We start from the raw sequence: 57,671 nt of genomic DNA, 5'->3' as shown, positions 1-57,671 counted from the left end.
CAGCTCTAAAAAATGAACTAAATCCTGTTGAATTCCCTTCATCCAAATTAAGGCTACTCATTTTAGCTTCACCATAAGCACTATAAGTATTTCTCTTATTTGATACATCAAAAACTAACCCTGTAACATTAGCATCTCTAAAATGACCATCTCTGGTAACATTGGTATTTATTAAACTTATCGAAGAGTTTTTATTAAATTGTTGATCTAAAACCAGAATATTATAATTAGCTAATGGCTCTACAACTTGTTCTCTTGTTTCGCCAGAAATGGTGTCTTTTATGGTGGCATTAGTTTGTTCTGTAACAGCATTGAAAAGGCCAATTCCTAAACCGTTTTTTGTTCTGCCAGATAATTTAATAGCATTTAAAACTTTTACAGAATTTGGATAATTTTTAGTTTCCTCATTATCATTTAATACAACGTCTCCTGTTGGGCCACTTCCTACACGTCTGGAAAAAAATAAATCTCCTTTGCTAAATAAATCGACACCTTCTGTAAAAAATTGACGCTGTTCTGAGTAAGTTTGTTCAAATGGACCTAAGTTTAATTCTAAATCATCAAATCCTGCTTGGCTAAAATCGGGCACTAAAGTAGCATCTAACGTAAAATTTTCAGTAATTCCATATTTAACGTCAAGTCCAAAATTTAAATCTGTTTCTATATCACCTTCATAGGAATTCACTAACGATGAAGTGAATGGATAAAAACTAAGACGTGTAGGAGATTCAATATTTTCTAAGGTTTTAAGTTCACCATGGTATAAACCAGCATTTCCTTTTGTTCTATCTATTGGATTCCATGTGTATTGAGAACGGTTTCTCCTAAATTGTCTATGAAATTGTAAACCCCATGTTTGTACATTTTCATTTGAAAACCTAAGAGCTCTGTATGGTATTTTTACTTCAACTATCCAGCCATCATCAACCATGTTCACTTTACTTTCCCAAACTGCATTCCAACCAAAATCTTCTCCTATACTTGGATTGGAAATGGCATCGGCTTGTGTGCCAGAGCTGAATATAAAAAACTCGGTATCGTTTTGTGCATCATTATTAGGATTTAAGATAATTCCAAAAAAATCTGACTGTCCAAAATTATCTCTAGTAGTCATTTGGCGTATTATTTTTGAAGGATTATCATGCAGGTAAGCACCAAAATAAATTGCATCATCATCATAGGTGATTTTTACTTTTGTTTTAATACTATCTGTTTCTTTTATACCCATTTCTGGCCTGAATTGAGTGAAATCTTGAGCATCTTCAGATATTTTCCAAGTGTCATCATCTAAAACTCCATCTATTTTAGGAGCATTTTGAGTTCGCTTGATATGATAAGTTTTTTTGTTTTGGGAATAAACGGAAAGGTTAATAGCAATTAGAAAGGTGAAAAAAAGAAAGAATTTCATTAATTGATTTTTGATTGATGATTTTTTATGTCTTTTTTAAAGACAATAAAAAAAATAGTTTGTTACAGTAAATACTACAAATTTACGCAGGCTATAAACATTTAATCCTTAACTAAAAGTTAAAATGTAGCACCTTGTAAGGATTTAGCAATTAAAACAACTAATATTTACTTAACTTTAAAACTATGAATGATACTTTACAAATAGCCACATTTGCTGGCGGTTGTTTTTGGTGTACTGAAGCTGTTTTTAAAAATTTAGAAGGTGTAGAGCGAGTAGTTTCTGGCTATACAGGTGGATCAATAAAAAACCCTGCTTACAGAGAAATTTGTACAGGAAGAACAGGGCATGCAGAAGCTATTCAGATTTATTTCGATGAAACACAAATAACCTATAAAGAATTATTGGAAATTTTCTTTGCAACTCATGATCCAACCACTTTAAACAGACAAGGGAATGATGTAGGTTCCCAATATCGTTCTGCAATTTTTTATAGCAATGATTTTCAAAAGCAAGAAGCAATAGATTTCATTTTGTATTTAGAAAAAGAGGAAATATTTAACAATTCAATTACAACTGAAATTGTTGAAGTTGGTGTATTTTATAATGCTGAAGATTATCATCAAGATTATTATAATTTGAATAAAGAACAGCCTTATTGCCAATATATAATCAACCCTAAATTGAAAAAGTTAAAAGCAAACTATATCCATAAATTAAAGAAACAAACTAATTAAAATGGCTAACAAAAAATTTGAAGAATATAACATTCAGGTCACAGATGATGTTAAAAACAGATACAAAAATATCATTATAGATCTAGGTGAAGATATTTCACGTGATGGTTTGGAAAAAACGCCAGAAAGAGCGGCCAAAGCAATGCAATTTTTAACGCAAGGCTATCATCAGGATCCAGTTGAAATTCTTAAAAGTGCCATGTTTAAAGAGTCATACAATGAAATGGTAATTGTAAAAGATATTGAGTTGTATTCACTTTGCGAACATCACATTCTGCCATTTTTTGGAAAAGCTCATATAGCTTATATTCCTAATGGATATATTGTAGGTTTGAGCAAGCTTCCAAGAATTGTTGATGTGTTTGCAAGACGTTTGCAAGTGCAAGAACGCTTAACAGAGCAAATTTTAGATTGTATTAACGATACATTAAAACCACAAGGTGTAGCAGTTGTTATTGAAGCTGCACATATGTGTATGATGATGAGAGGCGTTCAAAAACAAAATTCTGTAACAACCACATCTGGATTTAGAGGTCAGTTTGAAAAAATTGAAACCAGAAACGAATTTTTAAAATTAATAGGAAAATAGCTTTGGTATATTTCTTGTTATTTTTTGATGGTTAAATTTTAACTGATTGTCCGTAATAAATCATATTACTGTCACCTCGAGCGCAGTCGAGAGGTTATCGTGCTTAATAAATTAACAATGAGGTCTCGACTGCGCTCGACCTGACATGGAAAGCCTTATTGTGACAGATTAAGGACATTCAAAAATTTTTAAAATGAATAAATACAAAAAGTTACTATTAAGTATTTTATTTGATGCCATTGGATATGTGTCCTATTTAATACCTGGAATAGGTGAGTTGTCTGATATTATTTGGGCACCACTATCTGCTTGGATAATGACTAAATTATATAAAGGGACTTCCGGAAAGGTTGCTGCTGTAATAAATTTTGCAGAAGAAGCATTACCAGGATTTGATTTTATTCCAACGTTTACACTAATGTGGATTTACAGCAATATTTTTAAAGGAAAAAGCAAGTAAAAAAATCACCCATAAATTTAAAACTTATGGGTGATTTTTACTTTACAGATTATACGTTAAGCCTATACTAATATTTCTTCCCATATTAAAAATATTATCGGTTTTTAATCTTGATAAATGATTGATATAGGTTTTATCTGTTAAGTTATTTCCAGAAATACTTATGGTTAAGTCGTTTTTCAAAAACTCTACTGTGCCGCCAAAACCTGCACTTAACAAGTTGTAACTTGGGGTATTAGTTTCGAAAGTGCTAACATTATTTTGACTGAAAGTAGATTTGAATTTTATAAAGGCATATCCTTTTGTAATTAATTTGCCATCAAATTCTGCTCTTAACGTGTTGCTTAAAGAATTAGCAGGAATTAAAGGTAAATAATCATTGTTTGAAAGTTTTCCAGTTACTGTTTCAAAACTAGATTCAAAGTGTAACCAATCTAACGGATGCGGATGAAAATGCAATCCAAATTCACCACCATATAATTTGGCGTCATTTTGCAGGTAAACAAAAACAGGGCTACTATCAATAATATCTCCGTTTGGAGAAAGAAATATGTAGTTGTTTACTTTATTGTAAAAGGCATTTACAAAAAAATCAATATGTTCGTTTTTGTATTCTAAAGCTAAATCGGTTTGAATATTTTGTTCATTTTGTAAATTGATATTTCCTTTTTCATAACGATTTGTTCCTTCATGAATACCATCAGAAGTGAGTTCGGCTAAGTTTGGAGCTCTAAAACCAGTTGCCAAATTTAAACGTGCCGTAATATTGTTTAATACATCAAGTTTGATTCCTGCAGCACCATTAAAACTGTTGAAGTTTTTATTGATTCCAGAATCAATATTAATCATTCTGTTATCATAGCGTGCTCCAATTTGAATACCAATATCATTGAAGTGAATGTGGGTAACAGCCAAAACGCCAATATCATTAGTTGTTGCATCAGGTATTAATTCTTCAGGGCCATAATTGGTATTTACTTGATTCATTCCTTGTACACCAATAATGGTTTCAAAATCACCAAATTTTGGCATATTGTATTTTACATCATAGTTAAACGTTTTTAATTTTAATTGTAATTCAGGTTTCAAATCTTCGCCATTAAGAGTTTCTTCTGCAAATTCCTTTCTGTTATTATACAGATATCCTAAATTGATGTCTAGACTTGAGTTGTTAAAAAACAAATTGGATTTTGAACTAAATACGTGATTGGTTATTTCCTGAAAAGGAATTAAAGGCGTTTTATTTTTCGATTGCTCACCTAAACCTTCTGGAATTCCTAGTTTTGAATTATTGACGTTATATCTGAATTCTGTTTTAAAATTAGTAGATTGGTATCCAATACCGGTTTTAAAATCCTGTTCTCTAAAACGAGTGTTTGTTACACGATAATCTTTTGTTTTATAATCAGAATGTTCAGCAAGGCTTCCTCTAAATAAAAATTTAAATTTATCACCAGAAGTTTTAACACCTGCACCAGTATTATACCCTAAAGTATTACTGAAATAGTTTCCACTAACATCTCCTTTAGTTGTATTTGATGGTGCAAATTTTTCAGGATTTAGGTATAAAACTCCTCCTAAGGCATCACTTCCATAAAGCAAGGAAGCCGGACCTTTGATAACTTCAACGCTTTCAATGCCACTATCACTAATACCAAGACCATGTTCATCACCAAATTGTTGATTTTCTAATCGTACACCTTGTGTATAAACCAAAACCCTGTTGGAGCTCAAACCTCTGATCACAGGCTTTCCGATACTCAATCCTGTAGAAACACTTTCTACACCGGCAATGTTTGTAATGCCGTCAGCCAATGTGACTGAACCATTCGCTTTTAAATCAGAAACTTTTTTTTGTTCAACTTTCATAACGTTTTCGCTTTGCAATTTGTGAAAAGGAGTTGATATGATCACATCTTCCATTTCAATAGCAGATGGTATTAAATTGATGTTTAAAGGTTCTTTATTTGGGATGTTAATATTTAATGATTGTGTTTCATAACCAATCATTGAAAACAGAATTTTATAAGTTCCAGAAGGTAATCCGGTAATTTTGAAGATTCCTTTTTCCTTAGTAACACTTCCTTTTTCAAGACTTGGAAAATAAACATTTACAAAGTTTAATCCTTCTTTTGTATCGTTATCAATTACAGTGCCTTCTAATGTGTTTTGTGAATATATAAATGTAGTTGCCAGTAGCAACATAATAGTTATTATTTGTTTCATGTACGTGTTTTTTGTTGCAACAATGTCACTCTTATGAAGTGTTATTAATAATTGTTGTAACATGTTTATTAATTTATTTCTTTTTGAAATCTGAATTAATTTCAGTTAATATGAAAGATTTTAAACTAATGATGGTGGTCCACGAAGTGAAAAATGAAGTTGTTGGTAACTACTTAAAAAGAAGTATTGAGATACTATTTTTAAATGTTGTTGTTTGGGTTGAAAAACGTTGAAAAGAAAATGACTTACTAAAATTTTTTGGGTTAATTTAAAATCATAAAATTTACAATTAAGGTCTACTTTATGCAAATGCGTGCTTTTTTCTCCAAAACAAACTTCATGTTTATAATGATTGAAAGCATGTGTAAATTTTACAGTAGTAGGAATAAGTATGGCGCAAGCTAACGTAAGAGCAAGAATTTTATAAAGTATATGTTCTCTAAAAAAGCGCATTAATCTTTAAAACGTTTAAAGCCAAGTTTAATAAGCATCCTTTTTTCGAAATTCCAGAAAAATTTAAACTGCCCAAAAACCCAACCAATAGTTACAAGTAATATTTGATAAAAAATAAAGCCAATAATAATATATAAAACCCAATAAACAACAGGGTTTAAGTTTTCTTTAGTAATTCCAATAATTTTAATAATAGGTCTGGAAATATAAATTGAAGATGTTCCGGTAATTGCAAAAACTAAAAAGATGGATATCATTTCCCATTTAAATTTTACTTTCCATTTGTTTTCTAGTTTTTTAATGAGGAATAAGGCAAACTTTAAAAGCACGAAATAGAAAATAATACTTAAAATTAAATGAAAGGAAATATGAGCATCTTTAAGAAATACTTTTGATAATTTAAACGAAGAATATAATAAAACAGCAATACCTAAAAAAGGAAAAATTAGTTGCCAATTATTAGAAATATTCCAACGTTCTTTAAAAATTTTCACATCATTAATTTAGTTGCAAAATTATTAAAATTAAATTCTTGGAACAAATGGACCTAATTGTTGCTTGTGTTTTAATTGAAAATATATAAAATAATTATATAGCTTATAATTAACATCATAACCATAATCTATTCCTTGGTTGTAGTCAATTTGCATTTCATAAAGATTAGGATTAAATCGTTGAGGTTGTAATACTCTGCTATTCCATTCGGTTACATAGATATAATTTTTGTTTTCTAAATATGTTTGAGAATAGAAGCCTTCAGGTTTTGCAGTGCTAGCTAACCAAGAATCAAATCCTGGTTCGATAATGATTATTTCATATTCTAACGATTCGTTAGCAATTCTAATGGTATCATTTGCTGTTGCTTGATGCAGTTCTTTACTAGTAGAATTCGAAATTTTAGAAGTATTGCAACTTGCAAAACAGACGAGAATTATAAGGATATATAGAAAGACTTTCATAATGTCTTATTTTAGCATGAATTTACAAAAAAAGAATTATTTAAAGAGTTGTTTATAACTTTTTAACAAAAAAAATGTGTCAGCCAATTAAGACTAACACATATATAAATTAGTTGAACTGAAATTATTTTCCCCCAAACAGACCGCCTAGCAAACCGCCAAGGCCACCTTTCTTTTTAGAACCACCTAAAACCATACCGGCAACATCATCAATAACACTGCCATCACCATCAGCATCAAGAATTGATTCTAAAAAACTTTGCTCATTTTTAGCCGAGCTTCCACCAAGTAAACCACCTAGCATTCCTTCAAGGCCACTAGCGCTATTTACATTTTGTTTTTTTGCTTGATTACCCAAAACTCCCATTAAAATTGGTGCTGCTACTTTTAATATTTGAGCAACAGAACCAGCATCAATACCTGATTTTTGACTTAAAGCCATTTCAACATGTTGTTGTTTGCCTCCTAATACGTGACCTAATATTTTTCCGCCATCTTCTAAAACACTTGAATCAACGCCGCCTTCAAATAAACTACCAAGATTATCTAAAACGCTCCCGTTGTGTTTGCTTCCTATGGCACCTAATAAGCCTTCAGCACCTTGAGGTGTAGCAGCATTTTTTTTCATGGCTGCCATTAACACTGGTAATGCCATTGTTAATACATCCTGTGTTTTATTTTGTGATTGATTGGTTTGATTAGAAACACCACTTACTATTGTTTTTCCTAAATCGCTGTTTAACAAGTCTAAAATTCCTGACATATTTTTTGTTTTAATTTATTTGTTGATTTTTTCGACTTTCAATGTACAAAAAAAGTCCTAACAATTATATGTTAGGACTCAATGTTATCTATTTGGTCACAATCTAGTTAACCAAGAATACTTATAATTTGTTCGGCTAATTCAGTTCCAATTCTGTCTTGAGCTTCATTGGTTGCTGCTCCAGTATGAGGAGTTAATGATAATCCAGAATTCATCAATAATTGAATTTCTGGTTTAGGTTCTTTTTCAAAAACATCTAAAGCAGCGCCAGCTACTTTTCCACTCATAATTGCTTCAACTAAAGCGGCTTCATCAACTACACCGCCACGAGCAGCATTTGCGATAAAAACGCCATCTTTCATGATGTCAAACTCAGATTTACCAATAACGTATTCTTTTTGGGCAGGTACATGTAAAGTGATAAAATCAGCTTGTTTTAAAACTTCTTCCTTAGAAATGGTTTTGATATCAAAATTTACTTTTTGACCATCAAAAAAATCAAGTTCTAAATTAACTTTTTCTATAAATGGATCAAACGCAATTACTTTCATTCCGGCACCTAAAGCAACTTTAGCTGTAGCTTGACCAATACGACCAAAGCCTAGAACACCTAATGTTTTTCCTTTTAGTTCAACACCTTTAGCATATGCTTTTTTTAATTTGCCAAAACTAGTGTCTCCTTCTAGAGGCATATCGCGGTTAGAATTATGTAAAAAACGAGCTAATCCGTAAAAATGTGCAAAAACCAATTCGGCAACCGAATGGGAAGAAGAAGCTGGTGTATTGATAACATGGATGCCTTTGCTTTTCGCATAATCTACATCAATATTATCCATACCAACACCACCACGACCAATTATTTTTATTCCTGGGCAGGCATCGATTAAATCTTTGCGAACTGTTGTAGCACTACGAACTAATATAACACTAATGCCTTTTTCGTTTATGTAATTTATTAATTGTTCTTGAGCTACAGTGGTTGTAATAACTTCATATCCGCCTTTTTCAAGAGCTTCTTTTCCGGTTTTTGAAATACCGTCGTTTGCTAATACTTTCATTTTCCTATCCCTAACCCTTTCCAAAGGAAAGGGGATTTATTGGGTTGTTTTTAGTTAATAATTAATTTTTTATATTCGGTCTTCCTTCCCTTTGGGAAGGATTGAGGATGGGATTATGCTTTACTTTCTAGTTCGCTCATTACTTCTACAAGAGTTTTGACACTATCAATAGGAAGTGCATTGTACATAGATGCCCTGTAGCCTCCAACACTTCTGTGACCATTTAATCCACTAATTCCAGCTTCTTTTAACATGGTTTCAAAAGTTTCTTTTAAATTTTCATTTTGAAGGGTGAACGTCGCATTCATATTTGATCTGTCTTCTTTTGTAGCGAAACCATTAAATAATGGATTTAAGTCTATTTCAGAATACATAACCCTTGCTTTTTTCTCATTCATTTCTTCAACCTTAGCAATACCACCCAAATTTTTAATCCATTCCAAAGTCAACATTGAAGTATAAACAGCAAAAACTGGAGGTGTGTTGTACATACTACCATTGCTTATGTGCAATTTATAATCCATGATTGAAGGAATTTTGCGAGATACTTTTCCTAAAATATCTTCTTTAACAACGACAAGGGTTGTTCCTGCTGGACCCATATTTTTTTGAGCACCTGCATATATTAAATCAAATTTTGAAAAATCTAAAACACGAGAAAAGATATCACTACTCATATCGCAAACCATAGGTATTGGTGAGTTTGGAAATGATTTCATCTGTGTTCCAAAAATGGTATTGTTAGAAGTGCAATGAAAATAATCGTAATCTTCTGGAATATCATATCCTTTTGGAATATAATTGAAGTTTGCACTTTTTGATGATGCTACTTCGTATATATCGTCTAAAATTTGAGCTTCTTTAATAGCTTTTTGGCTCCAAGTACCAGTATTTAAATAACCAGCTCTTTTTTCTAAAAGGTTCATGGCAACCATTAAAAACTGAGTGCTTGCGCCTCCTTGTAAAAACAATGCTTTATAACCTTTACCTTCTAATCCTAAAAGTTCTAAAACCAAGGATCTGGCTTTTTCCATAACATCAACAAAAGGCTTGCTTCTGTGAGATATTTCTAATAAAGATAAGCCTTCGTTATTGAAATCAATTACAGCATGAGATGCTTTTAATAAAACTTCTTGAGGTAAAATACTTGGTCCTGCACTAAAGTTATGTTTTTTCATTTTTTTAAAAAATTTAGAGATACAAAGTTGCTAATTAATTGATTATTTTGTGTTATAAAATCCATAATTTTTTCGTCAAATTGCTAACAAAAATTCAATAGAATCCACATCATCCGCATAATCCCAAAGTTGTGGTTTTTGAGTGTTACCAAAAGCAATTTCGTTTTGAACAAAACCTTTTGAAACAATGCATTGAATTGACTCTTTTTGTTGTTCTAATTTTTGTTTTAATTCTGTTGGATTTTCATAAAATTCATAGAAAACGGTAGCGATTGGAGAAACAGCACTTGTGTCTTCTTTTATCATTAAAAAGCCATTTTCAAGCATATCAAATTCACTCATTATATACACCGCTTTATTGTAGTCGTAATTATTGGCATATTTTGCTTTTTCAATAATAGGGTGCCAATGGTACATGGCTTGAAAAAACAAATCGAAATTATAATCTTTAGGCACATAAAGTTTTGATACATTTCTGCAACCTAAACCATAATACCTAAAAATATCTTCTGAAAGAGCTTGCATGTCTTCTAACGTTTCTTGCCCGTTTAAAACTGCTATGGAATTTCGGTTATTTCTTATAATGGAAGGTTTGTGTTTAAAATAATATTCAAAGTAACGCGCTGTATTATTGCTGCCAGTGGCAATAACTGCATCAAATTGTTCTAGTTTATCTTCTGTAAAAGTAATTGCTCCTTTAAATCCTGGTTCTACAAATTCAAGATATTTAGCTAAATAGGGAAGTAGGTATTTATCGTTTGACGATTGTTTTACCAATGCATGATGACCACTTATTAAAACCGATAAAAAATCATGAAAACCAACCAATGGAATGTTTCCAGCCATGATTATAGCTACCAATTTTGGTTCTTTGTTGGTGATATTATATGGTGATAACCATTTGTGTAATTTTTTAAAAGTTAAAGAATCAGCCCAACCATTAATGGCAAATGCCATGTTTTCTTTAGAAAACCATCCATTGTTTTCTTCAGCTAATTTTAATTGGTGTTTAAATCCTTCAAAAAACAAATCATTATATTCAATTGTCTCTTTTTTTTGAATTCTTTCGTTAGAAAATTGACTTAAAAAGTCTCCTAATTTTACAAAAGCGTTAATTCTTTGTTGTAAATGCATTCTCTATTTGGTTATGAATGGTTTTGGTTTTATTTTAGCCATTGCAAATTTAGAAAGAAAAAATACTATGGCAATTATAATAACAGACGAATGTATAAATTGTGGAGCTTGCGAACCAGAATGTCCAAACACTGCAATATATGAAGCCGCAGATGATTGGCGTTATAATGACGGAACCAGTTTAAAAGGAAAAGTGGTTTTAACTAATGGAAAGGAAGTAGATGCCGATGAGGCTCAAGAACCTGTTAGTGATGAGGTTTATTACATTGTTCCAGATAAATGTACTGAATGTAAAGGGTTTCATGATGAACCACAATGTGCTGCGGTTTGCCCAGTAGATTGTTGTGTGCCTGATGAGAATCATGTAGAAACAGAGGAACAGTTGTTGGCAAAACAGCGTTTTATGCATCCTGAAGAGTAATTTAACTTTAAAAATTATATTGAAATCCCAAGATTTAATCTTGGGATTTTTTGTTTATAATTGTTAATATCCCAACTTTTAATCTTGGGAGATATAGATTAACTTCGCATGTCAAGTTATAAAAAAATAGAATTGTTTTAAACCAACCTATGTAAAATAATCTCAAATTTATATTTATGATCATTAAAAAAACACCTAAGCTAATAGTTATTCTGTCCATCTTATTAATGATAGGTTGTTCGGGCCAAAAAGATCTTTTAGTCCGTTTTTCAAACCCTGAAATTGAGTATTGGGGAAGAGTAGATTCTACTGGAGTTGAAGGAGTCAATTTATATTGGTCTGGAACTTCAATAAAGATGAATTTTCAGGGAAAGTCCATTAAGGCCTTGTTGCAAGATGAAACCGGAGATAATTATTACAATGTTATTATTGATAATGATAGTGTGGTTCTTTTGAGGCCTGATACTACTAAAACATATTATCAATTGGCGTCACAATTACCCAAAGGGAAACATTCCGTTGAGATTTTTAAAAGGACCGAGTGGGATAGAGGCAAAACTACTTTTTATGGGTTTGAAATTGAAACCGATGCAAAATTATTACCAAAGCCGGCACCCAAAAAAAGAAGCATAGAATTTTACGGAAACTCCATAACGGCAGGTTATGCTGTTGAAGATTATTCAGGAAGAGACTCACCAGACAGTACCTATACCAATAACTATTTAAGTTATTCGGCAATTACTGCAAGGCACTATGATGCTAAATACCAATGTATCTGTAAAAGCGGCATTGGTATAACTATTAGCTGGTTTCCATTAATAATGCCAGACTTGTACGATAGATTGAATCCTGCAGATTCTACAAGTGCATGGGATTTTTCATTGTATAAACCCGATATTGTTGTCATTAATCTGTTTCAAAACGATTCATGGTTGGTCAATATGCCCGAAAGAGCCGAATTTAAAAAGAACTTTGGAACCAAAGCGCCCGATGATGGTTATTTGACACAAGCCTATCAACAATTTGTAGCCAATATAAGGAACCAATATCCCGAAGCAAATATTATATGTATGCTTGGAAATATGGATGCTACCAAAGAAGGTTCAAAATGGATTGACTACGTTAAAACGGCTGTGACTAATTTAAATGATAAGAAGATGTACACATGCATTGTGCCTTTTAAAGGAACTCCAGGACACCCTTCAATAAAAGAACAAGAAGCTTTGGCAAACAGCCTTATTCAATGTATTGATACTCATATAGATTGGTGATTTGTCAGTTCGAGTGATTTTCGATAGAAAATTGTATCGAGAACTATTTAAAAAACAACAACATTGGTTCTCGATACTAATTTTACTCATTTGCAATCGTAAAATTCACTCGAACTGACATGTGTAGTTTTATTGATTAAATACGCAATTTGAATGGCTTTTGTTTTGTTGATAAGTTTTAATAGGTCTTGTTTGTAGTGTATTGATTTTCTTATAAAGAAAAACTAACTTAGCTTACTTGTGCTGAACTTGTTTCAGTATCGTCCGACATAAAACATTTAAAACGACTTTATATCATATTGTTGGCAGTAAGCTAAAAAAAACAAGAATTAAAAACTAACCAAAATTTGAAATTATACAATAGTTTACCTAACATCATTGAAAGCGACATTAAAATGGAAAAGGCTAACTCAATGATTGATATTCATGAAGGTGAATATATTCTTTTACATAATAATATCAATATTAATGTCGTCGGTCGGATTTACTTTTATTGGTTTCCTAGTCCAAATGTTTATTTCTCAGGAATTTTAACGTCAAAAAATCTTGAAATAACGGAAATTATAGATTCATCAGAATCTTTTACTATAATAGTCAATGAACTTGAGTTTGGAGAAGGGCTAATAACAAATACTACTATAAGTAACAATGATGACTTAAAAATTAAAGGTATTTCACCTCACCAATCTGTATTGGGTGACAAAACAATTTCAGTAGAAAAAATCACTTTTTGTATACCTAACTTAAGAAACTTTTTTGGTGATTCAGTAAAAAAGATTTCTCAAAAAAGTAAATATAGCGGAAGAAATAGAATAAAACTCGAAAATGAAAAATACAATATTTTAATTGATAAATCAATAACCTATGGAACGCTAAGAGACGAATTAAAAGAAAACGGAGGTTATCACATTCTATACAATGGAGAAATAACAAGTAAGAAAAAAACAATAACATTCGAAGAATTAAATGATGTTTTTCATTGCTTAGATACATTTATGACTTTTCTAAATGGTAGCAGAGTTTGTGCTTTATTTGCAACTGGATATTTTGAGAATAAAGCGATTTGGACTAATTATAGTTATCATCATGTTGACATATTCAAATATTATCCTTCATGGCCACAAGATTTTTCAATTATTGGAATAGAAGATATCTGGGTAAAATTCAGTAATCTTTGGAAGGATAAAGAAAATAAAGATTTCTTAACATCTGTAGTTCATTGGTATGTTGAGGCTAATAAAAACTCAGGCTTTGTAGAAGGTGCCATTATTATTTAGCAAACAGCTTTAGAATTATTGTACAATTGGTGGGTAATCGAAAATAAAAAAATAATTTTAGGAAAAGACTCTGAAAATATAAATGCATCAAATAAAATCAGACTACTTTTATCTCAATTAAATATTGATTATTCTGTGCCTAAGGAATTCAAAAAATTACAAGAATTTGTTGATAGTGACAATCAAATACTTGATGCCTGTGAAGCTGTCGTTCAAATACGAAATGCAATAGTACATTCCCAAGAAGAAAAAAGAAAAAAACTTAGATCCATATCGTTATTTGCTAAGTATGAAGCGTTACAACTATGTACATGGTATATTGAAATAGCCTTATTGAGAATTTTAGGTTATTCTGATAAATATTATAATCGGATAAGTAAATCAGAAGAATTTATTCCTTGGTTTAAAAATATGGAGTAAAGCCTACTGCTAACACTGTATCCTATAATTGCTAGTGCAAGTTTACTTACGAAAATCCGCGAGGATTTTCTATTCGATTTGTATTTGCTAAAGTAGATGCTTAAACCACGCAACTAATCATACACAAACACGATAAGCGTCATTCTAAAATATATTCTAGAAACCACTTAATCCTCACCTTTAAACTCTTTCATTTCTTGTAAGGGTTCAAGAGTTTGGTCTTGTCCCCAAACTTTAGAGTCATATTTATTTAGCTTGAGATATGGTACTGTTTTTTCTTCTGTTTGCTGGTTGAAAATGCCTGAGGTTATCTTAATGCTTGAATTAAGTAATAATTCTTGTTTGGTAATTATATTGCCTTCAATGGTAAAGTCAAAACTGGTTTTGTTCTTTTCTGGGCTGTTCTCAATAAATTTTAAAGGTCTGCTTACATAAAAATAGCGCCCTTCTTCATATTTTATATATTGTGGCTGATATTTGTTTAACGTGTCTTTTTGGTAAATTACGGTTCCCTTTCTCATATTTTCAACATACTTAACGCCTAAAAGCAATTTTAAATTAAATTTTTCACCACGCTTACCATCGGCGAATTCAAAATCTACTTTGGTTATGGCATAGGTATCGTCTGTAATAAAAAGTTTGCCTGTGTATTTAGATTTAGAACGTTTAGGCTTGTAATTTATAATGTAAATAAGTTCATTGTTAAAATAGGAAACATCCACAAAACTATATTCATACAAATCGGCATCTAATATTTTTGAAAGCATAGAGTTTTCATAAAATTGAGAACGCATTAATAAGTTATTTGTTTGTCCGTTTAAATCTTTAACTTGATATTCATTTTTTTTAGGTTCATTTTTGTCGTCATCTTTTAACGATAAAGAATCTTCAATTTTAAATAAGCCAGTTTTAAGCTTATAGGTTAAAGTGGTATCTAAATATTTAAGAATAACATGCTGTGCTCTTTTTTGAACTTCTTCTATTGAAAGATTGTTTTTTTGGTCAATAAGTTCGGTGGCTTTATATACTTTTAATTTTGTTTTAGTGGAATCATTAACATACAAATCAGCTTTAAAATCTTTAAAATGTTTTGTTTTACTATTTATTACAGCTTTTGAAAGCGAGTCCATGCTTTTATTTGCAGACTCTAGGTTTTTCTTTTTAACATGAGATGCTTTTTCAATTTCAAAATCTAATCTATCAAAATCCATATAAGCTGTTTTTCTTGAAAAAATCTCGTGTTTATATAATTTTATCTCATAATTTTTAGAAAGATTTTGTCTAACTCTTGAAATAATAGAATCTGCATTTGGTTTTTTATTGCTAACATAAACAGTGTTAAGCTCATTGATTGATTCTTCTAGTCTAACAATAAAGTTTAGGTTTTTTATGTCTTTAATACTAAGGGTTTTGTTTTTATAACCTAAACAAGAAATGGTTATTACACTATTTTCGTTTTCCTCAATGATTGTAAAATAACCTTCTTCATTTGAAATGACTCCATTAAATTCTGCTGTTTTTATAGCTGCAAAAGGAATTGGGTTTTGTGTGTTTTTGTCTAATAACCTTGCTGTGATATTTTGGGAAATTCCAAAAAAACTGCTTAATAAAAATGAATAAACTACAATGAGATGTTTCATAATTGATGGTTTTCAATGAATTGACGAACAAAAGGCTATAATGTTACAAATATAAATTAATAGATAACATGTGCTTTTGCTTTAAATAAAAGAGGAATTAATTACATTTGCACTCGCAAAAAATCCCATCCTCAATCCTTCCCAAAGCGAAGGAAGCTAGATGGAAAGAAATATAAGTATAATTTAAAATTACCAAAAAATCCCCTTTCCTTAGGAAAGGGCTAGGGATAGGAATATGAAAGCAGGTATTGTAGGATTGCCAAATGTAGGAAAGTCAACTTTGTTTAACTGTTTGTCGAATGCAAAAGCGCAAAGTGCTAACTTTCCATTTTGTACCATCGAACCTAATATTGGTGTAGTAAATGTACCAGATAAACGCTTGGAAAAACTTGAAGAATTGGTAAAACCAGTTAGAGTTCAACCTGCTACTGTTGAAATAGTTGATATAGCCGGATTGGTAAAAGGAGCCAGTAAAGGAGAAGGATTAGGAAATCAGTTTTTAGCGAATATTAGGGAAACCGATGCTATTTTGCATGTGTTGCGTTGTTTTGATAATGATAATATTGTGCATGTTGATGGTAAAGTAAATCCTATTCGCGATAAAGAAACCATTGATATGGAATTGCAGTTAAAAGATTTAGAGACTGTTGACAAAAAACTTGAAAAAGTAAAGCGTGCTGCCAAAACCGGGAATAAAGATGCCCAAAAGGAAGAAGCTGTATTGCTGAAAATTAAATCAAATCTTGAGGCAGGTATTTCTGTAAGAGCCCTTGAATTTAGTGAAGATGATTACAATGATTATGTAAAACCATCACAATTCATTACAGATAAACCAGTGATGTATGTTTGTAATGTTGACGAAGCATCTGCTGTTTCTGGTAATGCGTATGTCGAGTTGGTAAAAGAAGCTGTAAAAGATGAAAATGCTGAGGTTTTGTTTTTAGCCGTTGGAACTGAAGCCGATATCAATGAATTAGATGATTATGAAGAACGCCAAATGTTTCTTCAGGATATAGGATTAAGCGAAGCAGGTTCAGCAAAATTAATTCGTTCAGCTTATAAATTATTAAAGCAACAAACCTACTTTACTGCTGGAGTTAAAGAAGTAAGAGCTTGGACTATTGATGTTGGGGCCACTGCACCACAAGCAGCAGGTGTTATTCATAGCGATTTTGAAAAAGGATTTATTAGAGCAGAAGTTATCGCCTATGATGATTTTGAATCTTATGGTAGCGAAGCTAAAGTAAAAGAAGCTGGAAAAATGCGTGTTGAAGGAAAAAATTACATAGTTAAAGATGGCGATGTGATGCATTTCTTGTTTAATGTGTAGTTATTAAAAAATCTTCTTTTTTTAGAATAAGAAGTTCGAAAAGTTAATATTCAGCCAATATGATTAATGACGAAATTCATCTGATGATAAAAAACATATAAATTTGACAGATGAAACCTACTAAGTCATTTATTTACGGAATCATTTTAGGGTTGATTGGCATTGTTCTGTTTTCTTCAAAAGCTGTCATGGTGAAAATGGCTTACCAATACAATATCGATGCGGTAAGTGTTTTGCTTTTTAGGATGCTGTTCTCTTTTCCATTTTATGTTGTTATTGCCATAGTCTATAGAAAGAAAAGTAATGAAGTTGTTATAGTAAAAAATGATTATTTATGGGTTGCTTTTTTTGGTATTGTAGGCTATTATCTGTCAAGTTATTTTGATTTCGTTGGGCTTATTTATATAAAAGCTAGTTTAGAACGTATTATCTTGTTTTTATATCCAACCATTGTTATTTTATTTAATAAGTTGTTTTTAAAGCAACAGATTTCAAAGGAGCAGATTTATGCTATTGTTTTAACGTATGTAGGCATTATCATTGCTTTTTGGAACGAAGTTGCTATATCTGGAAGTGATACGTATTTGGGTGGATTTTTCATCTTACTTTGTGCTATTACTTATGCGGCATATTTGTCTGGAAGCGGTTGGTTAATACCAAAATTTGGCGTCATGAAATTTACAGCTTATGTTATGATTGTCTCCTGTATTTGTGTATTTATTCATTATGGAATAACCAATAAAATCGATTTATTAAATTATCCTTGGCAAGTGTATTTTTTAGGGTTTTTAATTGCCATTTTTGCAACCGTAATTCCATCTTTTTTAGTTTCAACTTCCATTAAACTAATTAGTTCATCAAATTTTGCGGTAATTGCAGCGGTCGGACCAATTTCTACTATTATTTTGGCAGCGATTTTTTTAAATGAGCAACTAACTTTATTACAATTATTAGGCGCTTTTGCTGTTATAATAGGAATTTCATTAGTATCTTTAAACAAGAAAAAATAAGCACTTTTTTAAGTGGTTTTATTTAAAAAGGTATGTTCTCAACAACATTCACTTTTTATTGTTAATTACTTTGTGCGAAGGCAGTTTTATTTTATATTTTGATATATTATATTAGCGTCCTATCATTAAATTTCACTCAAATCTATGGCTGAACAATCCAATTATACCGAAGACAATATACGCTCACTAGACTGGAAAGAACATATTCGTATGCGTCCAGGAATGTATATTGGTAAATTGGGCGATGGTTCTTCTCCTGATGATGGTATTTATATACTTTTAAAAGAAGTCTTAGACAACTCAATAGACGAGTATGTCATGGGTTCAGGTAAAACCATTGATGTTTCTATTCAAGGCGCAAAAGTTACTGTTCGAGATTATGGTAGGGGAATTCCTTTAGGAAAAGTGGTAGATGTTGTTTCTAAGATGAATACTGGCGGAAAGTATGATTCAAAAGCGTTCAAGAAATCTGTGGGATTAAATGGAGTAGGTACTAAAGCCGTGAATGCCTTATCTTCCTTTTTTAGAGTAGAATCTACACGTGATAATAAATCGGCTTCTGCTGAATTTGAACAAGGAAATCTTATCAATCAAGATTTATTGGATGATACTACTAGAAGAAAAGGAACCAAAGTGTCTTTTATTCCAGATGAAGTCATTTTCAAAAATTATAAATATAGAAATGAGTATGTTATTAGAATGCTTAAAAACTATGTGTATTTAAACACGGGTTTAACTATCATTTTTAATGGCGAAAAATATTTCAGTGAAAATGGCTTAAAAGATTTGCTGTCTGAAAACATTTCAGAGTCTGATATGTTATATCCTATTATTCATTTAAAAGGGAGTGATATTGAAGTCGCTTTAACACATAGCAAAACACAATATAGTGAAGAGTACCATTCTTTTGTAAATGGTCAAAATACAACTCAAGGAGGAACGCATTTAGCCGCTTACAGAGAAGCCTTAGTAAAAACCATCAGAGAGTTTTATGGTAAAAATTATGAAGCTGCCGATGTTAGAAAATCTATAGTTTCTGCGGTTTCTATAAAAGTTATGGAACCAGTTTTTGAAAGCCAAACAAAAACAAAGTTAGGTTCAACAGACATGGGTGGTGATTTACCAACAGTTAGGACCTATATAAATGATTTCGTAAAAACTCATTTAGATAACTATTTACATAAAAATCCTGAAGCTGCAGAGAAAATTCAACGTAAAATCATGCAAGCAGAGCATGAACGTAAAGAGCTTTCAGGCATTAGAAAATTAGCAAAGGACCGCGCAAAAAAAGCCAGTTTGCATAATAAAAAGCTAAGAGATTGCAGAGTGCATTTTGGAGATATAAAAAACGAGCGTAATTTAGAATCTACTTTATTTATTACCGAGGGAGATTCTGCTTCTGGAAGTATTACTAAATCCCGCGATGTAAATACACAAGCCGTTTTTAGTTTAAAAGGGAAACCATTAAATTCTTATGGATTAAGCAAGAAAATTGTGTATGAAAACGAAGAGTTTAATCTACTTCAAGCCGCATTAAATATTGAAGAGTCCATTGAAGACTTACGTTATAATAATATTGTAATTGCAACAGATGCCGATGTTGATGGCATGCACATTCGATTATTGCTCATTACATTCTTTTTACAGTTTTTCCCTGAAATTATAAAAGAAGGACATTTGTATATTTTGCAAACGCCTTTGTTTAGAGTACGAAATAAAAAAGAAACTATTTATTGTTATTCTGACCAAGAACGAAGAGATGCTATTGAAAAATTAAAGCCAAAACCAGAAATTACCAGGTTTAAAGGTTTAGGGGAAATTTCTCCGGATGAATTTAGAAATTTTATCGGGGAAAGTATTCGATTAGATCCTATCATGTTAGATAAAGATTTGTCAATTGAAGAATTATTAGAATTTTATATGGGCAAAAACACACCTGATAGACAAGAGTTTATAATTAATAATTTAAAGGTTGAACTTGATATTATAGAAGAACGTTAATGAGAACAAACAACGGGAAAGTTAGAAATATTATTGTTTCAGTGTATTTTTTGCTTATTGTACTAGCTATTGTTTTAGCAACTGTATTTAGTGCTTTTAAAGATGTAAGCACCCATTTGTGGTTTACTTTTTTAATATTTTTGTTTGGGTTTATTGGTATTTTCTTTTTAGTTCACTGGATAGCCAAATTTTTTGAGTACGATAGCGATGGTGTTAAGGTTGTTGTTTTAAATAAGGGGTTGTTGCTTACAGATTATGTAAATTATCGCGAATATAAAGTAGAGTTTGAAAAAAACAGATTAGCAGGTTTTAAGTTCCGTAATTATATCGTTTATAAAAGTTTGGTCCTTAGCATTAAAAATAAATCTGGAAATATAAAACATGCCTATTTCAATGTAACGTTACTCGATAGAAGAAAACGAAAATATATTAAGCAGTCTTTAAGGAAAATGCTAAAAGAAAATATAAAAAATGAAAGAAATTTAAAGATTAACAAAAACTAAACTAAAATGCTGTATAATAAAAACAAAAAAAATGCGGTAAAAAGATCTTACGAATATTTGCACACTAACGATGCTACATCAAGGGTTAAAAAACGCCGTAAATCAGGAACAACAACACTTAGTAGCAGACCAAAAAAATAAAAGCCTTTAATGACAGAAGAAGAAAACGACGATTTGATAAATCCGCAAGGCGATACTAAAGAAACCATTACCAGAATTTCTGGAATGTATCAAGATTGGTTTTTAGACTATGCCTCGTATGTTATATTAGAACGTGCTGTACCCGCTATTGAAGATGGTTTTAAACCGGTTCAAAGGCGTATCATGCACTCTATGAAAGATTTAGACGATGGGCGTTATAATAAAGTAGCCAATATAGTTGGGCATACTATGCAATATCATCCACATGGAGATGCCAGTATTGCAGATGCAATGGTTCAAATTGGCCAGAAAGATTTATTAATTGATACACAAGGTAACTGGGGAAATATTTTAACAGGTGATAGTGCAGCCGCATCGCGTTATATTGAAGCACGTTTGTCAAAATTTGCACTTGATGTTGTTTACAATCCTAAAATTACAGAATGGCAGGCATCTTATGATGGACGTAGAAAAGAACCAGTTAATTTACCGGTTATGTTTCCGTTGCTATTGGCACAAGGCGGAGAAGGGATTGCAGTAGGGCTTTCAACTAAAATATTGCCACATAATTTTATTGAGTTAATTGATGCTTCTGTAAAACATTTAAAAGGAAAAGGCTTTACCATATTTCCTGATTTTCCAACAGCTGGAATTATTGATGTGAGTGATTATAAAGATGGTTTGCGCGGAGGAAGAATTCGTGTTAGAGCCAAAATATCGCAGTTGGATAAAAGTACATTGGTTATTACAGAAATACCTTTTGGAACCAATACAACATCACTCATCGATTCTATTTTGAAAGCCAATGAGAAAGGCAAAATAAAAATTAAAAAGATAGAAGACAATACAGCTGCCGATGTTGAAATTTTAGTGCATTTGCCTTCAGGAATTTCACCTGATAAAACCATTGATGCTTTGTATGCATTTACAAGTTGTGAAAGTTCCATTTCTCCTTTAGGATGTGTTATTGAAGACAATAAGCCTTTGTTTGTTGGTGTTACTGAGATGCTGAAGCGTTCAACAGATAACACGGTTCAACTTCTAAAAAGTGACCTTGAAATTAAATTGGATGAGTTTGAAGAACAATGGCATTTTGCATCATTAGAACGCATCTTTATTGAAAACAGAATTTATCATGATATTGAAGAAGAGGAAACCTGGGAAGGCGTTATTAATGCTATTGATAAAGGATTAAAACCACACATGCAACATTTAAAACGAGCCATAACCCAAGAAGATATTGAGCGTTTAACAGAAATAAGAATCAAGCGCATTTCAAAATTTGATATTGATAAAGCACAACAAAAAATTGAAGCTTTAGAAGACCAAATAGCGCAGGTTAAACATCATCTTGAAAATCTTATTGATTACGCTATTGCCTATTTTACTAGATTAAAAAAAGATTATGGTGCAGGTCGTGAACGTAAAACAGAAATACGAACTTTCGATGATGTAGATGCTACAAAAGTGGTGATTCGTAACACCAAGCTTTATGTAAATAAAGAAGAAGGTTTTGTTGGTACATCACTTAAAAAAGACGAATATGTTTGTGATTGCAGTGATATAGACGATATTATTGTGTTCACTAAAGATGGTAAGATGATTATCACCAAAGTTGATGCAAAAACCTTTGTTGGAAAAGATATTATTCATGTTGAGGTTTTTGATAAGAAAGATAATCGTACCATTTATAATTTAATTTACAGAGATGGAGCCAAAGGACCATCGTACATAAAACGTTTTGCAGTTACCAGTATTACCAGAGATAAGGAATACGATTTAACGAATGGAAGCAAAGGCTCAACTATATTATATTTTTCAGCAAATCCGAATGGTGAAGCTGAGGTTATTACCATTATTTTAAGACAAGTTGGAAGTATTAAAAAACTGAAATGGGATTTAGATTTTGCCGATATTTTAATAAAAGGAAGAAACTCCAAAGGGAATCTGGTTACCAAATATTCAATTAAAAAAATTGAACTCAAAGAGAAAGGTATTTCTACCTTAAAACCTAGAAAAATATGGTTTGATGATTCTGTTCAACGCTTAAATGTAGATGGAAGAGGTGAGTTAATAGGGGAGTTTAGAGGAGAAGACAGATTACTAATCATTACGCAGTCGGGTGCTATAAAAACCATTTTACCTGAACTTACTACACATTTTGAAGATGATATGATAGTGCTCGAAAAATGGCTTCCAAAAAAACCTATTTCAGCTGTTTATTATGATGGGGAAAAAGAGCGGTATTTTGTAAAGCGTTTCTTGATTGAAAATGAAAATAAAGAAGAGGTTTTTATTTCTGAACATCAAAAGTCACAATTAGAAATTGTGTCGACCGACTGGATTCCAAGAGTAGAAGTGGTTTTTGCTAAAGAACGCGGTAAAGATCAAAAAGATAGTGTAGAAGTAAACCTAGAAGATTTTATTGCCATAAAAGGCATTAAAGCACTTGGAAATCAGTTAACTGCTGATAAAGTTAAGCAAATAAATCTGCTAGAACCTTTACCATATGAAGCTCCAGAAGAGGTTCATGCCGATGAATTAGAGGTTGTTGATGAAGAAACGGTAGATTCAGAAAACAATGATGAAACACCTGTTACAAAAGATTTGAGTTTAGATGATTCAACAAATAATTCGAATGATTCAGATATTGATGATAAGGGGCAAATAACCTTGTTTTAGTTTTTAATCACTTAATCTTTTTTAGAATTTTTATCAATTCTAAAACTCAGAAATTCAACAAATAATGAGAAGGCTATGGCAAAATATAAATAGCCTTTTGGAATAGCACCAACCATATTTCCAAATAATTTAGTGTGCGATAAATGAGCGGCTTCAGTTATTAGCATAAAACCAATTAATATTAAAAAGGCTAACCCTAAAAGTTGCATACTTGGGTGCGCATCAATAAACTTTCTAATAGGATTTGCAAACCCTATCATGATTCCTATTGAAATAACCACAGCAATAATCATTAAAACTAAATTGTAATTATGATTTTCATGTAATCCATTAGTCATGCCTACAGCCGTTAAAATAGAATCTATGGAGAATATAAAATCAATAATTAAAATTTGAACAATAGCTTGTGATAAGGATTTTATTTTTTTTCCTTTCAATTCATTTTCATCTTGTTTTGGAGATTCTACTTTCTCATGAATTTCAGAAGTGCTTTTATAAATTAAAAACAAGCCTCCTCCAAACAAAATAATAGATTGCCAACTTATGGCAACATGAAACCAACTGGTTTCTATAGTATAAAATGGATCTTTTAAGCTAATCAAAAACGATACAAAAAACAGAAGAATAATCCGTTGAACCATAGCGAGTAATAATCCAATATTTGTGGCTTTACTACGTTGGTTCTCGGGTAATTTATTGGCAGCTATGGAGATAAATACAATATTGTCGATTCCTAAGATAATCTCTAAAAACGTTAAGGTAAGCAGAGCCATTATGGCGTCACTTGTAAATAAAAAGTCTAACATGAAAATCTTTAAGAAATTTTATCAAAAATAGTAAAAAATAGTAGTGCAGAATTTATTGTTGCTTAATTTTAGCGTTTAATTCTGAAATAATTTTTTCAATTGGGATTTCATAATCAAACCACAAAATTGGTTGGTCTTTTCTAAACCAGGTTAATTGTCTTTTTGCAAAACGGCGAGTATTTTTTTTTATTTCAGAAATTGCAAAATCTAGGGTCCAGTTACCATCAAAATAATTGAATAATTCTTTATAGCCAACGGTATTTAAAGCGTTTAACGCTTTATAAGGATATAAAGTTTTAGCTTCGTTTACCAAACCTTGTTGAATCATTAGGTCAACACGCATATTGATACGGTTATATATAATTTCTCTATCGGCTGTTAATCCAAGTGTGATTGTTTTAAAGTCTCTTTTGGCTTTATTTTTATTTAAAAAGGATGAATATGGTTTTCCAGTTCCAATACAAATTTCTAGAGCTCTTATAACTCTGTGAGGATTGTCAATGGCAATTGAATTATAACTTTGAATATCTAACGTTTCAAGTTGTTCTTGTAAGTAAGTGATGCCTTTTGTTTCAAAATCTTTATTTAATTGAACTCTAATGCTATCGTCAACTTTAGGAAAATCATCCAATCCATTTGTAATAGCGTCCACATAAAGGCCAGAGCCACCAACCATTACAACAACATCATGGGTTTTAAATAATGTATTAAGAGTTTGTATAGCATCTTCTTCAAAAGCACCAACATTATAATCATCTTGAATTGATTTATGATGAATGAAATGATGTTGAACTGCATTCAATTCTTCAGCAGAAGGTGCTGCTGTTCCAATAGTCATTTCTTTAAAAAACTGTCTTGAATCTGCTGAAAGTATTTCAGTTTTAAAATGTTGGGCAAGTTTAATACTCAAAGAAGTTTTGCCAATGGCTGTTGGTCCAACAATAGAGATAAGATATTTACTCATAGTTTAATTTATGACCGCAATTGTAACAAAACTCTGCATTGTCTTTATGGTTTTCTGCAGAACAGTTAGGACAAGATTGAGTATTAAGATGAACATCTATTTTTTTAGAATCTTCTTTGTTTTTACTTAAACTTGTATATTCAGCAGACACAATGCCCGTTGGAACAGCAATAATACCATAACCCAAAATCATAACCAAAGCAGCAATAAACTGCCCTAAAGGAGTTTGAGGTGCTATATCTCCAAATCCTACAGTTGTAAGCGTTACGATACACCAGTACACACTTTTTGGAATATTTGTAAATCCGTTTTCTTCACCTTCAATCATGTACATAATAGTTCCTAAAATGATGGCAACTATAACGACGGCAAATAAAAATACAGATATTTTAGCGCGACTTGCTTTTAAGGCGGATACTAAGTTGTTTGAAGCGCCTAAGTATCTGCCTAATTTTAATATTCTAAACACTCTTAAAAGACGTAAGGCTCTTAAAGCCACTAAAGCATGCGTTCCTGTAAATAAAATTGAAAGGTATTTTGGAATGGTTGATAACAAATCAATGATTCCATAAAAGCTTGTGATATAATTTAAAGGCTTTTTTACACTTATTATTCTAGCTATGTATTCAATAGTGAAGAGAATGGTAATAATCCATTCGCTAATATTTAAAACATCATGGTATTTAGAATCAATGCTTTTAACACTTTCAAGCATAACCATTACAATACTGGCTATAATTGTAATGAGTAAAACAATATCAAATAATTTCCCAGCTGGAGTATCAGCTTCATAAATAATTTCATGAAGTCTTACTTTCCAATGTCTTTTAGATGTATTACTCATGAATTAAAGATAAGAAAAGATTTAAAAACAACTCTTAGTCGTTAAGTTGAATAATTTTCAATCGCTTATTTCTTCTCATATAGCTTTGTATAATATGCTGTGTATCTCTATTATTTTCCATAGGAGTGATAAAAGATTTTAAGACATCTACATTATTTATTTGATAGTTTAAGTTGAAAAAACCAATGCCTTTAAAAACACCATTTTCAATATAGATAGCACTACGTTCATCAATATCACGACCTCTATCAATAATAACCATATTTTTATTTTTATAGCTGTTTTTATGTATGAATTCTTCAACACGTTTGTTATACTCTTCCGTTGGTTCTTTTCCAATACAAGCACCATTGCACTCTTTTATATCGTATTTAAAACAGCTCCTTTTTGTTTTGTATATATCTGTAAGTTTTTGACATAAATTGTAGTCTTCAATAGCTTTTAAAATAAAGCTTTTTGCACTATCTCTGTTGCTAAAGGTTGTAATTGGCTTTTTCCTGCCATCAACTTTATCAATTTTTAAATTGATATAATTATCCTCATCAACAAAACTATATAAGGCGTGAGTGAAAATAGTTCTTCTTAAAGCACGATTGAATATAGGTTTATTGCGTTTTATCTCTTCGCTTTCTTTTAGCAATGCTACCAACTCACTTCCTGTAGTTTCATACGTTACAGCTGTTGCCTGAATTTGAATTTTTTTTGATTTATGATTGGTATTGGTAAAATGCTGATTGATGCGTTTTTTAATATTATTGCTTTTTCCAATATAAATAATCTCACCATCTGCTTTATGAATGTAATAAACACCGGTTGCTGAAGGCATTTTTTCAATAATATCGATATGTCTGGGCTCTAATTGTAGTTTTGGACTTAGTCTAATAGATTCTTGAATGATTTTTTTTGTTGAATCTTTATCAAGCAACATTTTAAATAATTTCACTGTTGCCAAAGCATCACCATTAGCACGATGTCTGTCTGTTACAGGAATACCAAGTGATCGAACCAGTTTTCCTAAACTATATGATGCTTGATCAGGGATTAAATTTTTTGCCAATTCAACTGTACAAAGTGTTTCTCGATTAAAATCAAAACCTAAACGTCTAAATTCTGTTACTAAAATACGGTAATCAAATTGTGCATTGTGGGCTACTAAAATGCAATCATCTGTAATTTCAACAATACGTTTTGCAACTTCATAAAACTTAGGGGCATTACGTAACATGCTGCTATTGATCCCTGTAAGATTTACAACAAAAGGCTGTATTTCTCGCTCAGGATTTATAAGACTTATAAATTGATCGACAACCTGGTGACCATCATATTTATAGATTGCAATTTCTGTAATGCCTTCTTCATTATATTTGCCTCCAGTGGTTTCTATGTCTAATATTGCGTACAAAAATTGATTAAGCTGAATTAAATTGAATAATCTCGTTCTCCAAATATACTACTTCCAACACGAATCATAGTACTGCCACACTCAATGGCAAGTTGATAATCACCACTCATTCCCATGGAAATAATTTCAGGTTTAAAGTTAAAGGATTCTAATGGTTTTAAAGTATTAAAGGTGTGCTTTAATAACTGAAATTCTTTTTTTATTTGATTTTCATCGTCAGTAAACGTTGCCATTCCCATGACTCCCATAATTCTAATATTTTTTAATTCTGAAAAGACTTCTGATTGTATTAAATCAGACGCATCATTAGGCTTCATTCCAAATTTTGAATCTTCTGAAGCTATTTTAATTTGAAGTAAACAATCAATGACTCTATCATGTTTTATGGCTTGTTTATTGATTTCTTCCAAGAGCTTTATGTCATCAACGCCATGAATTAATGACACAAAAGGCGCCATGTATTTCACTTTGTTCTTTTGAACATGGCCAATCATTTGCCATTCAATATCTTTTGGCATCGCTTCATGCTTATCAGCCATTTCCTGGATTTTATTTTCACCAAAAATGCGTTGACCAGCATTGTAAGCTTCCATCAAGTCAGATATAGGTTTTGTTTTTGAAACTGCTACAAGAGTTACATGTTTAGGTAATGAAGATTTTATATAATTAAGATTTTCTTTTATTGCCATAGTTTAAAATTCGTAAATAGTAACGCCACTTCTTAGTTTAGGCTCAATATAGGTACTTTTTGGTGGCATAGTTAAACCATCATTTGCTATGGCTTTCATTTCGTTTATTGTTATGGGAACCAAACCGAATCCAACCTTGAATTCACCGGAATCTATTTTGCTTTTTATATTCACTAAATCATTCTTCCCAAAAGAATAGTCAATTCTGGTGTCATTTCGTAAATCTGTAATGCCTAAAAGTGGTTCTAAAATAGTTTTGTATAAGATTTGTGTATCTAAAGCATCTAAAGAGGTGTGAAAGGAATAATTACTTTTTCTTAAGTATAACGAGTAAAATTCACCATCTAAATACATACAGAAGTGATGTTTTTTATTAGGTTTATATAACTCTTTTCCTCTGTTTTCAATACGAAACTTGGTGTCTAACCTTATTAAGAAAGCTTCTTTTGATAATCCATTCAAATCTTTTACTAACCTGTTAAACTCATGAATTTTTAGATGTGATTCTGGAATTAAATAACTCATAAAATAATTATAAGGTTCATTTCCGGTATGGTTTTTATTTTGAGTTTTTAAATCCTTTGATAATAAATAAGAAGATGCCGAACGATGATGTCCGTCAGCAATATAAATGGTTTCTATGGTTTCAAACTCTTTCTGAATAATCTTAACAGTTTCTTTATCATTCAGTAACCACAAATAATGAGTATCTCTGTAAGTAGTGGTGAATTCAAATTCGGCTCTGTCTTTTTGAATGTTTGATATAATGGTGTCAATAACGGTATTGTCTGGATAGGTAAGTAAAACGGGTTCAGCATTAAAGCCAACAACTTTCAAGTAATCTTTAAAAATATGTTCTCTGTATTCAATTGTGTCTTCGTGTTTTTTAATAATATCCATTTCATAATCTTCAGCACTTGTAGCTGCAATAATTCCTGAAAACGAATAACCTTCTCTGTTTACAATTTTGTAGACATAATAGCTTGGTTTTTTATCCTGAATAAAAACGGAATCTTCTTTAAATTCTAAATATCTGTTTTTTACCAGATTATATCGCTCTTTCCCTGAAATGGTTTTGTTATAACGATAACCCGGATTAACAACATGTAAAAATGAAAACGGATTGTAATCCAGTCGTGCTTCCAGTTCTGCTTGTGTGTAACTTTGGTAAGATCGTGATGCTACCAAACTTACTTTATCTCGTGTAGGACGAACTGCTTTAAATGGAATTACTTTTGCCATATATTTTTCTCGTCATTACGAGGAGTAAAACGACGTGGTAATCTTTTTTAAAGCAAATAGATTGCCACAACTTTTTTTAAAAGTTTCGCAATGACATTATTATTTTATTTTAAAAATTGTTTTGCAACTTTTTCAGCCTTTTTGCTTTCGGAATAATCGTAAAAACCTTCACCAGATTTTACGCCTAATTTACCGGCACGTACCATATTTACCAATAATGGGCAAGGAGCGTATTTAGGGTTTTTAAAACCTTCATACATTACGTTTAAAATAGACAAGCAAACGTCTAATCCAATAAAATCAGCTAACTGTAATGGACCCATTGGATGTACCATACCAAGTTTCATAACCGTATCAATTTCATAAACACCAGCAACACCATTATATAATGTTTCAATAGATTCATTAAGCATTGGCATTAATATGCGATTGGCCACAAAACCCGGATAATCATTCACTTCTACAGGAATTTTTCCTAAGGTTTTTGATAAATCCATAATAATTTTTGTCACTTCGTCGCTGGTATTATAACCTCTGATGATTTCTACCAGTTTCATAATAGGAACCGGATTCATAAAATGCATACCAATAACATGGTCTGGTCTTGAAGTTACCGATGCAATTTGAGTGATTGAAATAGATGATGTGTTTGTAGCAAGAATAGTTCCTTCTGGACAAGCTTCATCTAACTGTTTGAAAATTTTCAGTTTTAAATCAATATTTTCGGTAGCTGCTTCTACAACCAAACTAGCATATTCAACACCTTCTGTAATATTTGTAAAGGTCGAAATATTTGAAAGCGTTTCTTCTTTTTGAGCTTCAGTAATGGTTTCTTTGCTAACCATTCTGTTCAAATTATTGGTAATGGTTTCAATGCCTTTTTTTAAGGCAATTTCACTTACATCAATAAGTTGAACTCTAAATCCGCTTTGTGCAAATGCATGCGCAATGCCATTTCCCATGGTTCCTGCACCAATTACTGCAACATTTTTCATTATGAAAATTTTATTTAAAACAATTTATTATTTGAGTTGCAACACGCAATGCTTCGGTACCATCGTGAAGTGTTACAATAGGCTTTGTGTTATTATTTATAGCATCTGCAAAAGTTTCCAATTCATCTAAAATGGCATTGTTGCCTGCTATGTCCGGATTGTCAAAATAGATTTGTTTTTTAACACCTTCTGCATTTTGAAGTATCATATCGAAATCTCCAGGGATTTCAGGAGCATCCTTCATTTTAACGACTTCACATTTTTTCTCTAAAAAGTCAACTGATATATAGGCGTCTTTTTGGAAGAAACGTGTTTTGCGCATGTTTTTTAATGAAATTCTGCTAGCTGTTAAATTGGCAACACAACCATTTTCAAATTCAATACGTGCATTGGCAATATCGGGTGTGTCACTTATAACTGAAACACCGCTTGCCGAAATGTGTTTAACTTTTGATTTAACGACACTTAAAATAATATCGATATCATGAATCATTAAATCTAAAACTACTGGAACATCTGTGCCACGAGGATTAAATTCGGCCAATCTATGGGTTTCAATAAACATAGGTTCATGAATATCATTTTTAACAGCAGTGAAGGCAGGATTAAAACGTTCAACATGTCCTACTTGTCCTTTAACATGATTTTCTGCTAAAATGGATCTAATATGTTCAGCTTCTTCAACGGTATTGGTTATAGGTTTTTCAATAAATATATGTTTCCCTTTTGATATAGCTTGAATCGCGCAATCATAATGAGAAAGTGTGGGAGTAACAATATCTACCACATCAACAGCATTTATTAAATCTTCAACGGAATGGAATAATTTGTATCCAAATTCTGCTTCCACTTTTTTACCGTTTTCAGTATCAGGATCATAAAATCCTACGAGGTTATATTTTTCAGATTGATTGAGAAGTCTTAAATGTATTTTCCCAAGGTGACCAGCACCTAGAACACCAGCTTTTAGCATTTTTATTTAGGTTTTCAACAAAAATAACATATTTAACGCTTGAAATTCATAATAATCTTCTAAAATTTTATCTATTAATTGTGAAAAATTAATCTTAAATAAATTGTTTTTAGCTAAAATGTTTAACTAATTTTAGACTTGAAAAGAAGACGAAAATTGAAAGACTCATTTAAGCATAAAGGATTAAGACAACAACTGGTTAATGTTTTAAAAACCAAAGGAATAAAGGATGTAAATGTTTTAAAAGCCATTGGCAATGTTCCTCGACATTTGTTTATGGATTCGAGTTTTTTAGACCATGCGTATCAAGATAAAGCATTTCCTATTGCTGCAGACCAAACCATATCACAACCTTATACAGTAGCCTTTCAAACAGAACTATTGGAAGTTAAAAAGGAAGATAAGATTCTTGAAATAGGTACAGGAAGTGGCTACCAAACAGCTGTTTTGTGTGAATTAGGGGCAAAAGTTTTTAGTGTTGAACGTCAATTGGAGTTGTTTAAAAAAACCAGTATATTTTTACCTAAACTTGGGTATCGTGCCAAAAAACTTATTTTTGGTGATGGCTATAAAGGCTTAGAAGAAGAAGCTCCTTTTGATAGTATTATTGTAACGGCTGGTGCACCTTTTGTCCCCAAGCCTTTATTGAATCAATTAAAAATAGGAGGAAGGTTGGTAATTCCTGTTGGTGAAAATGTTCAGGTTATGACCTTATACATTAGAAAGGATACTAAAGAATTTGAGCAGCATGAATTTGGAGAATTTCGTTTTGTGCCTTTATTGGAAGATAAGAATTAAAGGAAATTAATCCCAGACAAATTTCCAGCTACCATCTTGTTGTCGTTTCCAAACGGTATGGAAAACACCTTTGTTCTCTAAATCATTTCCTAAAGAATCTTTATACTTAAAAGTGTAAGAGCCATAAGTATAGCCTAAATCGCCAGAGGAAGAGACATCTACAAAGTCAGGTTTCCAAGAAAGCCCTTTGGTGTTGCTGTTTTTTAAATAGACTTTTATGTTGTCTTTGCCTTTAATGAGTTTATCGTTTCTTAAAAGGATTCCGTCATCCGCAACGAATGCCAAAAAAGCTACATTCATGCCTTCCTTTTCAGCAGTTTTGCAAAAATTCAGTTCAGCGTCAATAATTTCATTCTTCCAGCTTTCAATGGTTTCTTTATTAGGTTTTTGTTGACATGAAAAACCAAGAAGAATTAAAAAACTTAAGATGAAAAGATTCCTTTTCATGATTTAGTTTTTGTTTAAATATTTTTTTGGAATGGGGTTTTCCTTTGTTTCCTGAGTCCAGTAAATATTGATGATCCACCAGCGTTTGCCATCATTTAAAAGTTGGATGCTATTGATGCCTCTCATAAAAGGCTTTTCATCGGTTTCGCTTTTAAAGGATTCATAAGTGCTAAAAACACTGGTTATGTTTCCAAAAGTGTTTTCAGTTCTGTGGATTTCTTTTTCAAAAAAACCATTCTCAACCAACCAATCATTTGAACTTTCTATATAATCGTTTGGAGACATATAACGCACTTTATAAACACCTTCGTTATCTTTCCCCGATGGAATTAATTTGGCTCCTGGTTTAAACAAATATTTAAAAAACTCCCAGTTTCTTTCTACACCTTTTTCACCTGATATCACTTTATACAAAGCTTTTATCGTGCCATCAAGTGTTTTAACTTTCGAACTGTCTATAACCTGGGTTTTAAGAGAATCTTTTTCAGGTTTTACAACCTTTTCTTGAGCATTAATAGTTAAAGAAAAGGTTAGAATAAATACTATAGTTATTAGTTTATGCATGCTTTATAAGTTTAGGTTTTAAAAAAGAAACGCTTATTTATATATTTTTTTGATACGGTCAAGGTCGCGTTTGTTATCACGGTCTTTTAAGGTTTCACGCTTATCGTATAGTTTTTTTCCTTTTGCTAATGCAATATCCATTTTTGCGTATCCTTTTTCATTGATGAATAATTTTAAAGGTACAATGGTAAGCCCTGTGTTTTGAACTTCTTTCAGCAGTTTTTTAAGTTCTTTTTTATTTAAAAGCAGCTTTCTTTCTGCTTTTGGTTTATGGTTGTAATAGGTTCCGTAGATATATTCTTCTATGGTCATATTAATTACAAAAAGCTCGCCTTGCTCATTAAACTCACAAAAACTTTCAGCAATGGAAGCTTTACTACTTCTAATTGATTTTATTTCTGTTCCCGTTAATACAATACCAGCCGTATACTTATCTATTATTTCATATAGAAAGCGCGCTTTTTTGTTTTGTATGTTAATGTTCTTTTGCATAATGACAAAACTACATAATTTTAGTTTGTCTTTCTTTTCAAATTCACGGGTTTTTAATGTTTTAAATGGAAGTGGTTTATGATTTTATTAAAAACGTTTTTTATTGTGGTACCATAAAACATTTGTACTTTTGTGTTCAATTTTTATTAAACAAACATCAAAAATTATCTTATGAAGTCATACGATGTAGCCGTAATAGGTTCTGGTCCTGGAGGATATGTAGCAGCCATACGTTGTGCACAATTAGGAATGAAAACAGTCATTATTGAAAAATATGCAACACTTGGTGGTACTTGCTTAAACGTTGGTTGTATACCAAGTAAGGCACTTTTAGATTCTTCACATCATTATGAAGATGCTATTAAGCATTTTGAAGAACATGGTATTGAAATTCCTGGAGATGTTAAAGTGAATTTAAAGCAAATGATTGCCCGCAAACAAGCAGTTGTTGATCAGACTACAGGTGGCATTGATTTCTTAATGAAGAAAAACAATATTGATGTTTATCAAGGCTTGGGAAGCTTTAAAGATGCGACACATATTTCAATCAACGGAAATGAAACTTTAGAAATTGAAGCTAAAAATACCATTATAGCAACTGGTAGCAAACCATCTAGTTTGCCATTTATTTCTATAGATAAAGAAAGAGTTATCACGTCAACTGAAGCTTTAAAATTACCGGAAATACCAAAACATTTAATTGTTATTGGTGGAGGAGTTATTGGTTTAGAACTTGGTCAAGTATATAAACGTCTTGGAGCAGAAGTAACCGTTATTGAATTTATGGACAGAGTTATTCCAACAATGGATGGAGGCTTGTCTAAAGAATTGAATAAGGTATTGAAAAAGCAAAAATTCAATATAAATACGTCGCATAAAGTTAAGTCTGTTGAAAGAAAAGGTGATGAAGTGATTGTGAAAGCAGATAACAAAAAAGGTGAAGAAATTACATTTACAGGAGATTATTGCTTAGTGTCTGTAGGGCGTCGCCCATACACTGATGGTTTAAATGCAGAAGCAGCAGGCGTAAAAATTACAGAAAGAGGACAAATTGAAGTTAACGACCATTTACAAACATCTGCTAAAAATATATACGCTATTGGCGATGTGGTAAAAGGCGCTATGTTGGCCCATAAAGCTGAAGAAGAAGGTGTATTTGTTGCAGAAACTATTGCAGGACAAAAACCGCACATCGATTATAATTTAATTCCGGGTGTTGTTTATACTTGGCCAGAAGTTGCAAGTGTTGGTAAAACAGAGGAAGCTTTAAAAGAAGCTGGGGTTGAATACAAAACAGGGTCTTTTCCTATGCGTGCTTTAGGTAGAAGCAGAGCCAGTATGGATTTAGATGGGTTTGTAAAAATTCTTGCTGATAAAAAAACAGATGAAATTTTAGGAGTTCACATGATTGGTGCTCGTGCTGCGGACATGATTGCAGAAGCTGTCGTTGCTATGGAATTTAGAGCAAGTGCTGAAGATGTTTCAAGAATGTCCCATGCTCACCCAACATTTACAGAAGCTATTAAAGAAGCTGCTTTAGCAGCGACTGAAGATAGAGCATTACATATTTAAACAAATAGTTACAAAATTCATATTATAAAGAAGCAATCCTTTAGGATTGCTTTTTTTTGCATTTATGAAATAAGTAATTATTAATAATTTGATTTTTTTTATCAATTATTCAACTAACAGTCAGGTGTTTATAAAAATATTTTTTTATATTTAAGGTATTCGAACCTGAACTAATTAAAAGCACAGCCTTAAATCATATTAAGATTTATCTTATTCATGTTATGTTATTAACCAACAATAACTTGATATGAAAACAAAATTGCCAACCTTGATCCTTGCCCTTTTTAGTTTTGTCGCCTACTCTCAAACAACGTATGTTCCTGATAACAATTTTGAAGCTTATTTAGAAGCTAATGGAATGGGCGATGGCGTTGCGAATAATGATTACGTAACTACGGCTAATATTAGTAGCGTTACTAATTTAGACGTCCATTCAAATTTTATTTCTGATATGACTGGTATAGAAGATTTTGCTTCTTTACAAATACTGGACTGCAGTAGTAATAATCTTATTGCTTTAAACCTTCTTAATAACACAGCTTTAACAGAAATTAAATGCTTTAATAATAACATTGGAAACGGTGGAAATAATTTAATATTACCTAATAATAATATACTTACATATCTGAATTGTGGAGACAACAACTTAAGTGGTTTGAATGTAAGTGCATATCCTTTATTGGATTATTTGGCTTGCTATAATAATGCTAGCAATCTTGGTGCTTTGGATTTTTCGTTAAACCCCAATTTAAGAGAATTATATTGTCACAATTCAGGAGTGAGCTCATTAAATATATCCCAAAATGTATTATTGGAAAAATTATGGTGTTACGGAAATTCATTAACTAGTTTAAATATTACCCCACTTACAGCTTTAACAGAACTTATATGTTATACAAATGGATTGAATAATTTTACATATTCTAATAATACATCATTGATTTATCTTGATTGTGGCGATAATCCTATAGGTTCTTTAAATGCATCAATGTTTCCAAATATAGAAACTTTATACTGCTATTATGATAATTTGTCATCTTTGGATGTTTCCAGTAATAACTCTTTAATTTCACTTGATTGTGGCGGTAATACTTCAATTAATAGTTTGCCACTGCCAAATACTAAAACAAATCTTGTTAATTTATGGGCTTATGAAATGAATTTATCTACATTGAGCTATGATGAATATACACAACTTCAAAAACTGGATATTGGTATCAATAATTTCACAAGTGCCGATGTGAGTATGTTGCCTAATTTAACTCAGTTTTACTGTAACCAAAACCAGCTAACTTCACTAAACATAGCCAATGGAAACATTGATAATTTGGCATGGATGTGGGCACAAGATAATTCAACAGGACTATGTATTCAGGTAGATGATTTAGCAAAAGCAACTGCGAAATCAAGCCCAAACTGGCAAAGAGATTCTGGTAGTACTTTCTCCTTAAATTGTAGTTTGGGAACAGACGATTTTAACTTATCGAGTGTTTCAATCTATCCTAATCCGTTTAATGATAAATTCTATGTTAACGTTAAATTGGAAGCCAACTATACATTAACCAATATGCTTGGGCAAAAAGTAAATAGAGGTATTTTAAATACCGGAATCAACGAGTTAGCAACCAATACCCTAGTTAGTGGTCTTTATTTATTAAATATACAAACCACAGAAGGCTTTTCAACAAAAAAACTAATTAAGGAATAACTATTTTTTTAAAACAAATCGTTCAACACTTTTGCTAATCTGATGCCACCTTTTTGTAATTGAGAACGTACGGTTTCAAAATTATCATATGAGTAGCTGTAACGCAAATTGTCGTTGGGTTTCACATTGGCATACACGTGTCGTGTCAATTTGTGTGTGTCGTTTACCCAGTCAACAATGGTTCCTTCTTGAATGGCTTTAACTTGATCTTTGTTTAGCACATCGGCATTGTCTGCAAGTTCACTGTAACTCATATTGAAACTGTCAATCATTTCTCTATCCCAAACAGAGTGTAAATTTGAATCTTTATAAAACCATTGTAATTTAAAGTCATTACCACCTTTGTCTTCTACAAGGCCAACATGCATGGGCTGATGCAAATCGCCAATAAAATGGATTAATAATTTCAGATAAAAAGCCTTATCATCATCACTCGATGTGTCATCTTTTATAATTTTAATACAGGTATTGATACCACTTACCAAATCGCCATTAGTGTTTTTTTCAGACTCTTCATAGTTGGAATCTAAAGGCATATTAATAAAATGCCAGGTATAAAAAGCATCAAAACGTTTGTCTGATTTTATATCATCTCCAAAGGTTGAAACCAAGGCAAGCGATTTATTGTTAAGTAACTTTTCAATTTTTCTTTTGGTTTTTCTTTTTAAATATTGGTCAGCTATTTTACCAACTACTCTATGTCCAGTATTGCTCCAGTCGTCAGAAGCATAAGAATTAAACGAACATAAAAGCGAAATGGATAATACAATGGAAAATAAATGTTTCATTATTTATAAAGAGTTAATAAGATTAAAGTTCTATTTTTTTTACTGAATTTTTTTTGAGCAATAGCATAGGTAAAGCAACCCCAACAGTAAGTGAAATCAACACAAAAACCATGGTGAATCCATTGGTAAAAATAGCATCAATTAAGGCTATTCTCTTGCTGGCATCGCCTTCCATAAAAATAAAATTCATGACAGACAGTACGGTTTCGTATGCAAAATATCCTGGAATCATGGGGATAACCGGAGGGATAGAAAAAACAACAGGCGGTTGATGTATTTTATGTGCCATAGGAATAGAAATAATCCCTACAAAAAAAGCAGCTAAAAAACTACCAAGCACCACATGTACATGAAAGTGCATTAAACCAAATTTTATTAAACCTGCACAAAAACCTAATGCAAAAACGGTGAAAATGGCACTTCTTGGAATGTTGAATAAAATTCCAAACCCTAAGGCCGCAGCGCCCGACCAAAATGATACTTCCAGTAATTTTAATATAATGTCTGACATTTAATTTAATTGAAAAAGGTACATAGCTAAAAATAGTCCGATCGACATAGATAATACAATCATTAAACCAGTGGTAAATCTCACCATGCCATTTAAAATATTATTATCCATCAAATCTGTAAATGAATTTATTAACGGAACACCAGGAACTAAAAACAATATAGAAGTAGCCAAGGCCGTTTGCGGATGCTCGCCAATATTATAAAGAATTCCAATAGAAGCGGTTACTGACGCCAGAAAAGACCCCAAAAATATTCTGATGTAAAGATTGTACTTTAATTTATGGGTTTCCTGAAATATATAAAGCCCAATAAACGTACTCATAAAAGCCACAAACATATTTAAATAATCACCCTTAAAAATATTGCAAAACCCAGCGCCAGCTAAACTTACAGCAATAAGAACAACAATTCTTGGATATCTGTTAAGTTTTTTAATGCGTTCAATTTCATTGGAAATTTGTTCTAAGGTCCAGTTTTCACTTAAGGCATTCCAGCTTGCTTTACTAATGGCAGAAATAATTGAAAAGTTAATAATGTAAGGCGGAATGTTTTGAACCCTTGTACAGCTTAAATTGGTTTCCTCATCTGTTAAAGTCATAATAAATGTTTTATGACTTATCATACTGGAAGCTTTAACATTTAAAACAGAAGCAAATCTGTCAATGCTTAAGTTTACTCTGTTGGTATTAGCGCCCGAAACCATTAAAAGCGACGAAATCTCTAACAGTAAGTTAGCGGTTTGTATCAGTTTTGGAGAATCATTCATATTAAAATGAGATACATAAAAATCTGAACAAATTTAATGTTTTCAAATCTTTTTAAGGGAATAAATCAAGCTAATAATATGCAATTATTAATAAAGGTTTTTGAAAAAAGTGCAATTAAAATGTTAATTGAATTTATTATATGTATAATATTTGTTTTTTTAGGCTTTGGTAATTATTAAATAAGGTATTATGATGTTTAAAAAGTGTTTTTTTTATTAATAACACATTATAAATTTGTTTCGTTATTTATAGCTAAAAAGGTAGATTTGATAATTAAATGTAGATTTGATAATTAAATAATGTAAACACAAAATGAAATCTTACTTAGCCTTATTGCTTGTAACTTGTTTAATGGTTTCATGCAAACCAAAAGAAACAGATAAAAATGCCACCATTGAAACCTTAGAACAGTTTTCGGACCTGCAAACAATCATTGATAGCGAAGCCGATGGTGTTTTGGTTTTAAATTTCTGGTCAATCCACTGTCCGCCATGTATTAAGGAACTGCCTCATTTTAACACCTTGGAAACCGAGTACCAGAACAAGCATGTAAGAGTGTTGCTTATAAATCTTGATTTTATTAAAAAATTAGACCCAAGATTATATCCGTTCGTAAAAAAACAAGGTATTAAACAGGAGATTATGATTCTTAAAGACCAGAACTATACCAAATGGACCGAACATGTTGACCCCGACTGGTATGGAGCCTTACCGGCAACACTTATTATAAAAGGCGACAAACGTCATTTTAGGTTTGGCAGTTACGAACAGTATGCCGATTTAAAAAAAGATCTGGATGCGCTAATAAGCCAATAACAGGATGAAATTTTTTATAGCACTTTTTGGAGAGTAAAGAACCTCGTTTTTATAGTAGAAAGTTTTAAACCAGGTATAACTTACTAGAGTAGTAAGAAAATTTGATACTTCCAAAAAATGACACATATTGACACATATTGCTAGCTATTGACACACATTGACGCAACCGAGTAAAAACAAAGGGGTTTTGTTCGGGTTTTGTTCGAGTCTTGTTCAGCTACTGTTCGGGTGTATTTTTTAGATGGGGCTTTGCCCGAACAAAGGGTGGGTACATATAAAATAAAACCCAAATAACTCTTTAGATACTATAAAAATGTTTGCCTTTTGTAAGTATATATTTACTATATTAGCTTATAGATATAAGAACAAAAAAAATAATAGGGATAAGTTTATGTTAAAAAAGCATTGTTATCCATCCATTTTAGAATTGTATACGTTGTTCAATAACTCATACAACTAAGTTGTAGTGCATTTAAAAAAACCTATCTGAATGGATTTAAAACCTGGAAAATTGATTCTCTTCTTCGGACTTTTTTGTTTTGCAATTTCCTTGTTATTAATCTATGTTCTGTTTTTTGTGCTTAAGGAATATGAAAACGGCGGACTTTTGAGTGTTATTCTAATGTTTATTGCTTTTCTCTCAATCGGACTTTACCTGACCATACATTATTACAAGTATAGAATTATTATCGGAGATAAATCAATGATTATAAAAAACGAGATTGGGACAAAAAAAGAAATTTATTGGACTGACATTGACAAAGTGGATTACAATAAAACATTCAATATGATTGTTGTTTTGAGCAATAAAAAGAAAAAATGGATTAGCCCTATTTATGGACACTTCATTGATTTCGTCGACTCTGAAAAGTATTCAGAAAAACTTAAAAAAATGATTAAATAAAAACGCACTACAACACAGTATATAAAAAATTGCTAGTTTTATACTAAACCTATGTTAGTTGCTTTGTTTGCTAGCTTCTGATTTTCCTTCGGAAAATCCTTGCACACAAACACGCAACTTTCCATATACCAAACGTTGGCAATAATTTGCCCAAAAAACTGAAATTAAATATAAACAAAACTTGACTTAACTTATGAAATCAAAACTTTATTGGATTTTAACTTTATTTTTAGCTCTAAATTTAAACGCCCAAGAATCTAAATTTGACATTGAGGCTAATTTCCCAATCGCTATTGGAGATAATTTTTTGGGAGAAAACTATAACGGAATTATTGACTTGGGAATCAACTATAGATTTCTACAAAAAGAAGTGCTGAATTTAGGAGTGTCCGCGAATTTTGGATTCTTTAAAAACACTAAATCAGGTGCAACCGACCTGAATCAACTGTTTGACGTTAAAATTATTCCTATTCAACCTCGCTTATTTGCAGAGTTTAATATTCCGAATTTAGAAAAACTTCATCCTCAAATCGGAATTGGATATTCAATACTTATTTATAATGCAGAATGGGCGGACAATCGAGATGCTGAATTGCCTGCTGACATTGATGATAGCGAAAGTGGATTTAATTTTAATTTAGGAATTGCATATGATATATCTGAAAAATTCTTTTTACAAGCACAATATGATTTTGTAAAAATCGGAGTTGAAAATGGAGTTCCAGATATGAGTTACAATACGAATATTAATATTATGAAATTCGGAATTGGATATGGACTGTAAAAAACTACCTACAACAATGGCTATAAGTAATTGCTTGTTCTCGCCTACTCGGAAAATCCTCGCACGCAAACACGCAACTTTCCATATAAATATAAACGTTGCCACTAATACGAAAAATGATAATATTATTAGCTTTTATCTTAATAATTTTTACATCTGCTAAACCAATTCAACTTGACCTTGGATTACCCGAAATTCAAGCTGTTTGTAAGGTCACATTAAACGACGGAAAAACTATCGAAGGATTTATAACATTTGGAAGTGGAGGATATGAGTACAAATACAGACCAAACGGATTTTGTTTAGTTCACGACAATGGAACAAAACAATTAATTCTTTATGATTTTAAGTTTAATCTTTCAAATCCCGATAGTTATGCTTCCTATCGCAAGGGAACTGCGAAATTGTATTATGTCGAAAACATCAGTAAGAGATTTTACGAACAACCAAAAACTAAATATGACGAAGAAAAGAAAATATTAACTGTTACTAAAACTGACATTGAAAAATATAGGCTTTTAGAAGAAATGGTTATGTATAAAAACATTCCATTGGATCTATTTCTTGCCTATAAAGAAAATAATGAAAGTGAAAAAGTAAAAATAAAAATGAACGAAATAAAATCGATCGAATTATTAAAGAACCCCAGCAAAAGTTCACTCGATATAATTGAAAAAGCACGAATTAGACAAGCCAAATCTGAAAAAGAAGATGGCTATTGGGTAGATTATCAACCGCCCGCTTGGTATCACGAAATAATCAAAAATCAAGAAAGAATTGATTATTTGTCGCAATACTTTTAGCGGAGAAAGTACTGGTGGCAACACCGTGTAAAAATAATTGCTTGCTCTTGCCTACTCGGAAAATCCTCGCGGATTTTGCTTTCAGCCAGTTTGCGTTGCTCGTGTCTATTCGGTTTGTATTTGCTAAATTAGGTGCTTAAACACACCACTATTCTTATACAAATACGTTGGCAAACATTTGACAAAACACAAACTTATGAACTTAAAAAAAATAATTTTAGCATTTTCATTACTAATATCAATGAATTCCATTGCCCAAAATGAAATTAGAATTGGTGTTAAAGGAGGGGTGAATCTTTCAGGTTTACATACTCAATTTGGCACTACAACAAGTAATCAAGGATTAAATATTGGAGGAATATTTGAATTAGAATTGAACAATTCACTTTCATTGTATACTGAATTATTGTACAATAAAAAAGGAGGAGTTTTCTATCCTGAAAACACTAAATCATCAACAAATATTTCATTAGATACAGAACTCCACTATTTAGATATACCAATACAAGTAAAATTTTCATTCTTAAATAAATTGAGTATTGATTTTGGACCCCAAATAGGTTTTTTACTCAATAGTAAAGGAATAATAGGCAATTCAATTAGTGATAACGGGAAAGAAGTTAAATTCAGCAATACTAATTCAATAGAATTCGCATTGAATGGTGGTTTTAGTTATAAATTAAGTAATGCCTTAATTCTACAATCAAGATATTCATATGGTATGACAAAGGTCTTTAAAAATGAAAGAGTTAAAAATTCTGTAATTAGTTTATCAATAGGTTATTTCTTTAATTAAAAAAACGTTGGGTAATACCGTGTAAAAATAATTGCTTGTTTTACCCTAAACCAATGTTAGTTGCTCGTTTGCTAGCTTCTGATTTTCCTACTGAAAATCCTCGTACACAAACACGCAACTTTCCATATAACATAAACGTTGTACTTAATACAAAAACACACTCTTTATTTGAACTTTATAAGGGAAATTTTTTAATTTTGTACTCTAATTAAATTTCATGTCTATTACATCTGTAATATCATATTCGGATATTGTAAAATAGATAGTCAATTTCTTTGACTATCTACGTTCTTTTCTTCAGGTAAGAATATGAAGCATTTCTTCTTATTTACATTTTACAAATAAACACATCAATTGTGAACGCTTTTGTATTTAAATTAATTATGAATATCGCAAGTGTTTACAATATTTTAAAACACACAGAATATGAAATTAGAACATTTAGGATATAACGACAAAATAGAAAAACTAAGAATTCAACATAATCTATTAGACTTTGAAATCGGAAGAATTATTTCAGAGCACAAGGAAAGATATATTGTTAAAACTGAAAAAGGGGAATTTGATGCAGAAATTACAGGAAACTTAAGATATACTGCAAATACGCGTGAAGATTTCCCTGCTGTTGGTGATTGGGTTACAATTTATGAATATGACGACAATAAAGTACTTATTCATTCTGTCTTCCCAAGAAAAACAATTATTGAAAGACAAGCCGTTGGAAAACAAGGTGAAAAGCAAATTATTGCAACAAATATTGATTATGCCTTCATTGTTCAAGCTGTTGACAGGGATTTTAACATTAACAGAATTGAAAGATATTTGACCATTTGCAATGTATCGAATGTAAAACCGATTATCGTTCTCAATAAAATTGATTTGATAAATGATAGCGAATTATCAGAGTTGGTTAGTAAAGTTCAAGAAAGGATAAAACAAGTACCGATAATTCCCATAAGCAATGAGTCTCAAAAAGGATTTGAAAAACTCAAAGAGTATATAGTAAAGGGCAAAACCTATTGTTTATTAGGCTCATCAGGAGTAGGAAAATCAAGCCTTCTAAACAATCTTTCGGGTAAACAACAGATGAAAACCAATACGATTAGCGCAAATACGAATAAAGGACGGCACATTACAAGCCACCGAGAATTAATAGTTCTTGAAAATGGTGGAATTATAATTGACAATCCCGGAATGAGAGAAGTGGGTATCGCAGATTCAGTTGGAGGATTGGAAAAAACATTTGAAGAAATAGTTGAGCTATCTAAAAACTGTAGATTTAAAGATTGTACCCATACAATAGAAATTGATTGTGCTGTTATGGCAGCTGTTGAAAATGAAAAAGTAGATAAATTGTTCTATGAAAATTATCTGAAAATGAAACAAGAAAAAGAACATTTTGAATCAACTGTTGCTGAAAAACGCAAAAAAGACAAAAATTTTGGAAAAATGGTCAAGCAATTTAAAAATTTAAAAAAATCAAATAAATACTAAGTACAACAATTTGTATAATTCACTGCTTCGAAAAATCCTGCACTTTTACTATCTTTCGTCCACGGCGGAAAACCATAGCTGATTTCCCGAAACAAGCCATTCACAAAACTGTTGTATTCGAGTAAAAATGACATTATATTGAATCAAAGAATTAGCATATTAGGATGTGGTTGGCTTGGAATGGCTTTAGCACTTGAGTTGATCAAGAAAGGGCATAGAATTAATGGTTCTACCACATCTCAAAACAGATTAAGTAAGCTTGAATCAAATGGAATCAAACCATTTGTAATTGACATTGGCAATAAGAATATTGATATTTCAGACTTTTTATTCTCTGATGTTTTAGTCATAGCTATTCCTTCAAAAAATATTGAAGACTTTAAAAATTTGATATCTAAAATTGAAAAATCAGAAATACGCAAAATAGTGTTCATTAGTTCAACATCAGTTTATCCAGACACCAACGGAATAGTTACTAAAGAAACACCAACAAAAAATACGCATCTTTCAGATATTGAGCGATTATTTAAATCAAATGCCTTTTTTAAGACAACAATAATAAGATTTGGAGGCCTGTTTGGTTATGACAGACAACCAGGTAATTTTATTAAACCTGGTAATAAGTTGAATAATCCAAAAGGCTATATAAACTTAATACATCGTGATGATTGCATTCGAATCATTGAACAAATAATAATGAAAGATATTTGGAATGAAATTTTAAATGCCTGTTCGGATAGTCACCCAATGAGAATGGAATTTTATCTAAAAGAATTTAAAAAGTTAGGGAGAACGGATATCACATTTGACGAACAATCTGACAATAGTTATAAAATAGTGAGTAGCCAAAAATTGAAGGATTTATTAAACTATGAATTTGAATATAATAATCTCATGAATTATTAAATAAAGCCAGCATACAACACCGTATGAAAATAATGCTTAGTTTAGTGGTTAATCAAAGGTTAGTGCCGTTTTGCTAGCTTCTGATTTTTCCTTCAGAAACGAGTGAAACGGCACTAATCTTATGTAAATACGTTGTGCTTCATTATGACAAACCGCTAACCAATGATAAAATTCTATAGAAAAATTAGACAAAAAACTTTAACTGAAAATAAGTTCGGAAAATATCTGACTTATGCAATTGGCGAAATTGTACTTGTAGTTATAGGGATTTTAATAGCATTGAGTTTAAATAATTGGAATCAAAAAAAATCGGAACGCAAAAGTGAAAAGCAATATATCGTTTCATTGATTGAAGATGCAAAAACTGATTTATCAAATTTCAATAATGCAATCATCGTTAATGAAGAGCGCATTAAAATTCTGGATTCACTTGCCTCAATGTGCTTTAACTATAATGAGAAAGAGGGAAAAGACCCAGAGCTTATTATGCAAAATAATAAAGCATATAAACATCCCGTTTTTGTTACTTATACAGATAGAACCCTAGCACAATTAAAAAATACTGGTAATATTGGGTTAATAACTGATAAATCCATCGTGGATGCGATTATAGAATATGAAGGTTATTTTGAGAAACTAACCAATCAACAAGTGTGGTACGAAAATGCTCTTAATAATTTAATTGAAAGTGGAATTCCAGTTTTTAATTTTAAGTACAAACCAAAAAATGGCGAAAATTTTGATAAAGATCTTTTTTATAAGACGGCAAAATTAAATACTACAAACAAACAATTAATCATTGAATTAGGGAATAGGGCAATAATGTATTCCTCTATTACCGATTATTATTTAAGATTACTAAAAGAAGGGCAAAAAAGGTCAATTGAACTTATTAAAATTTTAGATAATAATAATGAAAAAAAATAACGAAAGCACAACATCGGTTATAATCCATTGCTCACAACCAACCAAAACCAAAAAATGCTATCTTTAGCCAACTATGGGGAATCGTAACCAATTACTGACCAATGATAAAATTCTTTCGGAAAATCAGACAAAATAGTATTGAGCAAAACAAAACTATCCATTACCTAAAATATGCAATTGGAGAAATTATTCTTGTTGTTATAGGTATTTTGATTGCACTACAGGCTAATGAATGGAACAACGAACGCAACAGAAACAAAGCTGAGACCACCATTCTTAAGCAGCTTCAAACCGATTTAAAAACATCAGAAACCGAACTTCAAGAGATTAAGACCTTTTATTTGGATAGGGCTAAGGCTTGTGCAGTAGTGGAAAGAGCATTCTGGAAAAAAGAGGTTCCAAATGATAGCATTGAAAGATCAATACGTCTCCCTCTGAGCAGTAGAATCTATAGTCCTGTTCTAGGGACTTTAAGGTCGCTTATCAATTCAGGAAATATAGATATTATAAGCTCAGACAGTATTAAAAATGAGCTAACCTCTTATTTGGAAAAAGTTGACTATATGCTTAAAGATATTAGCCGGTATGAGGAAACCTATTACCGAAAAGGAGTAGAAAGAGCGAATCAAAATTTTCCCAATACCTTTGCGTCATTAGAAGAATATCAAAATTATTATAGTGAGAACTTAGAGAAAGTAACCCAACGAGAAAGTTATGAACTTGGCTTATACCTAACTCCACCTGATTTAGAAAGAGTCCCGTTTCAATCCAGTCTGGAAGAATTTTTTCAAAATAAGGAACTCTTTATTGCGTACCGCAATTTATTTACTGCCCATAGAAACGTTCATCGTACGTATGGCGATATTCTTTCAATCACCCGCGAACTTCTTATCAAGATAGAAAAGGAAATAAGATTTTAGATTGATTGGTATTCCATCCTAATTTTTATGAATTAATGAAACGAAAACACAACATTGTCCATAATTAGCTACACTGAACCCAAAGGTTTGACTTCGTCGAATCTTCGATTTGATTTTGCCAATTCGCTTTGCTCTTGACATTGCTTGCAAAATATTATACAAAAAAAATGCTATCTTTAACCAGTTACGGTTTCCAAACCGAAATCATAACCAAGCCAATGTTCTTTATAATAACCAACTAATAATTATTTGTTCCATGAAAAAACCTGTTATTCTTCTCTTTCTGATAATTTTATCAAGTGCTGTTTCTCATGCTCAAGATATGGTATTTCCAGCCATTCAGGGATATGGCGGTGTAAACGCGATTCCTTTTGAGGTAGAAAAACCTGATCCCTCCAAACAATACAAATTTGTGATAGAGTTGGGGAATAGGGTGGAGGACAAAACCAAGGCGGCCGATATACTGGATTATGTTGCAAGAATGTATAATCTCCATCGTTACGCCGGAATCCCCAAAGAAAATATTCAAATGGCCATTGTGATTTATGCTGGCGCTACCTCAATGGTGCTAGCCAACCTAAGCTATGGCAAACGGTTTGACAAAGAGGATCCAAACAGTACCTTGGTGAATCCAAACGGTGAACTGCTGGAGGAATTTTTTAGAAACGGCATTCAAGTAATCGTATGCGGTCAATCAATGATGAAGCAAGACCTTCTTCCTGAGGACATTTATCTGGGAGTTAGAATGGCTGTGTCACGATTTACAGCGACTACGGATTTGGTTGAAAACGGTTACCAGGTGTTCGTATTATAACATTGAGCAAATCGAAAAACGAATCCAAGTAGGCTCTAAAAATTGAACCAAAGATTCAATAAATAACGAAAGCACAACATTAAAATAACTGTTTATACTTGGCTTGCTGCTAAATTCGTTTAATCTCTATTTCTTTTTGTTTCGCTTATTATAATTTTTATCGCCCCGAGTTTTAGGCTTTTTATACTTTTCAGCAATTTTAAATTTGTAAGAACCTCCTAAATTTTCTTTCTTGTTTTTGTCTTTCTTTTCATGAAATGCAGGGCCAATGGCATCATCCTTTTTTATAGGATTATTGCGCTCTTTAATTTGTGGGCGTTCTTCTTCAATCAATTCGTCTGATATGTCAACATCTTCAGGAAATTCCATAAAAGGAATCGTCATATTCATTAAAGCTTCAATCTTTTCTAAAGATTCAAGTTCACTTTCTGTTGAAAACAAAATAGACTTACCTTCGCGTTCTGCACGACCTGTTCTTCCAATTCTGTGCATGTAGTTTTCAGGAAAATCTGGCGTGTCAAAGTTTATGACATGGCTAATGTTATCAATATCCAAACCACGCGCCATAACATCGGTAGCCACTAAAATACGGTTTACACCATTTCTGAATTGTTCAATACTTCTAAGCCTGTAATTTTGTGTTTTGTTGGAATGGATGACACAACATGCATCGTGAAAGGTTTCTTCTAGTTTTTCAAACAGTAAATCGGCCAGTTTTTTGTAACCTACAAAAATCAATACTTTATTGAATTCATCTTCATCTTTCAGTAAGTGAGTCAGTAAATTAACTTTGGTGTAAAAATTTGTAACGGTGTAGCGTTGTTGTGAAATATTATCTAAGGGTGTTCCGGAGACAGCGATAGAAACGCGTTCAGGATTTTTAAAAAATTCAGAAATCATTTCATCAACATCGTGCGTCATGGTTGCCGAAAACATAATGTTTTGACGGCGTTCTGGTAAGATGTCGAAGATATTGATAAGCTGATGTCTGAAACCTAAATCCAACATCACATCTACTTCATCAATAACCAAGCGCTGAATGGTTTTAAGCTGTAAAACCCTGCTTAAAGCTAAATCATAAAATCTGCCAGGAGTTGCTACTAAAATATCTAATCCGTCTGCAATGGCTTGCTTTTGAGTATTGATGTTGGTGCCGCCATAAACTCCTAAAACACGAACATTAATATATTTCGCCAGTTTTCCAATTTCTTCAACAACTTGCACAACCAGTTCACGAGTTGGTACTAAAACTAAAATACGAGGTGTTTCTTGTGTTGAAAATTTAAAATTTTTAAGTATAGGAAGCATGTAAGCAAATGTCTTTCCGGTACCGGTTTGGGCAATCCCAACCATATCTTTACCAGAGTTAACTACATTAAAAGCTTCTGCCTGAATAGGTGTTGGGGTTGTAAACCCTAAATCATCTAAGGCGTTATATAAAAGGGTATTTAAATTTAAATCTTGAAAGGTCACAGCTGTAATTTAGCCGACAAAGTTAAGGTTATTATTCGTATTTAAACCAGATGATTGTTGTGAATTTCAATACTATAAGTCGCTGTAAAGGTTTCGTTGGCCTTTAATGATAGAATACCTTCTTTGGTTTTAAAATCCTGACTTGTGTCTTCATGATCTGCAATACCAAGCCAGGGTTCAATACAAACATAGTTGCCGGCAGGTTTTGCCCAAATACCCAAAAAAGGAAATTCTTTAAATTTAACCGTTAAAATAGCACCATAGGTATTGCTTTTTAATGTGACTTTTCTTGATTTTAAATCTTTAAAAACAAGGGCATCTTCATTAAACAATTCATGTTTAAGTTTTATAAGGTTGGAATTATTAAAAACAGATTCTGTTTTGGAAGAAATTAAACCGTTTTCCATGTTGATTCGATGTCTTACCGAGTTTTCCTCACATTCAAACTCTAAAGAATAATCATCATAAGTTTCGTTTTGGTAAACAGGGCATTTAAAAGCAGGATGACCACCCACTGAAAAATACATGGTTTGTTCATCACAGTTTTTAATGGTATGAGTGACTTCAATGGTATTATCTATAAGTTTATAAGTCATAAAAAATTCAAACTTAAACGGATATGATTTAAGGGTTTTCTCATTATATCCAAGCTTAAAAGTTAAACTATCTGAGGTTTGTTCGTGTAAAACAACATCAGGGTTATTTCTTATAAAACCGTGTTTTGAGAGTTTATACTCTTTGTTTTCAAAACGATAAGTGTTATTTTTTAATGCACCAATTATTGGGAACAGGTTAGGGGCATGGTTACCCCAGACAGTTGGGTTGGCATCCCACATAAATTCGTTGATGTTTTGTACTGATGATATTTGGCATAGTTCTGCGCCAATTTTTTTTACTGCTATTTTAAGTTTATTGTTTTCTAAAGTGTACATGGATGCTATATTAAAACTAACATACAAAATTTGTAATTTTTTAAGGAATCTAACTAACTTTACCCTATAATTTTGATGTTTGAGAACAAAGTTTATACATAATGTTGATAATCAAGAACTGTTTAAGCAAAATGTGCTGGTTTGGAGTCAGCAATTTCATGAGGTAGTTTGGTTAGATTCCAATAATTATAACCAGATGTATTCCAGCTATGATGCTATTTTAGCTGTTGATGCCGTTAATAGTATTCAAACAGATTATCACCACGCTTTTAATACCCTAAAACATTATCAGTCTAATTGTAGCGACTGGATTTTTGGATTTTTAACGTATGACTTAAAAAATGATGTTGAAAACTTAGAGTCGAACAACTTTGATGGATTGCAATTTCCTGAAATGTATTTTTTTCAACCTAAAAAGTTGTTTTTATTTAAGGGAAACACTGTTGTTTTTCAATATTTAAAAGAATTTGATTCTGAAATTGAAGTTGATATAAAGGAGATTGAACAAATCTCTTTTAAATCTGATAAGGATATTGAAGAGCCAATAAAAATAAAACTCCGTATTCATAAAGATGAGTATTTTGAAAAAGTCAACAATATTTTAGAGCATATACACCGAGGAGATATTTATGAAGCTAATTTTTGTCAGGAGTTTTATGCAGAAGATACAGAAATCAATCCTTTAGAAACATATTTCAAACTAAATGATATATCTAAATCACCGTTTGCTACTTTTTTTAAGTTGAATGATTTGTATTTGTTGTCATCATCTCCAGAACGTTATTTAAGGAAAGTTGATAACAATATAATTTCTCAACCCATAAAAGGAACCGCAAAACGCTCGGAGGATCCGGAAGAAGATGAACAGCTAAAATTGGCTTTATTGAACGATGAAAAGGAGCGAAGTGAAAACATTATGATCCTGGATTTAATGCGTAATGATTTGTCTAAAACAGCTGTAAGAGGTAGTGTGATGGTTGAAGAATTATGTAAGGTTTATACGTTTAAACAGGTGCATCAAATGATTTCAACGGTAATATCCCAAATAGACGAAACAGTGCATCCTGTTGATGTGATTAAAAGCACATTTCCAATGGGAAGCATGACAGGCGCTCCAAAAATTTCAGCAATGAAAATTATTGAAACTCTTGAAGAAACAAAAAGAGGCTTATACTCAGGCGCTGTTGGTTATTTTTCACCAGAAGGCGATTTCGATTTTAATGTGATTATTAGAAGCATTTTATACAATGAAACCAATAAATACGTATCCTATTCTGTTGGCGGTGCCATAACGGCAAAAAGCGATCCGCTTAAAGAATATGAAGAATGCCTTATAAAAGCAAAAGCCATGCGCGAGGTTTTAGAAAGCTAGTCCAAATGGTCCTTAAACTTGTTTTTTACTTCTTCATAAATATGTTCAACACGTTTTAGTTCCATGTTTTTAACTTTTGCAATTTCTTCAAAAGTTAATTTTCCAAATACCAATAAGTCTATAATGCTTGACACATTTAAAGGTAACCAACTATAAAGGCTGCCTAAAAGCTGACTCGATTTATTTGAAGATAAATCTTCTAGCTCTAAAGCATTTAAAACGGAATTGTCATTATCATCATATAAAAATAAGTGTTTGTGTTTGTGGTCTTGTTTATATGAAATATCATTTAATTCTTCATTCATAATAAAATCCCAGTCACCATCTATTGTGTAAGTTTCTTCTAAATCATCTAGTTCTTCCTCTAAAATATCACTGGTGCTTAATGTGTTTTTATGAAAAGCTTCTTTTTTATATAGCGCATCTAATGTTGAACACACAATCTTAAACAATTTAATTTTTATTGTTGAAATGTCACTGTCAATATCATACCCTTTTTCATAAAATTCAGCAATACTTTCGTCAATAATTCCATTTGAAGAATACATGTTTTTTGGCAAAATACGCATAGATTCTGCGATGTATAACCTGTGCTTTACATATGGATGAATTTGATCTGTTGCAGAAATAACGCGTTTATCAAATGCGGTTTTGGTAGCCTTGTCGTTAATTTTATCTATTGAACACATAATTATAGTATTTAAAATTTACACATATAAGATACTTCATTTTTAATATAAAACGCATGATTTATGTCATTTTATATTAACAACTTGATATAAATTTCATTATTCAAAGTTGTATATTTGAAAGATGATTGAACAATTCCAAAAGCATATTGATACACGGCTTTCTTTTTTAAAGAAAAGCAGACTTTTGCTTGCTATTTCCGGCGGATTGGATAGTGTGGTGTTAACGCATGTATGTCATCAGCTAAATTTGAATATTGCGTTAGCCCATTGCAATTTTAATTTAAGAGGCGATGAGAGTGATGCTGATGAAGACTTTGTGATGCAACTTGCTGAAGATTTGGATTTAGAGGTTTTTATTGAAAGTTTTGATACTAAAGCCTATGCTGAGGAACATAAATTATCTATTCAAATGGCTGCACGCCAATTGCGTTACGACTGGTTTGAAGAGCTTTCAACCCAGTTAAAGTTCGATTATATTTTAACGGCCCATCATGCCGATGATAATTTAGAAACATTTTTAATCAATTTAACAAGAGGAACTGGGCTTGATGGTTTAACAGGAATACCAGAAACCAATAATTCTGTAGTAAGACCTTTGTTACCTTTTTCAAGACAGGTTATTGAAATGTATGCGAATCAAAACAAATTAAAATGGCGGGAAGATAGCAGTAATGCATCAACCAAATATTTGCGAAATAAGCTGCGACATGATGTGATTCCTGTGTTGAAAGAAATTAATCCACAGTTGTTACAAAATTTTCAAACCACGTTAAGCAATCTAAATGATACGGCTGATATAGTTGAAGAAAGGCTGCAAAAAGTTTTCAAAATTGCTGTTGATGTAAATAATGAAAAGGGAATTAAGTTTAAAATCCCAGAATTTAAAAAACTCAAAAACCCCAAAGCGTATCTTCATGAGTTTTTAAAAGATTATGGATTTGCAGAATGGAATGATGTTGTTAATTTATTGGATGCACAATCAGGAAAACAAGTGTTTTCTTCAACACACAGATTATTAAAAGACAGGGACTCTTTAATATTAACAGATATAAATTCAGAAGAAAATCAACAAATCGTTTTAATTTCTGAAGACAATAAAAATATCCAAACACCAATAGGGACATTACATTTTGAAGAGGTTTCTACAATGGAAACTGTAAATTCAAACATTATTTATCTTGATAAAGACAAACTTAAATTTCCGCTTTTGGTAAGAAAATGGCAGGAAGGAGATTTCTTTTATCCGTTAGGCATGCAAGGGAAAAAGAAATTAAGTAAGTACTTTAAAGATGAGAAATTTTCTTTGGTAGATAAAGAGAATGCATGGTTGTTGGTTTCTGGAGATGCTATTGTTTGGGTTATAGGTAAGCGACCGGATAACCGTTTTAAGGTCAATGAAAGCACACAACAAATTTTAAAAATAGAATTTAGTAAATGACATTACAAGGGCAAATTGTTGATATACCAAACAAACGCATTTTTAAAGGGGAAATTACTTTTGAAAATGGGAAGATCAAGTCTATTACAGAAAAGCAACATGAGGTAAATCACTATATTTTGCCAGGTTTTGTCGATGCACATATCCATATAGAAAGTTCCATGTTAGTGCCAAGCGAGTTTGCACGTTTGGCCGTAAAACACGGAACAGTTGCCACAGTGTCCGATCCTCATGAAATAGCGAATGTGCTTGGGGTTGAAGGTGTTGACTTTATGATTGAGAATGGTAAAAAAGTGCCTTTTAAGTTCAATTTTGGAGCGCCTTCATGTGTGCCGGCAACAAGTTTTGAGTCGGCTGGAGCTATCATTGACTCTCATGCTGTTAATCAATTACTTCAAAATAAAGATATAAAGTACTTAACCGAAATGATGAATTATCCAGGTGTTTTGTTTGATGATGAAGAAGTGATGGAAAAAATTGCCTGGGCAAAACATTATAACAAACCAGTTGATGGTCATGCACCAGGATTAAGAGGAGATGACTTAACTAAATATATCAACGCTGGTATTTCAACAGACCATGAATGTTTTACTTATGAAGAAGGTTTGGAAAAACTTCAAAAGGGAATGAAAGTAATAATTCGTGAAGGAAGTGCTGCTAAAAATTTTGAAGCTTTAATTGATTTGTTGCCTGAATATTTTGAAAACATGATGTTTTGCAGCGATGATAAACATCCTGATGATTTGTTACTGAATCATATCAATAAACTATGTGCAAGAGCTGTTGCTAAAAACATAGATGTGTTTAAGGTATTGCAAGTAGCTTGCATTAATCCGGTAAAGCATTATAATCTTGATGTTGGATTACTAAAAGTTGGAGATTTTGCCGATTGTATTGTTGTTGAAGATTTAATTGATTTTAAAACACTGCAAACATATATTAATGGTGAATTGGTTTTTAATCATGGGCGATCACTTATCAAACCTGTAAAATTCAACCTTTTAAACAATTTTAATACAGATAAAAAAGAAGTATTCGACTTTAGGTTTCAATCATCAACCAATCAAATTCGTGTTATAGAAGCTTTAGAAGGGCAATTAGTGACTAATGAAATTGTTGCCAACAGTTTAATTGTAGATGGTAATTTAGTCTCAAATATTGATAAAGATATTTTAAAGATGACGGTGGTTAATCGTTACCAAAACCAAAAACCTGCAATTGCTTTCATTAAAAATTTCGGACTAAAAGAAGGTGCTATCGCGTCATCTGTGGGTCACGATTCCCATAATATCATAGCTGTTGGTGTGTCTGATGAAGCTATTTGTAAAGCAGTGAATTTAATTATAGAAAGCAAAGGAGGTATTTGTGCGGTTTCAAATTCCGAAGAAAAAATAATTCCGTTGCCTGTAGCAGGTATTATTAGTGACCAAGATGGTGAGTCTGTTGGAAAAATGTATGCCGAATTAGATGCTTTGGCAAAACAAATGGGAAGTAATTTGCATGCGCCTTATATGACGTTGTCCTTCATGGCCCTTTTGGTTATTCCGTCATTAAAATTAAGTGATAAAGGCTTGTTTAACGGGTCAATATTTCAATTTACTTCTTTAGAGGTTCATTAATATGCCAATAATTCAAGATACTTATAGGCCTCTGTTCTTTTTTAAAAACGGACATGTGTCCACGGTCTATTCAGGATTAATAAGACGTGTTAAAGGTTTTAAGCAAGAGCGAGAGCGTATGACATTACCAGATGATGACTTTTTAGATTTAGATTGGAGTTATTCGGAAGAAAAAACAAATAAGATTATCATTTTACTTCATGGTCTGGAAGGAGATGCACATAGACCATATATGACAGCAACAGCTAAACTTTTTAACAAAAATAAAGTAGATGCTGTTTGTGTGAATTTTAGGGGTTGCAGTGGTAGTGATAATTTAAAATATAGATCCTATCATTCTGGTGCTACCGAAGATTTAGAAGCTGTTATAAATTATTTGCTTAAAAATAAAGATTATAATGAAATTTTCATCAAAGGTTTTAGTCTTGGTGGAAATATGGTATTAAAATATTTAGGTGAACGCAATGAAGTTCCAAAGGAAATAAAAGCAGTCGTCGCAGTATCTGTACCTTGCTCTTTAGAAGGTTCAGCAAGAATGTTGCACACTTTACAAAACAGATTATATCATGACCGATTTAAAAAACATTTAGTAGATAGATTAAGGATTAAACAACAACAATTCTCAGATATTTTAAGTTTAGAAGAACTAAATTCTATAAAAACTTTGTATGATTTTGATAATGTGTATACTGCTAAAGCCCACAGTTTTAAAGATGGAGCAGATTATTATAATCAATGCAGTTGTTTGCAATTTCTCCAAAATATAAAAACCCCCACTTTGATAATTAATGCCCTGAATGATTCTTTTTTATCCCATGAGTGTTATCCGGTAAAAGAAGCAAAACAAAATCCAAATTTATTTTTAGAAATGCCAAAACATGGTGGTCATGTTGGGTTTGTTGATAGGAAAAACATTTATTATAATGAAAACAGGGCACTTGAATTTGTTTTAAGAAAATCTTAATTCTTTGTTAAACAAAGGTTAGCTCCACTTTTTTCCTTATTTTTATATAAATGTCGATATTTCAAAGGCATATAGACTTATTTTTCTAATAAATATTTAAAAAAAATGCCAACATTCAATTTAAAAATTAACAATAAAGCCTATACTGTTGAAGCAGATATGGACACTCCTTTATTATGGGTTTTAAGAGATCAGATAGAATTGGTAGGAACCAAATATGGCTGTGGTATCGGGCAATGTGGTGCTTGTACCGTGCATGTAAATGGTAACGCTGTGCGCAGCTGTTTGCTTCAAGTATCTCAAGCTGAAGGAATGGATATTACAACTATTGAAGGACTTTCTGAAGATGCTACACATCCATTGCAACAAGCATGGCTTGAACATGATGTACCACAATGTGGGTATTGTCAAAGTGGCCAGATTATGAGTGCTGCTGCATTATTAAAAAATAATCCGCACCCTTCAGATGAGGATATAGAAGCTACTATGAGTGGAAATATCTGTAGATGTGGTACTTATATTAGAATTAAACAAGCTATTAAAACAGCATCAAAATCATAAATACCTGAAGTCATGACAAAAGTAAAAACACAATATAATCGTCGCTCATTTTTGAAGATTTCTGCAGCTGCAGGTGGAGGTATGCTTATAGGGTTTAGTTGGTTAGCAGGATGCACTACAGAAAAGAAAATAAAGAAAATAGCAATACCGAATGAATGGTTCGAAATAAATGGCTATATCAAAATAGGAGATACCGGTTTAGTTACCATTTATTCTCCTAATCCTGAAATT

59 protein-coding genes (2 of these 59 running past the window's edge) are annotated in these 57,671 nt (G+C 31.7%); 32 read left to right on the top strand and 27 right to left on the bottom strand.

The genetic code is table 11. The features are described from left to right. A protein-coding gene (locus V8G69_RS12565) for a DUF5916 domain-containing protein (protein WP_394882352.1) crosses the window boundary here: on the bottom strand, positions 1 to 1,408 show its 5' portion. 1,028 nt of this gene lie to the left of the window's left edge; the window shows 1,408 of its 2,436 coding nt (coding positions 1-1,408); it begins with the start codon at positions 1,406 to 1,408; the stop codon falls past the left edge of the window. Between the two features lie 185 nt (positions 1,409 to 1,593). On the opposite strand from V8G69_RS12565, the gene msrA reads away from it, so the two are divergent. The 3 genes from msrA to V8G69_RS12550 all read left to right on the top strand — a co-directional run bounded on the left by msrA (position 1,594) and on the right by V8G69_RS12550 (position 3,194). Further along, positions 1,594 to 2,145 (top strand): peptide-methionine (S)-S-oxide reductase MsrA, encoded by a 552-nt coding sequence (gene msrA, locus V8G69_RS12560; RefSeq protein ID WP_394882351.1) that lies wholly within the window; start codon positions 1,594 to 1,596, stop codon positions 2,143 to 2,145. Position 2,146: 1 nt separating this feature from the next. Further along, entirely contained in the window at positions 2,147 to 2,734 is a 588-nt protein-coding gene (gene folE / locus V8G69_RS12555) for a GTP cyclohydrolase I FolE (protein ID WP_394882350.1), read from the top strand. A gap of 193 nt (positions 2,735 to 2,927) precedes the next feature. Continuing rightward, positions 2,928 to 3,194 carry a hypothetical protein gene (locus tag V8G69_RS12550; RefSeq protein WP_394882348.1) on the top strand — a complete coding sequence of 89 codons (267 nt, stop codon included), beginning with the start codon at positions 2,928 to 2,930 and terminating at the stop codon, positions 3,192 to 3,194. Between the two features lie 42 nt (positions 3,195 to 3,236). Here the strand turns inward: V8G69_RS12550 and V8G69_RS12545 are convergent, their stop codons facing one another. The 8 genes from V8G69_RS12545 to V8G69_RS12510 all read right to left on the bottom strand — a co-directional run bounded on the left by V8G69_RS12545 (position 3,237) and on the right by V8G69_RS12510 (position 10,965). Next, positions 3,237 to 5,420 (bottom strand): TonB-dependent receptor domain-containing protein, encoded by a 2,184-nt coding sequence (locus tag V8G69_RS12545; RefSeq protein WP_394882347.1) that lies wholly within the window; start codon positions 5,418 to 5,420, stop codon positions 3,237 to 3,239. Positions 5,421 to 5,540: 120 nt separating this feature from the next. Continuing rightward, entirely contained in the window at positions 5,541 to 5,873 is a 333-nt protein-coding gene (locus V8G69_RS12540) for a hypothetical protein (RefSeq protein ID WP_394882346.1), read from the bottom strand. Then, complete coding sequence (locus V8G69_RS12535) at positions 5,873 to 6,367, bottom strand: DUF6787 family protein (RefSeq protein ID WP_394882345.1); 495 nt, start codon at positions 6,365 to 6,367, stop codon at positions 5,873 to 5,875. The genes V8G69_RS12540 and V8G69_RS12535 overlap by 1 nt, the downstream gene beginning before the upstream one ends. A gap of 30 nt (positions 6,368 to 6,397) precedes the next feature. After that, entirely contained in the window at positions 6,398 to 6,832 is a 435-nt protein-coding gene (locus V8G69_RS12530; protein WP_394882344.1) for a DUF6146 family protein, read from the bottom strand. Between the two features lie 124 nt (positions 6,833 to 6,956). Next, on the bottom strand, positions 6,957 to 7,595 hold the full coding sequence (locus V8G69_RS12525) for a DUF937 domain-containing protein (protein ID WP_394882343.1): 639 nt from the start codon (positions 7,593 to 7,595) through the stop codon (positions 6,957 to 6,959). A gap of 107 nt (positions 7,596 to 7,702) precedes the next feature. Beyond that, the gene (locus tag V8G69_RS12520) at positions 7,703 to 8,653 is read right to left on the bottom strand and encodes a D-2-hydroxyacid dehydrogenase (protein WP_394882342.1); all 951 of its coding nucleotides are present in this window, start codon (positions 8,651 to 8,653) and stop codon (positions 7,703 to 7,705) included. A gap of 113 nt (positions 8,654 to 8,766) precedes the next feature. Next, positions 8,767 to 9,831, bottom strand: coding sequence for a 3-phosphoserine/phosphohydroxythreonine transaminase (gene serC, locus V8G69_RS12515; RefSeq protein ID WP_394882340.1), 1,065 nt, complete (start codon positions 9,829 to 9,831; stop codon positions 8,767 to 8,769). Positions 9,832 to 9,906: 75 nt separating this feature from the next. Further along, positions 9,907 to 10,965, bottom strand: coding sequence for an acyl-CoA reductase (locus V8G69_RS12510; RefSeq protein WP_394882339.1), 1,059 nt, complete (start codon positions 10,963 to 10,965; stop codon positions 9,907 to 9,909). Positions 10,966 to 11,032: 67 nt separating this feature from the next. On the opposite strand from V8G69_RS12510, the gene V8G69_RS12505 reads away from it, so the two are divergent. The 4 genes from V8G69_RS12505 to V8G69_RS12490 all read left to right on the top strand — a co-directional run bounded on the left by V8G69_RS12505 (position 11,033) and on the right by V8G69_RS12490 (position 14,354). Further along, entirely contained in the window at positions 11,033 to 11,386 is a 354-nt protein-coding gene (locus V8G69_RS12505) for a 4Fe-4S dicluster domain-containing protein (RefSeq protein WP_394882337.1), read from the top strand. A 176-nt stretch (positions 11,387 to 11,562) separates the two neighbouring features. Next, complete coding sequence (locus V8G69_RS12500; RefSeq protein ID WP_394882336.1) at positions 11,563 to 12,657, top strand: SGNH/GDSL hydrolase family protein; 1,095 nt, start codon at positions 11,563 to 11,565, stop codon at positions 12,655 to 12,657. Positions 12,658 to 13,004: 347 nt separating this feature from the next. Further along, on the top strand, positions 13,005 to 13,934 hold the full coding sequence (locus V8G69_RS12495; RefSeq protein ID WP_394882335.1) for a hypothetical protein: 930 nt from the start codon (positions 13,005 to 13,007) through the stop codon (positions 13,932 to 13,934). Positions 13,935 to 13,952: 18 nt separating this feature from the next. Further along, entirely contained in the window at positions 13,953 to 14,354 is a 402-nt protein-coding gene (locus V8G69_RS12490; RefSeq protein WP_394882334.1) for a HEPN domain-containing protein, read from the top strand. Between the two features lie 167 nt (positions 14,355 to 14,521). Here V8G69_RS12490 and V8G69_RS12485 read toward each other — a convergent pair whose 3' ends face one another. Further along, positions 14,522 to 15,994, bottom strand: coding sequence for a carboxypeptidase-like regulatory domain-containing protein (locus V8G69_RS12485; RefSeq protein WP_394882333.1), 1,473 nt, complete (start codon positions 15,992 to 15,994; stop codon positions 14,522 to 14,524). A gap of 235 nt (positions 15,995 to 16,229) precedes the next feature. Here V8G69_RS12485 and ychF point away from each other — a divergent pair, with 235 nt between their 5' ends. From ychF to V8G69_RS12455, 6 genes are all read left to right on the top strand, one after another. Beyond that, positions 16,230 to 17,324 (top strand): redox-regulated ATPase YchF, encoded by a 1,095-nt coding sequence (gene ychF, locus V8G69_RS12480; protein WP_394882332.1) that lies wholly within the window; start codon positions 16,230 to 16,232, stop codon positions 17,322 to 17,324. A 110-nt stretch (positions 17,325 to 17,434) separates the two neighbouring features. Continuing rightward, positions 17,435 to 18,334 (top strand): DMT family transporter, encoded by a 900-nt coding sequence (locus V8G69_RS12475; protein ID WP_394882330.1) that lies wholly within the window; start codon positions 17,435 to 17,437, stop codon positions 18,332 to 18,334. Between the two features lie 144 nt (positions 18,335 to 18,478). Continuing rightward, complete coding sequence (locus V8G69_RS12470; RefSeq protein ID WP_394882329.1) at positions 18,479 to 20,335, top strand: DNA topoisomerase IV subunit B; 1,857 nt, start codon at positions 18,479 to 18,481, stop codon at positions 20,333 to 20,335. Next, positions 20,335 to 20,838 carry a hypothetical protein gene (locus tag V8G69_RS12465; protein WP_394882328.1) on the top strand — a complete coding sequence of 168 codons (504 nt, stop codon included), beginning with the start codon at positions 20,335 to 20,337 and terminating at the stop codon, positions 20,836 to 20,838. Before V8G69_RS12470 ends, V8G69_RS12465 begins: the two co-directional genes overlap by 1 nt. Before the next feature lie 6 nt (positions 20,839 to 20,844). Continuing rightward, positions 20,845 to 20,979, top strand: a complete 135-nt coding sequence (locus V8G69_RS12460) for a hypothetical protein (protein WP_394882327.1) — start codon at positions 20,845 to 20,847, stop codon at positions 20,977 to 20,979. A gap of 9 nt (positions 20,980 to 20,988) precedes the next feature. Beyond that, entirely contained in the window at positions 20,989 to 23,661 is a 2,673-nt protein-coding gene (locus tag V8G69_RS12455) for a DNA gyrase/topoisomerase IV subunit A (RefSeq protein ID WP_394882326.1), read from the top strand. A gap of 11 nt (positions 23,662 to 23,672) precedes the next feature. Here the strand turns inward: V8G69_RS12455 and V8G69_RS12450 are convergent, their stop codons facing one another. From V8G69_RS12450 to V8G69_RS12415, 8 genes are all read right to left on the bottom strand, one after another. After that, positions 23,673 to 24,467 (bottom strand): TerC family protein, encoded by a 795-nt coding sequence (locus V8G69_RS12450; RefSeq protein WP_394882325.1) that lies wholly within the window; start codon positions 24,465 to 24,467, stop codon positions 23,673 to 23,675. Between the two features lie 52 nt (positions 24,468 to 24,519). Further along, positions 24,520 to 25,431, bottom strand: a complete 912-nt coding sequence (miaA, locus tag V8G69_RS12445; protein WP_394882323.1) for a tRNA (adenosine(37)-N6)-dimethylallyltransferase MiaA — start codon at positions 25,429 to 25,431, stop codon at positions 24,520 to 24,522. Beyond that, a complete protein-coding gene (locus tag V8G69_RS12440; RefSeq protein WP_394882322.1) occupies positions 25,424 to 26,275 on the bottom strand; it encodes an ion transporter in 852 nt (283 codons plus the stop codon). Before V8G69_RS12440 ends, miaA begins: the two co-directional genes overlap by 8 nt. 34 nt (positions 26,276 to 26,309) lie before the next feature. Then, on the bottom strand, positions 26,310 to 27,677 hold the full coding sequence (locus V8G69_RS12435) for an exonuclease domain-containing protein (RefSeq protein WP_394882321.1): 1,368 nt from the start codon (positions 27,675 to 27,677) through the stop codon (positions 26,310 to 26,312). Positions 27,678 to 27,694: 17 nt separating this feature from the next. Continuing rightward, complete coding sequence (locus V8G69_RS12430) at positions 27,695 to 28,366, bottom strand: YggS family pyridoxal phosphate-dependent enzyme (protein ID WP_394882320.1); 672 nt, start codon at positions 28,364 to 28,366, stop codon at positions 27,695 to 27,697. A gap of 3 nt (positions 28,367 to 28,369) precedes the next feature. Then, positions 28,370 to 29,608: a DUF1015 domain-containing protein gene (locus tag V8G69_RS12425; RefSeq protein WP_394882319.1), complete on the bottom strand. Its 1,239-nt coding sequence runs from the start codon at positions 29,606 to 29,608 to the stop codon at positions 28,370 to 28,372. Positions 29,609 to 29,712: 104 nt separating this feature from the next. Further along, a complete protein-coding gene (locus V8G69_RS12420; protein ID WP_394882318.1) occupies positions 29,713 to 30,603 on the bottom strand; it encodes a 3-hydroxyacyl-CoA dehydrogenase family protein in 891 nt (296 codons plus the stop codon). Positions 30,604 to 30,613: 10 nt separating this feature from the next. Continuing rightward, positions 30,614 to 31,576 (bottom strand): Gfo/Idh/MocA family protein, encoded by a 963-nt coding sequence (locus tag V8G69_RS12415; protein ID WP_394882317.1) that lies wholly within the window; start codon positions 31,574 to 31,576, stop codon positions 30,614 to 30,616. A gap of 156 nt (positions 31,577 to 31,732) precedes the next feature. On the opposite strand from V8G69_RS12415, the gene V8G69_RS12410 reads away from it, so the two are divergent. Continuing rightward, positions 31,733 to 32,374: a protein-L-isoaspartate(D-aspartate) O-methyltransferase gene (locus V8G69_RS12410; protein WP_394882316.1), complete on the top strand. Its 642-nt coding sequence runs from the start codon at positions 31,733 to 31,735 to the stop codon at positions 32,372 to 32,374. A gap of 6 nt (positions 32,375 to 32,380) precedes the next feature. Here V8G69_RS12410 and V8G69_RS12405 read toward each other — a convergent pair whose 3' ends face one another. Genes V8G69_RS12405 through smpB form a run of 3 tightly spaced genes read right to left on the bottom strand, consistent with a single transcriptional unit; the run spans position 32,381 to position 33,877 of the window. Next, on the bottom strand, positions 32,381 to 32,821 hold the full coding sequence (locus V8G69_RS12405) for a YybH family protein (protein WP_394882315.1): 441 nt from the start codon (positions 32,819 to 32,821) through the stop codon (positions 32,381 to 32,383). 3 nt (positions 32,822 to 32,824) lie between these two features. After that, positions 32,825 to 33,385 carry a hypothetical protein gene (locus V8G69_RS12400; protein WP_394882314.1) on the bottom strand — a complete coding sequence of 187 codons (561 nt, stop codon included), beginning with the start codon at positions 33,383 to 33,385 and terminating at the stop codon, positions 32,825 to 32,827. A 33-nt stretch (positions 33,386 to 33,418) separates the two neighbouring features. After that, positions 33,419 to 33,877 carry an SsrA-binding protein SmpB gene (gene smpB / locus V8G69_RS12395; protein WP_394882313.1) on the bottom strand — a complete coding sequence of 153 codons (459 nt, stop codon included), beginning with the start codon at positions 33,875 to 33,877 and terminating at the stop codon, positions 33,419 to 33,421. Positions 33,878 to 34,048: 171 nt separating this feature from the next. Here smpB and lpdA point away from each other — a divergent pair, with 171 nt between their 5' ends. Then, the gene (gene lpdA, locus V8G69_RS12390; RefSeq protein WP_394882312.1) at positions 34,049 to 35,449 is read left to right on the top strand and encodes a dihydrolipoyl dehydrogenase; all 1,401 of its coding nucleotides are present in this window, start codon (positions 34,049 to 34,051) and stop codon (positions 35,447 to 35,449) included. Positions 35,450 to 35,696: 247 nt separating this feature from the next. Next, the gene (locus V8G69_RS12385) at positions 35,697 to 37,157 is read left to right on the top strand and encodes a T9SS type A sorting domain-containing protein (protein WP_394882311.1); all 1,461 of its coding nucleotides are present in this window, start codon (positions 35,697 to 35,699) and stop codon (positions 37,155 to 37,157) included. A gap of 8 nt (positions 37,158 to 37,165) precedes the next feature. On the opposite strand, the gene V8G69_RS12380 is transcribed toward V8G69_RS12385, so the two are convergent. From V8G69_RS12380 to V8G69_RS12370, 3 genes are read right to left on the bottom strand one after another with little or no spacing between them, the layout of a single operon-like run. Beyond that, positions 37,166 to 37,945, bottom strand: a complete 780-nt coding sequence (locus V8G69_RS12380; protein WP_394882310.1) for a S1/P1 nuclease — start codon at positions 37,943 to 37,945, stop codon at positions 37,166 to 37,168. A gap of 22 nt (positions 37,946 to 37,967) precedes the next feature. Then, positions 37,968 to 38,456 (bottom strand): threonine/serine exporter family protein, encoded by a 489-nt coding sequence (locus tag V8G69_RS12375; RefSeq protein ID WP_394882309.1) that lies wholly within the window; start codon positions 38,454 to 38,456, stop codon positions 37,968 to 37,970. Further along, positions 38,457 to 39,224 (bottom strand): threonine/serine exporter ThrE family protein, encoded by a 768-nt coding sequence (locus tag V8G69_RS12370; protein WP_394882308.1) that lies wholly within the window; start codon positions 39,222 to 39,224, stop codon positions 38,457 to 38,459. It lies immediately after the preceding gene. Between the two features lie 313 nt (positions 39,225 to 39,537). Between V8G69_RS12370 and V8G69_RS12365 the strand changes: the two genes are divergently transcribed. The 10 genes from V8G69_RS12365 to V8G69_RS12320 all read left to right on the top strand — a co-directional run bounded on the left by V8G69_RS12365 (position 39,538) and on the right by V8G69_RS12320 (position 48,389). Then, positions 39,538 to 40,041 carry a TlpA disulfide reductase family protein gene (locus V8G69_RS12365; RefSeq protein WP_394882307.1) on the top strand — a complete coding sequence of 168 codons (504 nt, stop codon included), beginning with the start codon at positions 39,538 to 39,540 and terminating at the stop codon, positions 40,039 to 40,041. Between the two features lie 490 nt (positions 40,042 to 40,531). Next, a complete protein-coding gene (locus V8G69_RS12360; protein ID WP_394882306.1) occupies positions 40,532 to 40,945 on the top strand; it encodes a hypothetical protein in 414 nt (137 codons plus the stop codon). A 193-nt stretch (positions 40,946 to 41,138) separates the two neighbouring features. Next, positions 41,139 to 41,729, top strand: coding sequence for an outer membrane beta-barrel protein (locus V8G69_RS12355; protein ID WP_394882305.1), 591 nt, complete (start codon positions 41,139 to 41,141; stop codon positions 41,727 to 41,729). Positions 41,730 to 41,845: 116 nt separating this feature from the next. Continuing rightward, positions 41,846 to 42,532 (top strand): hypothetical protein, encoded by a 687-nt coding sequence (locus V8G69_RS12350; protein WP_394882304.1) that lies wholly within the window; start codon positions 41,846 to 41,848, stop codon positions 42,530 to 42,532. Between the two features lie 196 nt (positions 42,533 to 42,728). Then, positions 42,729 to 43,328 (top strand): porin family protein, encoded by a 600-nt coding sequence (locus V8G69_RS12345; RefSeq protein WP_394882303.1) that lies wholly within the window; start codon positions 42,729 to 42,731, stop codon positions 43,326 to 43,328. Between the two features lie 426 nt (positions 43,329 to 43,754). Continuing rightward, positions 43,755 to 44,822: a ribosome small subunit-dependent GTPase A gene (gene rsgA / locus V8G69_RS12340; RefSeq protein WP_394882302.1), complete on the top strand. Its 1,068-nt coding sequence runs from the start codon at positions 43,755 to 43,757 to the stop codon at positions 44,820 to 44,822. 138 nt (positions 44,823 to 44,960) lie between these two features. Further along, the gene (locus V8G69_RS12335) at positions 44,961 to 45,728 is read left to right on the top strand and encodes an NAD(P)-binding domain-containing protein (protein WP_394882301.1); all 768 of its coding nucleotides are present in this window, start codon (positions 44,961 to 44,963) and stop codon (positions 45,726 to 45,728) included. A 162-nt stretch (positions 45,729 to 45,890) separates the two neighbouring features. Then, positions 45,891 to 46,655 (top strand): DUF6090 family protein, encoded by a 765-nt coding sequence (locus V8G69_RS12330; RefSeq protein ID WP_394882299.1) that lies wholly within the window; start codon positions 45,891 to 45,893, stop codon positions 46,653 to 46,655. A 101-nt stretch (positions 46,656 to 46,756) separates the two neighbouring features. Then, positions 46,757 to 47,575, top strand: coding sequence for a DUF6090 family protein (locus tag V8G69_RS12325; protein WP_394882298.1), 819 nt, complete (start codon positions 46,757 to 46,759; stop codon positions 47,573 to 47,575). 256 nt (positions 47,576 to 47,831) lie between these two features. Then, the gene (locus V8G69_RS12320; RefSeq protein WP_394882297.1) at positions 47,832 to 48,389 is read left to right on the top strand and encodes a DsrE family protein; all 558 of its coding nucleotides are present in this window, start codon (positions 47,832 to 47,834) and stop codon (positions 48,387 to 48,389) included. Positions 48,390 to 48,515: 126 nt separating this feature from the next. Here the strand turns inward: V8G69_RS12320 and V8G69_RS12315 are convergent, their stop codons facing one another. Both V8G69_RS12315 and V8G69_RS12310 read right to left on the bottom strand, forming a co-directional pair. Continuing rightward, complete coding sequence (locus V8G69_RS12315) at positions 48,516 to 49,862, bottom strand: DEAD/DEAH box helicase (protein ID WP_394882296.1); 1,347 nt, start codon at positions 49,860 to 49,862, stop codon at positions 48,516 to 48,518. 41 nt (positions 49,863 to 49,903) lie between these two features. Next, positions 49,904 to 50,794 (bottom strand): aldose 1-epimerase family protein, encoded by an 891-nt coding sequence (locus V8G69_RS12310; RefSeq protein WP_394882295.1) that lies wholly within the window; start codon positions 50,792 to 50,794, stop codon positions 49,904 to 49,906. A gap of 79 nt (positions 50,795 to 50,873) precedes the next feature. On the opposite strand from V8G69_RS12310, the gene V8G69_RS12305 reads away from it, so the two are divergent. Continuing rightward, positions 50,874 to 52,166 (top strand): anthranilate synthase component I family protein, encoded by a 1,293-nt coding sequence (locus V8G69_RS12305; RefSeq protein ID WP_394882294.1) that lies wholly within the window; start codon positions 50,874 to 50,876, stop codon positions 52,164 to 52,166. On the opposite strand, the gene V8G69_RS12300 is transcribed toward V8G69_RS12305, so the two are convergent. Continuing rightward, positions 52,163 to 52,855, bottom strand: coding sequence for a hypothetical protein (locus V8G69_RS12300; RefSeq protein WP_394882293.1), 693 nt, complete (start codon positions 52,853 to 52,855; stop codon positions 52,163 to 52,165). The genes V8G69_RS12305 and V8G69_RS12300 overlap by 4 nt on opposite strands. Positions 52,856 to 52,979: 124 nt before the next feature. Here V8G69_RS12300 and tilS point away from each other — a divergent pair, with 124 nt between their 5' ends. The 5 genes from tilS to V8G69_RS12275 form a co-directional block, all read left to right on the top strand. Beyond that, on the top strand, positions 52,980 to 54,296 hold the full coding sequence (gene tilS / locus V8G69_RS12295) for a tRNA lysidine(34) synthetase TilS (protein WP_394882292.1): 1,317 nt from the start codon (positions 52,980 to 52,982) through the stop codon (positions 54,294 to 54,296). Beyond that, positions 54,293 to 55,915: an adenine deaminase gene (gene ade / locus V8G69_RS12290; RefSeq protein ID WP_394882291.1), complete on the top strand. Its 1,623-nt coding sequence runs from the start codon at positions 54,293 to 54,295 to the stop codon at positions 55,913 to 55,915. Before tilS ends, ade begins: the two co-directional genes overlap by 4 nt. Position 55,916: 1 nt before the next feature. Continuing rightward, positions 55,917 to 56,879 (top strand): YheT family hydrolase, encoded by a 963-nt coding sequence (locus V8G69_RS12285; RefSeq protein WP_394882290.1) that lies wholly within the window; start codon positions 55,917 to 55,919, stop codon positions 56,877 to 56,879. A 105-nt stretch (positions 56,880 to 56,984) separates the two neighbouring features. Next, entirely contained in the window at positions 56,985 to 57,440 is a 456-nt protein-coding gene (locus tag V8G69_RS12280; RefSeq protein WP_394882289.1) for a (2Fe-2S)-binding protein, read from the top strand. Positions 57,441 to 57,452: 12 nt separating this feature from the next. Continuing rightward, positions 57,453 to 57,671 carry the 5' portion of a molybdopterin cofactor-binding domain-containing protein gene (locus V8G69_RS12275; RefSeq protein ID WP_394882288.1) on the top strand. 1,983 nt of this gene lie beyond the right edge of the window, so the window shows 219 of its 2,202 coding nt (coding positions 1-219); the start codon lies at positions 57,453 to 57,455; the stop codon falls past the right edge of the window.

Origin of the sequence: Gaetbulibacter sp. M235, from assembly GCF_043876835.1 — a bacterium.
In the GTDB taxonomy this organism is placed as follows: Bacteria; Bacteroidota; Bacteroidia; order Flavobacteriales; family Flavobacteriaceae; genus Yeosuana.
Note: the sequence above shows the minus strand (reverse complement) of the source record. Positions and strands in the feature narration are given on the sequence as shown.

Coding starts and splice junctions, on each gene's coding strand:
- msrA (WP_394882351.1), top strand. CDS start 1,594: ATGAATGATACTTTACAAATAGCCACATTTGCTGGCGGTTGTTTTTGG.
- folE (WP_394882350.1), top strand. CDS start 2,147: ATGGCTAACAAAAAATTTGAAGAATATAACATTCAGGTCACAGATGAT.
- V8G69_RS12550 (WP_394882348.1), top strand. CDS start 2,928: ATGAATAAATACAAAAAGTTACTATTAAGTATTTTATTTGATGCCATT.
- V8G69_RS12545 (WP_394882347.1), bottom strand. CDS start 5,420: ATGAAACAAATAATAACTATTATGTTGCTACTGGCAACTACATTTATA.
- V8G69_RS12540 (WP_394882346.1), bottom strand. CDS start 5,873: ATGCGCTTTTTTAGAGAACATATACTTTATAAAATTCTTGCTCTTACG.
- V8G69_RS12530 (WP_394882344.1), bottom strand. CDS start 6,832: ATGAAAGTCTTTCTATATATCCTTATAATTCTCGTCTGTTTTGCAAGT.
- V8G69_RS12525 (WP_394882343.1), bottom strand. CDS start 7,595: ATGTCAGGAATTTTAGACTTGTTAAACAGCGATTTAGGAAAAACAATA.
- V8G69_RS12520 (WP_394882342.1), bottom strand. CDS start 8,653: ATGAAAGTATTAGCAAACGACGGTATTTCAAAAACCGGAAAAGAAGCT.
- serC (WP_394882340.1), bottom strand. CDS start 9,831: ATGAAAAAACATAACTTTAGTGCAGGACCAAGTATTTTACCTCAAGAA.
- V8G69_RS12510 (WP_394882339.1), bottom strand. CDS start 10,965: ATGCATTTACAACAAAGAATTAACGCTTTTGTAAAATTAGGAGACTTT.
- V8G69_RS12505 (WP_394882337.1), top strand. CDS start 11,033: ATGGCAATTATAATAACAGACGAATGTATAAATTGTGGAGCTTGCGAA.
- V8G69_RS12500 (WP_394882336.1), top strand. CDS start 11,563: ATGATCATTAAAAAAACACCTAAGCTAATAGTTATTCTGTCCATCTTA.
- V8G69_RS12485 (WP_394882333.1), bottom strand. CDS start 15,994: ATGAAACATCTCATTGTAGTTTATTCATTTTTATTAAGCAGTTTTTTT.
- ychF (WP_394882332.1), top strand. CDS start 16,230: ATGAAAGCAGGTATTGTAGGATTGCCAAATGTAGGAAAGTCAACTTTG.
- V8G69_RS12475 (WP_394882330.1), top strand. CDS start 17,435: ATGAAACCTACTAAGTCATTTATTTACGGAATCATTTTAGGGTTGATT.
- V8G69_RS12470 (WP_394882329.1), top strand. CDS start 18,479: ATGGCTGAACAATCCAATTATACCGAAGACAATATACGCTCACTAGAC.
- V8G69_RS12465 (WP_394882328.1), top strand. CDS start 20,335: ATGAGAACAAACAACGGGAAAGTTAGAAATATTATTGTTTCAGTGTAT.
- V8G69_RS12460 (WP_394882327.1), top strand. CDS start 20,845: ATGCTGTATAATAAAAACAAAAAAAATGCGGTAAAAAGATCTTACGAA.
- V8G69_RS12455 (WP_394882326.1), top strand. CDS start 20,989: ATGACAGAAGAAGAAAACGACGATTTGATAAATCCGCAAGGCGATACT.
- V8G69_RS12450 (WP_394882325.1), bottom strand. CDS start 24,467: ATGTTAGACTTTTTATTTACAAGTGACGCCATAATGGCTCTGCTTACC.
- miaA (WP_394882323.1), bottom strand. CDS start 25,431: ATGAGTAAATATCTTATCTCTATTGTTGGACCAACAGCCATTGGCAAA.
- V8G69_RS12440 (WP_394882322.1), bottom strand. CDS start 26,275: ATGAGTAATACATCTAAAAGACATTGGAAAGTAAGACTTCATGAAATT.
- V8G69_RS12430 (WP_394882320.1), bottom strand. CDS start 28,366: ATGGCAATAAAAGAAAATCTTAATTATATAAAATCTTCATTACCTAAA.
- V8G69_RS12425 (WP_394882319.1), bottom strand. CDS start 29,608: ATGGCAAAAGTAATTCCATTTAAAGCAGTTCGTCCTACACGAGATAAA.
- V8G69_RS12420 (WP_394882318.1), bottom strand. CDS start 30,603: ATGAAAAATGTTGCAGTAATTGGTGCAGGAACCATGGGAAATGGCATT.
- V8G69_RS12415 (WP_394882317.1), bottom strand. CDS start 31,576: ATGCTAAAAGCTGGTGTTCTAGGTGCTGGTCACCTTGGGAAAATACAT.
- V8G69_RS12405 (WP_394882315.1), bottom strand. CDS start 32,821: ATGAAAAGGAATCTTTTCATCTTAAGTTTTTTAATTCTTCTTGGTTTT.
- V8G69_RS12400 (WP_394882314.1), bottom strand. CDS start 33,385: ATGCATAAACTAATAACTATAGTATTTATTCTAACCTTTTCTTTAACT.
- smpB (WP_394882313.1), bottom strand. CDS start 33,877: ATGCAAAAGAACATTAACATACAAAACAAAAAAGCGCGCTTTCTATAT.
- lpdA (WP_394882312.1), top strand. CDS start 34,049: ATGAAGTCATACGATGTAGCCGTAATAGGTTCTGGTCCTGGAGGATAT.
- V8G69_RS12385 (WP_394882311.1), top strand. CDS start 35,697: ATGAAAACAAAATTGCCAACCTTGATCCTTGCCCTTTTTAGTTTTGTC.
- V8G69_RS12380 (WP_394882310.1), bottom strand. CDS start 37,945: ATGAAACATTTATTTTCCATTGTATTATCCATTTCGCTTTTATGTTCG.
- V8G69_RS12375 (WP_394882309.1), bottom strand. CDS start 38,456: ATGTCAGACATTATATTAAAATTACTGGAAGTATCATTTTGGTCGGGC.
- V8G69_RS12370 (WP_394882308.1), bottom strand. CDS start 39,224: ATGAATGATTCTCCAAAACTGATACAAACCGCTAACTTACTGTTAGAG.
- V8G69_RS12365 (WP_394882307.1), top strand. CDS start 39,538: ATGAAATCTTACTTAGCCTTATTGCTTGTAACTTGTTTAATGGTTTCA.
- V8G69_RS12360 (WP_394882306.1), top strand. CDS start 40,532: ATGGATTTAAAACCTGGAAAATTGATTCTCTTCTTCGGACTTTTTTGT.
- V8G69_RS12355 (WP_394882305.1), top strand. CDS start 41,139: ATGAAATCAAAACTTTATTGGATTTTAACTTTATTTTTAGCTCTAAAT.
- V8G69_RS12350 (WP_394882304.1), top strand. CDS start 41,846: ATGATAATATTATTAGCTTTTATCTTAATAATTTTTACATCTGCTAAA.
- V8G69_RS12345 (WP_394882303.1), top strand. CDS start 42,729: ATGAACTTAAAAAAAATAATTTTAGCATTTTCATTACTAATATCAATG.
- rsgA (WP_394882302.1), top strand. CDS start 43,755: ATGAAATTAGAACATTTAGGATATAACGACAAAATAGAAAAACTAAGA.
- V8G69_RS12330 (WP_394882299.1), top strand. CDS start 45,891: ATGATAAAATTCTATAGAAAAATTAGACAAAAAACTTTAACTGAAAAT.
- V8G69_RS12325 (WP_394882298.1), top strand. CDS start 46,757: ATGATAAAATTCTTTCGGAAAATCAGACAAAATAGTATTGAGCAAAAC.
- V8G69_RS12320 (WP_394882297.1), top strand. CDS start 47,832: ATGAAAAAACCTGTTATTCTTCTCTTTCTGATAATTTTATCAAGTGCT.
- V8G69_RS12310 (WP_394882295.1), bottom strand. CDS start 50,794: ATGTACACTTTAGAAAACAATAAACTTAAAATAGCAGTAAAAAAAATT.
- V8G69_RS12300 (WP_394882293.1), bottom strand. CDS start 52,855: ATGTGTTCAATAGATAAAATTAACGACAAGGCTACCAAAACCGCATTT.
- tilS (WP_394882292.1), top strand. CDS start 52,980: ATGATTGAACAATTCCAAAAGCATATTGATACACGGCTTTCTTTTTTA.
- ade (WP_394882291.1), top strand. CDS start 54,293: ATGACATTACAAGGGCAAATTGTTGATATACCAAACAAACGCATTTTT.
- V8G69_RS12285 (WP_394882290.1), top strand. CDS start 55,917: ATGCCAATAATTCAAGATACTTATAGGCCTCTGTTCTTTTTTAAAAAC.
- V8G69_RS12280 (WP_394882289.1), top strand. CDS start 56,985: ATGCCAACATTCAATTTAAAAATTAACAATAAAGCCTATACTGTTGAA.